The 50,719-nt window shown below is 71.3% G+C and carries 44 protein-coding genes and 1 tRNA gene; 24 read left to right on the forward strand and 21 right to left on the reverse strand.

From position 1 onward, the window contains the following. Window positions 1-133: 133 nt before the first annotated feature. From LOK55_RS14140 to LOK55_RS11770, 3 genes are read left to right on the forward strand one after another with little or no spacing between them, the layout of a single operon-like run. Entirely contained in the window at window positions 134-847 is a 714-nt protein-coding gene (locus LOK55_RS14140; protein WP_268252557.1) for a hypothetical protein, read from the forward strand. Between the two features lie 59 nt (window positions 848-906). Beyond that, window positions 907-1,314, forward strand: coding sequence for a YrdB family protein (locus LOK55_RS11765; RefSeq protein WP_229935507.1), 408 nt, complete (start codon window positions 907-909; stop codon window positions 1,312-1,314). A 4-nt stretch (window positions 1,315-1,318) separates the two neighbouring features. Further along, window positions 1,319-2,689 (forward strand): FAD-binding oxidoreductase, encoded by a 1,371-nt coding sequence (locus tag LOK55_RS11770; RefSeq protein WP_229935508.1) that lies wholly within the window; start codon window positions 1,319-1,321, stop codon window positions 2,687-2,689. A gap of 401 nt (window positions 2,690-3,090) precedes the next feature. Here LOK55_RS11770 and LOK55_RS11775 read toward each other — a convergent pair whose 3' ends face one another. Both LOK55_RS11775 and LOK55_RS11780 read right to left on the reverse strand, forming a co-directional pair. Then, window positions 3,091-3,870: a glucosamine-6-phosphate deaminase gene (locus LOK55_RS11775; RefSeq protein WP_229935509.1), complete on the reverse strand. Its 780-nt coding sequence runs from the start codon at window positions 3,868-3,870 to the stop codon at window positions 3,091-3,093. A gap of 83 nt (window positions 3,871-3,953) precedes the next feature. After that, window positions 3,954-5,144, reverse strand: a complete 1,191-nt coding sequence (locus LOK55_RS11780) for an ROK family transcriptional regulator (protein ID WP_229935510.1) — start codon at window positions 5,142-5,144, stop codon at window positions 3,954-3,956. Window positions 5,145-5,386: 242 nt separating this feature from the next. Between LOK55_RS11780 and LOK55_RS11785 the strand changes: the two genes are divergently transcribed. Then, window positions 5,387-6,874: a L,D-transpeptidase family protein gene (locus LOK55_RS11785; protein WP_229935511.1), complete on the forward strand. Its 1,488-nt coding sequence runs from the start codon at window positions 5,387-5,389 to the stop codon at window positions 6,872-6,874. Between the two features lie 95 nt (window positions 6,875-6,969). On the opposite strand, the gene LOK55_RS11790 is transcribed toward LOK55_RS11785, so the two are convergent. Further along, window positions 6,970-9,186: an NADP-dependent isocitrate dehydrogenase gene (locus LOK55_RS11790; protein WP_229935512.1), complete on the reverse strand. Its 2,217-nt coding sequence runs from the start codon at window positions 9,184-9,186 to the stop codon at window positions 6,970-6,972. A 43-nt stretch (window positions 9,187-9,229) separates the two neighbouring features. Continuing rightward, window positions 9,230-9,430, reverse strand: coding sequence for a response regulator (locus LOK55_RS11795; protein WP_229661390.1), 201 nt, complete (start codon window positions 9,428-9,430; stop codon window positions 9,230-9,232). A 112-nt stretch (window positions 9,431-9,542) separates the two neighbouring features. Here LOK55_RS11795 and LOK55_RS11800 point away from each other — a divergent pair, with 112 nt between their 5' ends. Beyond that, the gene (locus tag LOK55_RS11800; RefSeq protein ID WP_141378860.1) at window positions 9,543-9,995 is read left to right on the forward strand and encodes a GNAT family N-acetyltransferase; all 453 of its coding nucleotides are present in this window, start codon (window positions 9,543-9,545) and stop codon (window positions 9,993-9,995) included. Window positions 9,996-10,251: 256 nt separating this feature from the next. Next, entirely contained in the window at window positions 10,252-11,088 is an 837-nt protein-coding gene (locus LOK55_RS11805) for an endonuclease domain-containing protein (protein ID WP_229935513.1), read from the forward strand. A 153-nt stretch (window positions 11,089-11,241) separates the two neighbouring features. Here LOK55_RS11805 and LOK55_RS11810 read toward each other — a convergent pair whose 3' ends face one another. From LOK55_RS11810 to LOK55_RS11840, 7 genes are all read right to left on the reverse strand, one after another. Continuing rightward, window positions 11,242-13,059 (reverse strand): ABC transporter ATP-binding protein, encoded by a 1,818-nt coding sequence (locus tag LOK55_RS11810; RefSeq protein WP_229935514.1) that lies wholly within the window; start codon window positions 13,057-13,059, stop codon window positions 11,242-11,244. Continuing rightward, window positions 13,056-14,918, reverse strand: a complete 1,863-nt coding sequence (locus LOK55_RS11815) for an ABC transporter ATP-binding protein (RefSeq protein WP_229935515.1) — start codon at window positions 14,916-14,918, stop codon at window positions 13,056-13,058. Before LOK55_RS11815 ends, LOK55_RS11810 begins: the two co-directional genes overlap by 4 nt. 449 nt (window positions 14,919-15,367) lie before the next feature. Continuing rightward, window positions 15,368-15,871, reverse strand: a complete 504-nt coding sequence (locus LOK55_RS11820; protein ID WP_229935516.1) for a methylated-DNA--[protein]-cysteine S-methyltransferase — start codon at window positions 15,869-15,871, stop codon at window positions 15,368-15,370. Next, entirely contained in the window at window positions 15,868-17,511 is a 1,644-nt protein-coding gene (locus LOK55_RS11825; protein ID WP_229935517.1) for a DNA-3-methyladenine glycosylase 2 family protein, read from the reverse strand. The genes LOK55_RS11820 and LOK55_RS11825 overlap by 4 nt, the downstream gene beginning before the upstream one ends. A gap of 100 nt (window positions 17,512-17,611) precedes the next feature. Next, a complete protein-coding gene (purH, locus tag LOK55_RS11830) occupies window positions 17,612-19,219 on the reverse strand; it encodes a bifunctional phosphoribosylaminoimidazolecarboxamide formyltransferase/IMP cyclohydrolase (protein ID WP_229935518.1) in 1,608 nt (535 codons plus the stop codon). A gap of 39 nt (window positions 19,220-19,258) precedes the next feature. Further along, window positions 19,259-19,891: a phosphoribosylglycinamide formyltransferase gene (gene purN, locus LOK55_RS11835; RefSeq protein WP_229935519.1), complete on the reverse strand. Its 633-nt coding sequence runs from the start codon at window positions 19,889-19,891 to the stop codon at window positions 19,259-19,261. 40 nt (window positions 19,892-19,931) lie between these two features. Further along, the gene (locus LOK55_RS11840; protein ID WP_229935520.1) at window positions 19,932-21,434 is read right to left on the reverse strand and encodes a DUF6350 family protein; all 1,503 of its coding nucleotides are present in this window, start codon (window positions 21,432-21,434) and stop codon (window positions 19,932-19,934) included. A gap of 101 nt (window positions 21,435-21,535) precedes the next feature. Here LOK55_RS11840 and LOK55_RS11845 point away from each other — a divergent pair, with 101 nt between their 5' ends. The 7 genes from LOK55_RS11845 (at window position 21,536) to LOK55_RS11875 (ending at window position 26,609) form a co-directional block, all read left to right on the forward strand. Then, window positions 21,536-22,993: an NCS2 family permease gene (locus tag LOK55_RS11845; protein ID WP_229935521.1), complete on the forward strand. Its 1,458-nt coding sequence runs from the start codon at window positions 21,536-21,538 to the stop codon at window positions 22,991-22,993. Window positions 22,994-23,336: 343 nt separating this feature from the next. Continuing rightward, window positions 23,337-23,975, forward strand: coding sequence for a hypothetical protein (locus LOK55_RS11850; protein WP_229935522.1), 639 nt, complete (start codon window positions 23,337-23,339; stop codon window positions 23,973-23,975). After that, the gene (locus tag LOK55_RS11855) at window positions 23,972-24,496 is read left to right on the forward strand and encodes a hypothetical protein (RefSeq protein ID WP_196324975.1); all 525 of its coding nucleotides are present in this window, start codon (window positions 23,972-23,974) and stop codon (window positions 24,494-24,496) included. The genes LOK55_RS11850 and LOK55_RS11855 overlap by 4 nt, the downstream gene beginning before the upstream one ends. After that, window positions 24,493-25,077 carry a hypothetical protein gene (locus LOK55_RS11860; RefSeq protein WP_229935523.1) on the forward strand — a complete coding sequence of 195 codons (585 nt, stop codon included), beginning with the start codon at window positions 24,493-24,495 and terminating at the stop codon, window positions 25,075-25,077. The genes LOK55_RS11855 and LOK55_RS11860 overlap by 4 nt, the downstream gene beginning before the upstream one ends. Further along, entirely contained in the window at window positions 25,074-25,625 is a 552-nt protein-coding gene (locus LOK55_RS11865) for a hypothetical protein (RefSeq protein WP_196324977.1), read from the forward strand. The genes LOK55_RS11860 and LOK55_RS11865 overlap by 4 nt, the downstream gene beginning before the upstream one ends. Before the next feature lie 12 nt (window positions 25,626-25,637). Further along, window positions 25,638-25,979: a hypothetical protein gene (locus tag LOK55_RS11870; protein ID WP_229935524.1), complete on the forward strand. Its 342-nt coding sequence runs from the start codon at window positions 25,638-25,640 to the stop codon at window positions 25,977-25,979. Between the two features lie 96 nt (window positions 25,980-26,075). Further along, complete coding sequence (locus LOK55_RS11875; protein WP_229935525.1) at window positions 26,076-26,609, forward strand: hypothetical protein; 534 nt, start codon at window positions 26,076-26,078, stop codon at window positions 26,607-26,609. Between the two features lie 487 nt (window positions 26,610-27,096). On the opposite strand, the gene sucD is transcribed toward LOK55_RS11875, so the two are convergent. Further along, window positions 27,097-27,999 (reverse strand): succinate--CoA ligase subunit alpha, encoded by a 903-nt coding sequence (sucD, locus tag LOK55_RS11880; protein WP_229935526.1) that lies wholly within the window; start codon window positions 27,997-27,999, stop codon window positions 27,097-27,099. 33 nt (window positions 28,000-28,032) lie between these two features. Then, complete coding sequence (gene sucC, locus LOK55_RS11885; RefSeq protein ID WP_229935527.1) at window positions 28,033-29,199, reverse strand: ADP-forming succinate--CoA ligase subunit beta; 1,167 nt, start codon at window positions 29,197-29,199, stop codon at window positions 28,033-28,035. A 303-nt stretch (window positions 29,200-29,502) separates the two neighbouring features. Between sucC and LOK55_RS11890 the strand changes: the two genes are divergently transcribed. From LOK55_RS11890 to LOK55_RS11900, 3 genes are all read left to right on the forward strand, one after another. Further along, window positions 29,503-30,180, forward strand: a complete 678-nt coding sequence (locus tag LOK55_RS11890) for a TetR/AcrR family transcriptional regulator (RefSeq protein WP_141378830.1) — start codon at window positions 29,503-29,505, stop codon at window positions 30,178-30,180. Window positions 30,181-30,292: 112 nt separating this feature from the next. Continuing rightward, entirely contained in the window at window positions 30,293-31,429 is a 1,137-nt protein-coding gene (locus tag LOK55_RS11895; RefSeq protein ID WP_229935528.1) for a phosphotransferase family protein, read from the forward strand. After that, on the forward strand, window positions 31,429-32,631 hold the full coding sequence (locus tag LOK55_RS11900; RefSeq protein WP_229935529.1) for an acyl-CoA dehydrogenase family protein: 1,203 nt from the start codon (window positions 31,429-31,431) through the stop codon (window positions 32,629-32,631). The genes LOK55_RS11895 and LOK55_RS11900 overlap by 1 nt, the downstream gene beginning before the upstream one ends. 38 nt (window positions 32,632-32,669) lie before the next feature. Here the strand turns inward: LOK55_RS11900 and LOK55_RS11905 are convergent, their stop codons facing one another. From LOK55_RS11905 to LOK55_RS11915, 3 genes are all read right to left on the reverse strand, one after another. After that, window positions 32,670-33,245 carry a TetR/AcrR family transcriptional regulator gene (locus LOK55_RS11905; RefSeq protein WP_229935530.1) on the reverse strand — a complete coding sequence of 192 codons (576 nt, stop codon included), beginning with the start codon at window positions 33,243-33,245 and terminating at the stop codon, window positions 32,670-32,672. 23 nt (window positions 33,246-33,268) lie between these two features. After that, complete coding sequence (locus tag LOK55_RS11910; protein ID WP_229935531.1) at window positions 33,269-34,018, reverse strand: SDR family oxidoreductase; 750 nt, start codon at window positions 34,016-34,018, stop codon at window positions 33,269-33,271. Between the two features lie 103 nt (window positions 34,019-34,121). Further along, the gene (locus LOK55_RS11915; RefSeq protein ID WP_229935532.1) at window positions 34,122-35,861 is read right to left on the reverse strand and encodes an acyl-CoA dehydrogenase; all 1,740 of its coding nucleotides are present in this window, start codon (window positions 35,859-35,861) and stop codon (window positions 34,122-34,124) included. Between the two features lie 157 nt (window positions 35,862-36,018). On the opposite strand from LOK55_RS11915, the gene LOK55_RS11920 reads away from it, so the two are divergent. The 3 genes from LOK55_RS11920 to LOK55_RS11930 all read left to right on the forward strand — a co-directional run bounded on the left by LOK55_RS11920 (window position 36,019) and on the right by LOK55_RS11930 (window position 40,017). Continuing rightward, window positions 36,019-37,119, forward strand: coding sequence for an ATP-dependent DNA ligase (locus LOK55_RS11920; protein WP_229935533.1), 1,101 nt, complete (start codon window positions 36,019-36,021; stop codon window positions 37,117-37,119). A gap of 200 nt (window positions 37,120-37,319) precedes the next feature. Continuing rightward, entirely contained in the window at window positions 37,320-38,735 is a 1,416-nt protein-coding gene (locus tag LOK55_RS11925) for a threonine/serine exporter ThrE family protein (protein ID WP_229935534.1), read from the forward strand. A gap of 58 nt (window positions 38,736-38,793) precedes the next feature. Next, window positions 38,794-40,017 carry an AI-2E family transporter gene (locus LOK55_RS11930; protein WP_229935535.1) on the forward strand — a complete coding sequence of 408 codons (1,224 nt, stop codon included), beginning with the start codon at window positions 38,794-38,796 and terminating at the stop codon, window positions 40,015-40,017. Between the two features lie 6 nt (window positions 40,018-40,023). Here the strand turns inward: LOK55_RS11930 and ligD are convergent, their stop codons facing one another. The 3 genes from ligD to LOK55_RS11945 form a co-directional block, all read right to left on the reverse strand. Next, on the reverse strand, window positions 40,024-41,046 hold the full coding sequence (gene ligD, locus LOK55_RS11935) for a non-homologous end-joining DNA ligase (RefSeq protein WP_229935536.1): 1,023 nt from the start codon (window positions 41,044-41,046) through the stop codon (window positions 40,024-40,026). A 101-nt stretch (window positions 41,047-41,147) separates the two neighbouring features. Continuing rightward, complete coding sequence (locus LOK55_RS11940; RefSeq protein WP_229935537.1) at window positions 41,148-42,401, reverse strand: SseB family protein; 1,254 nt, start codon at window positions 42,399-42,401, stop codon at window positions 41,148-41,150. A 21-nt stretch (window positions 42,402-42,422) separates the two neighbouring features. Beyond that, on the reverse strand, window positions 42,423-44,876 hold the full coding sequence (locus LOK55_RS11945; protein WP_229935538.1) for an ATP-dependent helicase: 2,454 nt from the start codon (window positions 44,874-44,876) through the stop codon (window positions 42,423-42,425). Between the two features lie 200 nt (window positions 44,877-45,076). Here LOK55_RS11945 and LOK55_RS11950 point away from each other — a divergent pair, with 200 nt between their 5' ends. From LOK55_RS11950 to LOK55_RS11960, 3 genes are all read left to right on the forward strand, one after another. After that, window positions 45,077-45,475, forward strand: coding sequence for a YccF domain-containing protein (locus LOK55_RS11950; RefSeq protein WP_229935539.1), 399 nt, complete (start codon window positions 45,077-45,079; stop codon window positions 45,473-45,475). A 191-nt stretch (window positions 45,476-45,666) separates the two neighbouring features. Continuing rightward, window positions 45,667-45,739, forward strand: a tRNA-Met gene (locus tag LOK55_RS11955). A gap of 220 nt (window positions 45,740-45,959) precedes the next feature. Further along, the gene (locus LOK55_RS11960; RefSeq protein ID WP_229935540.1) at window positions 45,960-46,568 is read left to right on the forward strand and encodes a hypothetical protein; all 609 of its coding nucleotides are present in this window, start codon (window positions 45,960-45,962) and stop codon (window positions 46,566-46,568) included. On the opposite strand, the gene LOK55_RS11965 is transcribed toward LOK55_RS11960, so the two are convergent. Then, window positions 46,547-46,951 carry a hypothetical protein gene (locus LOK55_RS11965; RefSeq protein ID WP_229935541.1) on the reverse strand — a complete coding sequence of 135 codons (405 nt, stop codon included), beginning with the start codon at window positions 46,949-46,951 and terminating at the stop codon, window positions 46,547-46,549. The genes LOK55_RS11960 and LOK55_RS11965 overlap by 22 nt on opposite strands. 38 nt (window positions 46,952-46,989) lie before the next feature. Here LOK55_RS11965 and LOK55_RS11970 point away from each other — a divergent pair, with 38 nt between their 5' ends. Together LOK55_RS11970 and LOK55_RS11975 are read left to right on the forward strand one after the other, a co-directional pair. Then, window positions 46,990-47,151, forward strand: coding sequence for a hypothetical protein (locus tag LOK55_RS11970; protein WP_229935542.1), 162 nt, complete (start codon window positions 46,990-46,992; stop codon window positions 47,149-47,151). 29 nt (window positions 47,152-47,180) lie between these two features. Continuing rightward, window positions 47,181-47,969: a nuclease-related domain-containing protein gene (locus LOK55_RS11975; RefSeq protein ID WP_229935544.1), complete on the forward strand. Its 789-nt coding sequence runs from the start codon at window positions 47,181-47,183 to the stop codon at window positions 47,967-47,969. A gap of 7 nt (window positions 47,970-47,976) precedes the next feature. On the opposite strand, the gene LOK55_RS11980 is transcribed toward LOK55_RS11975, so the two are convergent. Beyond that, window positions 47,977-50,610, reverse strand: a complete 2,634-nt coding sequence (locus LOK55_RS11980; protein WP_229935543.1) for a DEAD/DEAH box helicase — start codon at window positions 50,608-50,610, stop codon at window positions 47,977-47,979. Window positions 50,611-50,719 lie beyond the last annotated feature (109 nt).

Below are 50,719 nucleotides of genomic sequence, written 5' to 3' on the forward strand. Positions count from 1 at the left end.
GGCCGGCGGCGCGGGCGCGAGCGGTGCGGCGGCGGGCGCGGGCGCGGGTGCGGGTGCGGGTGCGGCGGTCGCGGGTGCGGTCGGCTGAGGCATCCTCGGCGTCGGCGCGGTCGCCGGGATCGCCGCCGCCGCCGTGCTCGTCGCCGGCGGCGCGGTCGCCGCGTTCATCGTGCCGTCGATGCTCGCCGCCGACTCGACCGTGTCGACGGATGCCTCCTCGACCGGCGACGGATCGACGACTCCGCAAGACGGCGGCGCGCCGGCGGTCCCCACTCCCGGTCCCTCTCCGACCGCGCTGCCCTCCCCCACCGCGTCGCTGCCCGCGGAGGTGCCGCAGCCGATCGCCGTCGAAGACGCCGCTCCGGATGCGACTCCCGCCCCCGCTCCCACGCCCCCGATGGTGGCGCCTCCGGCGACGCCCGCGCCGGTCCCGACGCCCTCGGTATCCCCCACACCCAGTCCGACGCCGACGGTCACTCCGACCCCCACCCCCACGCCCACTCCCACGGCCACACCCACGGCGACTCCGACACCGACTCCCACGCCGACGCCGACGCCGACACCTGAGCCGACGCTGCCCGCGGGGGCGCCGATCGTCACTCAGATCGACATCGAGGTCGGTTCGGGATGGGGGACGGCGACGGTGTCGGTCACCAGTGAGCCGGGCGCGACGGTCGCGGCGTTCGTCGGCGACGCACCGCTCACGACCACGACGATCGGCGACGACGGCCGCGGCACGCTCGTGTTCACCCGCAGCCTGATCGAATGGTTCGACCGGTCCGTCTCCCTCGCCTACATCGCCGGTGATCTCGTCGGCCCGCAGGTGCCGCTCTTCTCGTTCGACTGACGCGCGCCCACGGTACCCGCCCCCGCAGGCCCCCGCCCGGTCGCGCGTAGACTGGGCTCATGGCCGATCTGCCCCCCGTCCGCCCCGCCGCACCGGCACAGCCCGCGGCGACCGCGACGCCGGCCGGCACCCGACCGGCGCTCGACGCCGTCGACGTCCTCGCGTTCCTGTGCGAACTGTTCGCCTTCGGAACGCTCGCGGTGTGGGGGTTCACCGCCTGGCCGTTCCCGTGGAACATCGTCGCGGGCATCGGCGCCCCCGTCATCGCGATCCTGCTGTGGGCGCTGTTCGTCTCGCCGCGCGCCGTCTTCGCCGTGCATCCGTTCGTCCGCGCTCTGGTGGAGCTGCTCGTCTACGCCGCCGCCACGATCGTGTGGTGGACCAGCGGCAGCCCGTGGGTCGGCCTCGCGTTCGCGGTCGTCGCCGTGACCACCGGCCTCGTCGCCGGCCGGCGACGCCTCGCCTGACCGCATGACCTGCGCCGTGGTCGGCCTCCTGCGCGAGGCTCTCTCCGAACGGGTCGACACCGACCCTAGCCACCTCGACGACGCGCGAGCCGACAAGTCGGGGCACGCCGCGCCCGGACGGCCGATCGCGATCGTGCACGCGGCATCCATCGACGATGTGCAGGCCACGATGCGGATCGCCACGGCCACCGGCACCCCGGTCGTCGTGCGTGGCGCCGGCACCGGCCTCGCCGGCGGGGCCAACGCCGGCGCGGGCGAGATCGTGCTGTCGATGCGCGCGATGGATCGCATCCTCGGGGTGCGGCCCGACGATCTGCTCGCCGTCGTCGAGCCCGGCATCCTGAACGCCGAGCTGAACCGTGCGCTCGCCGACCGCGGCCTGTGGTGGGCGCCCGACCCCGTGAGTCGCGAGATCTCGACCGTCGGCGGCAACATCGCCACGGGCGCCGGGGGTCTCCTCTGCGCGAAGTACGGCGTCGTGCGCGACGCGGTGCTCGGCGTCGACCTCGTGCTCGCCGACGGCCGCCTGCTGCACCTCGGGCATCGGAGCGTCAAGGGCGTCACGGGCCTCGACCTGACCGCGCTCGTGATCGGGTCGGAGGGCACGCTCGGGGTCGTCGTCGGCGCGACACTCAAGCTCCGCCGGCTGGTGCCCGGCCACGCGCGCACGCTCACGGCATCCTTCCCGAGCGTCCGCGCCGCCGCGACCGCCGCTGCCGCGGTGACCGCATCGGGCGTGCAGCCCGCGATCATGGAGCTGATGGATGCCGCGTGCCTGCGTGCCGTGCACCGGATGCTCGACCTGCCCGACCCGGGCGAGGCCGCCCAGCTGACGATCCAGACCGACGGGCCCGCTGCGTCGGTCGAGGCCGAGTCGATCGCCGCGACGCTGACCGATGCGGGCGGCGCCGTGCGGCTCGCCCGCGACGACGCCGAGGCGCAGCTGCTGTGGCGGATCCGCCGGTCGATGCATCCCGCGATGGAGACCCTCGGCACGACGCTCATCGAAGACGTGTCGGTGCCGCGCAGCGCGCTCCCGGCGATGTTCGACGAGATCGCGCGCATCGAGCGCGAGTACGACCTGGTCATCCCGACGGTCTGCCACGCCGGCGACGGCAACCTGCACCCGAACTTCGTGTTCGACGCGGGCGCGGATGCGGCGGTGCCCGAAGTGATCTGGCAGGCCGCCGACGAGCTGTTCCGCGCCGCGCTGCGCCTGGGCGGAACGCTCACCGGCGAGCACGGCGTCGGCGTGCTGAAGCGGCGCTGGCTCGCCGACGAGCTCGGCGACGACCAGTGGGAGCTGCAGCGCCAGATCACCCGCGTCTTCGACCCGCAGGGCATCCTGAACCCCGGCAAGGTCTTCACGCCCTGACCTTCCCGCGTCGCGCGGCAGCCGCGCGCGCTGCGCGACGCCCTGCACAACCGCGGAGATCCGCACGCCGACGGATGCCTCGGGCCCAGGCATCCGCAGCCACGCCGATCTCCGCCGGTATGCATCGCGGATGCCCCGGATGCCGACCCGGCTGACGGTTGACGCCTCACTCGCCGCACCCGGCGCGGGATCAGGCGGGAGGCGGGTAGACCTGCGGGTTGGGGACGGCGAGGCCGCGCGCGCCGAGCGCGATCGCGGCGGACACCGGCACGACGGGCCGACACCGGCACGGCGGGACAGCGCGCGCCGGAAACGCATCCAGGTGCCGCGATCGGTCGCCACCCGCCCGGTATGACGACAGAACGCGGCACCTGGATGCCACAACGACAGCGCGACGCGGCTTACAGACCCTGCCAGGCGGGCTTGTTGGCGAACGCGTAGCGGTAGTAGTCGGCGTGCGCGAGCTGCGAGGCGGCCGCCTCGTCGACGACGACCGTGACGTGCGGGTGCAGCTGGATCGCCGAACCGGGCAGCGACGACGTGACCGGGCCCTCGACGGCACCGGCGACCGCCGCCGCCTTGCCCTCGCCGAACGCGAGGAGGAACAGGTGCTTCGCCTCGAGGATCGTGCCGAGCCCCTGCGTGATGCAGTGCATGGGCACGTCATCGATCGAATCGAAGAACCGCGCGTTGTCCTCACGGGTCTGCTCGATCAGTGTCTTCACGCGGGTGCGCGACGCGAACGACGAGCCGGGCTCGTTGAAGCCGATGTGCCCCGACGTGCCGATCCCGAGGATCTGCAGGTCGATGCCGCCCGCGGCCGCGATGGCGCGCTCGTAGTCCTCGCCGGCGTGCGAGATGGTCGCGAGGTCGCCGTTCGGGGTCTGGATGAGGTCGGGGTTCAGACCGAGCGGCTCCACGACCTCCTTCGTGATGACCGAACGGTAGCTCTCCGGGTGACTCGGGTCGATGCCCACGTACTCGTCGAGCGCGAAGCCGCGCACGTGCGACACGTCGAGCCCGGCCACGCGGGGGCGCAGCGCCTCATAGACGGGCAGCGGCGTCGAGCCCGTCGCGAGCCCCAGAACCGCGTCGGGACGCTCGCTGATGAGCTTCACGATCTCGTCGGCGACGAGGACGCCGGCGGCCGCCGGAGAGGGGACGATGACGATCTCAGCCATGGAACACTGCCTTTCTGTCGGAGACGGAGGGTTCGCGGACGGCGGGTTCGGAGACGGACGGCTCAGAGAGGATTGGACGGGTGTCAGGACACCCCGAGTTGTCCGGACAGGACCATGACGGCCGCGCCGCGGAGGACGATGTCCTCGCCTTGCTCCGTCACTCGCACCCGCACGCCGTCGTGGAACTCGGCGAGCGTACGGGCGCGCAGGGTCTCGACGGTCGCCTCAGCGAGGGGTCCGTCGAGAAGTGGTGAGGGGCCGGAGAGCACGATCTCCGACAGGTCGAGAGCGCCGACGATGGGCGCAAGGGCGATGCCGAGCCGCTCCCCGGCGTCGCGGAGGACGGCGGTGGCATCGGCGCCCTCCTCGGCCAGGGCGCGTTCGAGCGACGGGACGGACAGCCACGCTTCGAGGCATCCGACCTTGCCGCACACGCACACCGGACCGCCGTCGGTGCCGACGGTGACGTGCCCGATCTCGCCGGCCGCGAAGCGGCTGCCGAGCATGGGCTGGCCGCCCGAGAGCAGGCCCGAGCCGACACCGCGACCGACGCGCACGAGCATGACGTCGTCGCCCGCACCGCCGAAGGTGTACTCGGCGAGCACGGCCGCGTTCGCGTCGTTGGCGACGAGGACCGGCAGCGACACCTCCGCGCGCAGGATGCCTTCGAGGTCGATGTCGGTCCAGCGCAGGTTCGGTGCGGTGAGCACGGTGCCGTGGTCGTCGACGATGCCGGGCGAGCCGACCCCGACACCGAGCACGGGGGCGTGCGCGTCGGCGACGAGCTCGCGGGTGAGCCGGATGACGGTGGCGAGGATGTCGGCGGGGTCGGCGGGCACGGATGCCTCGTGGCGGGCGACGATCTCCCCGTCGAGGGTCAGCACGGCTCCGAAGAAGCGGTCACTGCGCGAGAGATCGAGCCCGATGATGCGGTGGCCCTCCCGATCGAGGTCGACGAGGATGCCGGGCTTGCCGGGGCCGGTGACCTCGCGGGTGCCACGCTCGGCGACGTAGCCGTCTTCGATGAGCTCGGCGATGAGGTCGGAGATCGTGACACGCGTGAGACCGGTCTCGCGTGACAGGTCGGCCCGACTCATGGCGCCCTGGTGGAAGAGGGTCTGCAAGACCAGCGAGCGGTTGTGAGCGCGGGCGTGCTCGGGGAGCACCTTGGCCGCGTGGCGCAGGGAGCGTCCGGGGCCGAAGGTACGACCGCCGTTCCCTCCCGCGGAGGGTCCGGGATCTGCGGTGCTGCGCTGCACGTCCGAAGTGACCATGTTTGTTAGTACACCTTACGAACACAATTTTCGCAAGTCGTACCGCCGATTCGATAAGCGCGTTTACAAAACCGTTACACGGCCGACATCACACGGCGTCTCCCGCGGATCCGCCGAGACCCGCGCTTTCCCCGGTCTCTGCGCAGCCTGATCGCGTATGATGGACCCGCGTGGAGTGGAACCGCACCAGCCGCTCCCTCGCACGAGACGCGCCGCACGGGCGCTGAACCGGGGGGTTGTTCGTGACTGATGTGGCAACGAAGCCCGACGCCGAAGGCGCGTCGGACCCGTCGTCGAGCACGCTGGCGACCACCACGCAGGAGCCGTCCGCGCCGGAGACCACCGCGCAGGCGCCGACCGTGCAGTGGGCACCGGCCGAGCCCGCCACCAAGAAGACGCGGAAGCGCCTCTGGCTCTGGATCGGCGTGCCGGTCGCGCTCGTCGCCGCCGGCGCCGTCGCCGCGTCGCTCGTGCTGATCGCACCCGGCACGTCCGTCGCGGGCGTTCCCGTGGGGCTGCAGACGGCCGGCGCCGCGACCGATGCGATCGACCAGCGACTCGCCCAGACCACGCTGACGCTCGGCGACGGCGGACCCACCGTCACCGGCGCCGACCTCGGCGCGACCGTCGACGCGCAGGCGCTGGCCGACTCCGCCTTCGGCGACCGGCCGATGTGGAATCTCACGCAGTGGTTCGGCGAGCCGATCGACACCCCTATCACCCTCGACGAAGAGAAGGCCACCGCGGCGCTCCGCGAGGCCCTCCCCTCCGCCTACACCGAACCGACCGCCGCGACCGTCGCCTTCAACGGCACCTCGTTCGTCGTGACGCCGGCCGTCGCGGGCACCGGCATCGACCTCGACTCGATCACCCGTCAGCTGCACGACGCGTTCGCGTCGGGCGCGCAGGCATCCACCGTCACGGTCGACGAGACCTCGGTCGAGCCCGTCGCCGACACCGCCGCGGCGCAGAAGGCCGCCGACGGGGCGAACGCCATGCTCGCGAACGTCGGCTTCTACGTGGGCGACGAGCGCACCGTTCCGGTCGACGCCGCGACCGCGGCGGGCTGGCTGACGGTGACCTCCGACGCATCCGGAGCCTTCACCGTCACCGCCGACCCGGCGAAGATCCAGCCCACCGTCGACGCCCTCGCGGCCGCCGTGAACCGGGCGCCGGTCAACGGCGCGGTGGTGACGGATGCCGAGGGCACCGTGCTCGAGACGACGACGCCCGGCGCCGACGGTCGCACGCTCGGAGATGTGAGCGGCGTGGCATCCGACTTCGCGAAGCAGCTCGGCCAGGGCAACGGCGTCTACGAGCTGCCCGTGCAGGTCACCCCGCCCGCGATGGCCACCTCGGCGCGCATGATCGAGGTCGATCTCGGCGACCAGATGCTCTACATGAAGGAGAACGGCGCGGTCGTCGACTCGTGGCCGATCTCGAGCGGCATCGCCGAATCGCCCACCACGACCGGCCACTTCACGGTCCAGTCGCACCACGACGTGCAGACGATGACGTCGTCCTCTGCCACCGACGACTACTGGAACTACGAGGTGCCGAACGTCCAGTGGATCATGTACTACTACGGCGGCGAGGCGCTGCACGGGGTGTACTGGCACACCGACTTCGGCAACCCGCGCAGCCACGGCTGCGTCGGCATGCCGAACTACCGCGCCAAGCAGATCTACGACTGGATGCCCAACGGCGGCGACGTCTGGATCCACGAGTAAGCCACCCTTCTCGCTGACCTGCCGCGAGTCGAGGTCAGTCCCCGCACGACGAAGCGGCGGATGCCGAGGCATCCGCCGCTTCGTCGTTCTCGGCCTCAGAGGGCGTCGATCACCGCGTTGAGCGTCGCCGACGGGCGCATGACGGCCGCGACCTTCGCCTCGTCGGGGTGGTAGTAGCCGCCGATGTCGACGGGGCTGCCCTGCACGGCGTTCAGCTCGGCGACGATCTCGGCCTCGGCATCCGTCAGCTGCTGCGCGATCGGCGCGAAGGCCGCCGCGAGCTCGGGGTCGGCGGTCTGGCGCGCGAGCTCCTGCGCCCAGTACAGGCCCAGGTAGAAGTGGCTGCCGCGGTTGTCGATCGTCCCGAGGGCGCGCCCCGGCGAGCGGTCGTTCTCGAGGAACGTGCCCGTCGCGGCATCCAGCGTGTCGGCGAGGATCTTCGCCTTCGCATTGCCGGTGTACTCCGCGAGGTGCTCGAACGAGGCCGCGAGCGCGAAGAACTCGCCCAGCGAGTCCCACCGCAGGTAGTCCTCGCTGAGCAGCTGCTGCACGTGCTTGGGCGCCGAACCGCCGGCGCCCGTCTCGAACAGGCCGCCGCCGGCGAGCAGGGGCACGATCGAGAGCATCTTGGCCGACGTGCCGACCTCGAGGATCGGGAAGAGGTCGGTCAGGTAGTCGCGCAGCACGTTGCCGGTGACCGAGATCGTGTCCTCGCCCTTGCGGAGACGCGCGAGCGTGTACCGCGTCGCCTCGTCGGGCGGCAGGATCACGATCGTCACGTCACCCGTGTCGAGCGTCGCGAGGGCCTGGTGCACCTTGCCGATCAGCTGCGCGTCGTGGGCGCGGTTGACGTCGAGCCAGAACACGGCCGGCACGCCGGTCGCACGGGCCCGGGTGACGGCGAGGCGCACCCAGTCCATGATCGCGATGTGCTTGGTCTGCGTGGCGCGCCAGATATCGCCCTTCTCGACGTGGTGCTCGATGAGCACCGCGCCGTCCGAGTCGAGCACCTCGACGACGCCGTCCGACGGGATCTCGAAGGTCTTGTCGTGGCTGCCGTACTCCTCGGCGGCCTGAGCCATGAGGCCGACGTTGGGCACCGTGCCGATCGTCGCGGGGTCGAGCGGTCCGTTCGCGATGACGTCCTCGATGACCGCCTGGTAGACACCGGCGTACGACGAGTCGGGGATCACCGCGATGGTGTCCTCCTCCTCGCCGTCCTTGCCCCACAGCTTGCCGCCGTTGCGGATGAGCGCGGGCATCGAGGCATCCACGATGACGTCCGACGGCACGTGGAGGTTCGTGATGCCCTTGTCGCTGTTGACGTACGACAGGCGCGGGCCGTTCTCGAGGTCCTGGGCGATGCGCGCCGAGATGGCGTCGCCGTCGGCGACCTCGCCGAGGCCGGAGAGGATCGAGCCGAGGCCGTTGTTGCCGTTCAGGCCTGCCTCGGTGAGCTCAGCCCCGTAGGTGTCGAAGACGTCGGCGAAGAACGCGCGCACGACGTGGCCGAAGATGATGGGGTCGCTGACCTTCATCATCGTCGCCTTGAGGTGCACCGAGTACAGGACGTTCTCGGCCTTCGCCTGCGCGATCGTGTCGGCGAGGAACGCGTCGAGCGCCTTCGCGGAGAGGAACGTCGCGTCGATGACCTCGCGCGGCAGCACCTTGAGGCCGTCCTTCAGCACCGTGACGGTGCCGTCGGTGGCGGTGTGGCGGATCGTGAGCACGTCGTCGTGGGCGGCGATCCAGCTCTTCTCGTTGCTCTTGAAGTCGTCGTGGCCCATCGTGGCGACGCGCGTCTTCGAGCCCGCCGCGAACGGCTTGTTGCGGTGCGGGTGCTTCTTCGCGTAGTTCTTCACGGCGAGCGGCGCGCGGCGGTCGCTGTTGCCCTCGCGCAGCACGGGGTTGACCGCGGAGCCCTTGATGCGGTCGTAGCGCGCGCGGATGTCCTTCTCCTCGACGGTCGACGCGTCGTCGGGGTAGTCGGGGATGTCGTAGCCCTGCACCTGGAGCTCGGCGATCGCGGCCTTCAGCTGCGGGATGGATGCCGAGATGTTCGGCAGCTTGATGATGTTCGCCTCGGGGAGCGTCGCGAGCCCGCCGAGCTCGGCGAGCGCGTCGCCGACCTGCTGCTCGGGGGTGAGGCCCTGCGGGAACGCGGCGAGGATGCGGCCGGCGAGCGAGATGTCGCGGGTGTCGATCTCGACCCCCGCCTGCCCGGCGAAGGCCTTCACGATCGGGAGGAAGGAGGCGGTGGCCAGGGCCGGTGCTTCGTCGGTGTGGGTGTAGATGATGGTGGACTCAGGCACGTGGGATCTTCCTCTATCGAGCGTCGCGGGATCGCTTTCCACCCTACCGCACAGCGGGAAAGTATCTCGATGTCGAGATACTTTCCCGCGGCGGCGGTGGGAGGGATGCCGCGTCGTGCGGCTCCCCGCGGCCTGCGGCCGCGGCCGTCTCCCAGCCGCGCTGCGCGAGCATCTCGCAGACGAGCAGCCGGAGTGCCGCCTGGTCTTCGACGACCAGCACGCGGCGCACCCATCCGCTGCTCACGGCTTCACGATAGCCGCGCCGCGAATCGCCCTGCTCCGCCTCCGCGCCGGGCGGTCATATTCCCGACGAATGGACGATGCCCGCACCCGCAGCGACCCGATAACCTGTGGTCATGAGCGAGCTGCGCCTCGAGGAACTGTCTGCCACGACGATCGTCGCGGTCAACGCGCTGTCGTTGAAACCCGGTCAGGAGCAGTTCATCGCCCCGACCAGTTACGCCGTCGCCGGCGCGGTGGTCAACCCCGCGACGGCGTGGCAGCGCGTCGTCCTCGACGGCGACGAGGTGGTCGGATTCGTCAGCGCGAACTTCGACGATGACGCCGACGAAGACCGGTTCCGCTCGGTGCTGTGGCGCATCAACGTGGATGCCGACGACCAGGGCCGCGGCGTCGGCCGCTTCGCCGTGGAGAAGCTGCTCGACGAGGCCCGCTCGCGCGGCATGGACCGCGTCGACGTCATCTACGAGGCGGGTCAGGGCGGCCCCGAGCAGTTCTTCACCCGCGTCGGCTTCGTGCCCGTCGACGAGACGGAGTACGGCGAGGTCGTCGCCGAGATCCGGCTCTGACCCCGGCATCCACGCGCCTGCGGCGGCTCGCGCCGCGCGCGTCGCCGATCCGTGACCGCGCCGCAACGGATTCGGAGAATCGCGACAGAATCGGATGCCTCGGTGCGAGGATTCCGAATCCGGTGCGATTTTGCGATTCTGCTGACAGGGGCGCGGCGGCGGCGGCGCCTTCTCCCCCACTGCCACATCGGGCCATCCGTCCACAGATCGGGCGGACGGTGACGCCGACGGCGCGCGGCGGCGCGAGACTCGCGGAGTGGACATCGCAGGGTTCGTGACCGGTGCGGGCGGCATCGCCCACCGGCAGCGGGTGTTGGATGCCGGGGCGAGCGCCGCGGCGATCCGCTCGGCGGTCGCCTCCGGCGTCGTGCGCCGCGTCCGCCGCTACTGGGTCGCGACGACCGCGGCCTCCCCCGACCTGTGCGCGGCGGCCGAAGCGACCGGTAGGCTCGCGTGCGTGTCGGCGGCGCGGCATCGCGGGTGGTGGATGCCGCCTGACGCCCCGGGCGGCCTGCACCTGCACCTCGGGCGCGGGTCGCGCTCACCGCGCGGTGAGGTCACGGCGCATTGGCGCGCGCCGCTCGTGCCGGTGAGCGCGTTCGACCTCGTCGAATCGGTCGTCGACACGCTGCGCCACGTCGCCGACTGCCTGCCGCGCGAGACCGCGCTCGTGCTGTGGGAGTCGGCCGTGCGCACGCACCGCATCCCGCTCGGCGAGCTGACCCGGGTGCGTTGGCACAGCGCCACCGCGGCGGAGCTCTGCGCGATCGCGACGGGCAGCTCCGGATCGGGCATCGAGACGATCTTCGTGCACCGGCTGCGCCCCTGGGGGCTCGAGATCCGTCAGCAGGTTCCGCTCGCCGGGCACGACGTCGACACGCTCATCGGCGAGCGCCTCGTGGTGCAGCTCGACGGGTTCACCTTCCACTCCTCGTCGGCAGAGCGCACCCGCGACCTCGCGCACGACCGCGCGCTCATGGCCCTCGGCTACCGCGTGCTGCGCTTCTCCTACACCGAGGTCGTCTACAACTGGCCCGCCGTCGAGGCCGCGATCGCGCGGGCCCTCGCCCAGCAGCTCCACCTGCAGCACTGACCTCGGCCTGCGCCACCCCCGGCCCCGCGCTCCCCCACTGGATTCGGATAAACGCAACAGAATCGGATGCCTGTGCCCCAGGCATCCGATTCTGTTGACGTTTTCCGAATCTGCGCCAGCCGCGCCCGCCATCAAAACAGCGGGCGCGCGCCCTCAGACCAGCGACTCGCGCCAGGCGGCGTGCAGCTGGGCGAACTTGCCCGTGCCCGCGATCAGTGCGTCGGGGGTGTCGTCCTCGATGATCTCGCCGTGCTCCATGACGAGCACGCGGTCGGCGATCGCGACCGTCGACAGGCGGTGCGCGATGATGATCGCCGTCCGCCCCCCGAGGAGCGTCTGCAGCGCGTGCTGGATCTGCCGCTCCGAGGGGATGTCGAGCGAGGCCGTCGCCTCGTCGAGGATCAGCACCGCCGGGTCGGCCAGGAACGCCCGCGCGAACGAGATCAGCTGGCGCTGCCCCGCCGACACGCGCCCGCCGCGCTTGTTGACGTCGGTGCCGTAGCCGTCGGGCAGGCGCTCGATGAAGGCATCCGCCCCCACCGCGCGCGCGGCCGCCTTGATCTCGTCGAGCGTCGCGTCGGGCTTGCCGAGGGCGATGTTGTCGGCGACCGTGCCGCTGAACAGGTACGCCTCCTGCGTGACCATGACGATCGCACGGCGGAGGTCCTTCGGGTGCAGCGACCGCAGGTCGACGCCGTCGAGCGTCACCTGGCCGCGCGACGGGTCGTAGAACCGCGACACGAGCTTCGCGAGCGTCGACTTGCCCGCACCGGTCGTGCCGACGAGGGCGACGGTCTGCCCGGCGGGAATGTCGAGCGAGAAGTGCGGCAGGATCGTGCGATCACCCGAGTACCCGAACACGACGTCGCGGAACTCGACGTGCCCGCGCGACTCCCACAGGTCGACCGGGTCGACCGGATCGGGCACGGTGGGCTCCTCGTCGAGGACGCCGGAGACCTTCTCGAGCGCCGCCGTCGCCGACTGGTACGAGTTGAGGAACATCGCGACCTCCTGGAGCGGGGCGAAGAAGTTCCGCACGTACAGCACGGCGGCCAGCAGGGTTCCGACGAGGAGCGTGCCCTCGGCGACGCGCACGCCGCCCCAGAGCAGCACCCCGGCCACGGCGAACGCCGAGACGGCCATCATGCCCGGCTCGAACGTGCCGAACAGCCGCAGGGAGCGCATGTTCACGTCGCGGTACTGGCCCGACAGGTCGCCGAACTCGTCGTCGTTGCGCTCCTCCTTGCGGAACGCCTTCACGGCGCGGATGCCCGTCATCGTCTCGACGAACTTGACGATCACCTTGGCGCTCACGACCCGCGACTCGCGGTAGGCCTTCTGCGAGTTGACGTAGAACCAGCGCATCAGGAAGTACAGCGGCACCGCGGCGACGGCGAGCACGAGACCCGATCGCCAGTCGATGAGCAGCAGCGCCACGAGGGTGAACCCGCCGTAGAGCACGCCCGAGACGAGCTCGTTGAGCCCCCCGTCGAGGAGCTCCCGGATCGAGTCGAGGTCGCTCGTCTGACGCGAGATGATCCGGCCCGACGTGTACGACTCGTGGAACTCCAGACTCAGCCGCTGCGTGTGCACGAAGATGCGCTTGCGCAGATCGAGCATGACGGCCTGCGTGAGGCGCGCGGCGACCACCGCGTACCACCCGATGAGGGCGGCGCCGCCGACACCCGAGATGAGGTAGACGGCGACGATCATGATCGTCGGCATCCAGTCGCCGTAGTCGATCACGCGCGGCAGCGCCGTGTTGAGGCCGTACGCGATGAGCGCCGGGCCGGCGACCCGGAGCGCCGTCGAGATGACGAGCACGGCGCCCGCGAGCACCAGCTGCCAGCGCAGCGGCGCCACGAGCGAACCCAGCAGCCGCAGCGAGCGGCGGCGGATGGCGCGCGACTCGTCGCGCGTGTAGTCGGAGCGGTCTTCGCCGGTCGTGCCGGCGACCGATGCCGTGGTCATCGCGTCACCTCCTCGTTCGCGTGTTCGCGGTCGGTCTCGCCGGCGGATGCCCGGCGGTCGGATGCCTCGTTCTCGGCCTCTTCGAGGCTCGAGATGACGTGGCGGTAGTGCTCGCTCTCGCGCAGCAGGTCGCTGTGCCGTCCGACCGCGGTGACGCGCCCCTCTTCGAGGAGGGCGACCCGGTCGGCGAGCGTGACCGTGGAGGGGCGGTGGGCGATCACGAGCGTCGTCGTGTCGGCCATCACCTCGCGGAGGGCGTCTTCGACGAGCGCTTCCGTGTCGACGTCGAGCGCCGACAGCGGGTCGTCGAGCACGAGCACGGCGGGGCGTGCGGCCACCGCGCGCGCGAGTGCGAGGCGCTGGCGCTGGCCGCCCGAGAGCGACAGCCCCTCTTCGCCGATGACCGTGTCGACACCGTCGGGCAGGTCGTCGACGAACCCGGCCTGCGCGACGGCGAGCGCTTCGCGCAGCACCCGCTCGGCCTCGGCGCTCCCCGGCTCGAGGTCTTCGCGCCCGAGCAGCACGTTCTCGCGCACCGTCTGCGAGAACAGCGTCGAGTCTTCGAACGCCATGCCCACCTGGGTGCGCAGCTCGTGCAGGGTCAGGTCGCGTACGTCGACACCGTCGATCGTCACCCGCCCACCGGTGACGTCGTACAGGCGCGCCGGCAGGGTCGTGAGGGTCGTCTTGCCCGAGCCGGTGAGCCCGACGAGGGCCATCGTCTCGCCCGGTTCGAGCACCAGGTCGATGCCGTCGAGGAGGTCGCGCTCCGATTCCGAGGCATCCTGATACCGGAAGTGCACGCCCTCGAAGGCGAGCGCTCCGCGCGGCTCGGCGATCGTCTTCGGCGCGGCGGGATCGGTGATCGTGTTCTCCTCGTCGAACACCTCGAAGATGCGGTCGGTCGCGGTGCGCGCGTCGAGGAGGAACGAGAAGAGGAAGCCGATCGACTCCATCGGCCAGCGCAGCACCGTCGCCATCGCGAAGAACGCGACGAGCTCGGCGACCTGCAGCTGTCCGGTCTGGGCCAGCACGATGCCGACGCCCAGGCACAGCGCGAACGCGAGGTCGGGCAGCAGCACCAGCCAGAACCAGATCCAGCCGACGGCCCGCGCCTTGCTGAGCTCGGTCTCGCGCAGCGTCTCGGCCTGCCGGGCGAACTTCACGAGGGCGTGCTTGCCGCGGCCGAACGCCTTGAGCACACGGATGCCGTGCACCGACTCCTCGACGCTCGTGGCGAGGTCGCCCGCCTGGTCCTGGCTCTGCCGGGCGAGGGTGCCGTAGGTCTTCTCGAACCGGTACCCCGCGTACCAGAGCGGTGCGCACACGACGAGGAACGTGAGCCCCAGCGCCCAGTGCCAGCGGAACAGCAGCACCATGCCGACGAGGATCGTCAGCATGTTGACGACGAGGAGCACGAGCCCGAAAGCGAGCCACCGGCGCAGCATGCTGATGTCTTGCATCATGCGGCTGAGCAGCTGGCCCGACTGCCAGCGGTCGTGGAACGCCACGGGCAGGCGCTGCAGGCGCTCGTAGAAGCTCGTGCGCATGTCGTACTCGACCGAGGTCGACGGGCCGAGCACGAACCAGCGCCGCAACCACACCATGAGCGCTTCGAGCAGGCCCAGCACGAGGATGAGCGCGGCGCCCCAGGCGAGCTGGGAGAGGTCGCCCGAGGCGATCGGCCCCTGCACGAGCACTTCGAGCACGAGCGGGATGGAAAGGGCGAGCAGGCTCGCGACGAGCGCGCTCGCGGCGCCGAGGGCCAGGCGCGGCAGCACCGGTTTGGCGAACGGGTAGAGCCGGGCGAGCGCCCGGGGAGTGGAAAGAGCGGATTGTCTCTCGGTGGCGGAGGTCATGATCCTTGTGGGGTGGTGGCGCGGATGCCGAGGCGGGTCGGCGGTCAGGGAAGGGACAGGCCTCCTGCGCAGCAGCGCGGAAGAGACTCGTGACCCCGGCGGGGAGGACGCAGTGAAGAGAACGCAGCGTGCGGCGGGACTATGCCGCCGATGAGGAACGCGAGGGCGTCACCCGAGGCGTCGCGCCGCTCCCGCGCTCCCGATCGGGCGGAGGACGGCGGGCTTCGTCTCGACGATGGTCGTGGACATGGCTTCCTCCAGGAATCGGTGGGCGGGGACTGTCGCGCGCGCTCACCCGGACGGGTGCGACACGACGCGACAGCCCTCCAGCCTAGACCTGAGAGTTCGCTGAGTGCAAGAGCGAACGTCCGGCGCCGGCTCGGGTGTCGCCGGGGTGGGCGCTGCGGGCAGCCGGTCGGGCGCCCCGAGTGACCGTCAGTCGCCGCGGGTCAGGCGGCCGCCGCCGCCGCGGCCGCCTCGCGGTCGAGCAGGGCCCGCTTGACCTGGGTGCCCCACGCGAACCCGCCGAGGCCTCCCCCGGTGCGCAGCACCCGGTGGCACGGCACGAACAGCGCGGACGCGTTGCGCGCGCAGATGGATGCCGCGGCCCGCACCGCCCGCGGGCTGCCGAGCGCGGCCGCGAACTCGGCGTAGGTGAGCGGGGCGCCCGGCGTGATGCGGCGAAGCGCCGCCCACCCGGCGAGCTGCAGCGCGGTGCCCTGCTGGGCGACCTCGACGTCGTCGATCGCGGTGAGGTCGCCGACGTAGTAGCGGGCGACGGATGCCGCGGCATCCGTCTCGCCGTCGGCGATCCGCGCGGGGGCGGTGCGCACGCGGGCGACGATCGCCGCGTGGTCGTCGGTCCAGCCGCTCGCCAGCACGCGCTGACGCTCGTCGACGAACAGGGTGAAGGGGCCGTCGGGCGTCGCGAGGGTCTGGATGATGGCGGTCACGGGGTCTCCTGCGGGGTGGGTCGGGGGGCGCGGCGGGCGGTGCGGGCGGCGTGGGGAGGCTGGCGGGTCGGCCGTGCGTCACCAACGGTCGGATCGATGGGGCTGATGTCGTCGGGAGTGACGCGCGCGGCGACACCCGTCCCACGGCTCCGACCGATGGCGACGGGCCGGGGCGGCACGGCCCGCCACAGGTGGGCCGTGAGGTAGCTGCGCCACGGCGCGGTGCGCGCCGCCCAGGCGTCGAACCCACGCGGGTCGGCGGGGATGCCCGACGCCGCCGCTCCCGCGCGCACGGCCACGTCGCCCGGCAGGGTCACGTCGGGGTCGCCGAGCACCCGCATGCGCACGTAGTCGGCCGTCCACGGGCCGATGCCCGGCAGGGCGAGCAGGGCCTGGCGCTGCGCCGCGCCGTCGTCACCGGTCGTCAGCACGAGCGACCCGTCGGCGAGCGCGGCGGCCGCGGCGGTGATCGCGCGGATGCGCGCACCCGGGCCGCGCAGCACCTCGGCGCCGTGCTCGGCGATCGCCTGCATCGTCGGGAACAACCGGTCGTGGCCGTCGAACCCCTCGACACGCTCCCCCAGCGCGTCGGTGAGGGCTGCGAGGGCGGTCGTCGCCGCCGACACCGTGATCTGCTGGCCGACCATCGCGCGGATGAGCATCTCGTGCGGGTCGGCCGCGCCCGGCACCCGGATGCCCGGCACGCAGGCGACGAGCGGGGCGAGTTCGGGGTGGGCGTTCAGCGCCGCATCGACGGCGAGCGGGTCGGCGTCGAGGTCGAACAGTCGCCGCGCGCGGGCGACGAGCACCGGCAGGTCGCTCAGGTGCGTGAGCCGCGCCGCGAGGCGCACGCGCCCCGGCCCGTCGGCGCGCAGCGCGAACCACGCCGGGCCGCCCGGTAGGCGCAGCGTGCGCGCGAACGAGTCGGAGGTCGCGGTCTCGACGCCTGCGACGGCGCGCGCGGCCATCCACGCGAACAGCCCTTCGGCGTCGAACGGTTCGCGCACCGGCAGCACGAGCTCGATCGCGGCGGCGGCGGACGCGGCGGCGGCGTGTGCCCGCCCCGCCGCGGGGCGCCGGGCGCGCAGCTCGATCGGCGACATGCCGAACACCTCGCGCACGGTGTCGTTGAACTGCCGCACGCTGGCGAAGCCCGCCGAGAAGGCGACGTCGGATGCCGGCAGATCGGTCGCGACGAGCAGCATGCGCGCCGTGTGGGCGCGCTGCGCGCGGGCGAGCGCGAGCGGGCCGGCCCCGAGCTCCGAGGTGAGCAGCCGGGTGAGGTGCCGCGGCGAGTAGCCGAGCCGGGCGGCGAGCCCCGGAACGCCCTCGCGCTCGACGACGCCGTCGGCGATGAGGCGCATCGCCCGGCCCGCGACATCGCCGCGGAGGTTCCACTCCGGCGAGCCAGGCGCCGCCTCGGGCAGGCACCGCTTGCACGCGCGGTACCCGGCCTCGTGCGCGGCGGCGGAGGTCGGATAGAAGGTGACGTTGCCCGGCTTCGGCGTGCGCGCCGGGCAGCTCGGACGGCAGTAGATGCCGGTCGAGCGCACGGCGGTGACGAACTGGCCGTCGAAGCGCGCGTCTCGCGCGTCGATCGCACGGTAGCGCTCGTCGAAGGTCATGGATGCCGCGGACATGACTCCAGCCTGACATGCGCCCCGGCATCCGGCTCGCGGTTTTCGGACACGACGGTCCGCCCACCCGGCGCCCAGTCCGCAGCCCGATCCCTCCCGGGCCTCAGTGGAAGAAGTGCCGCTCGCCGGTGAAGAACATCGTCACGCCGGCGGCGCGCGCCGCGTCGATGACCTCCTGGTCGCGTACCGACCCGCCCGGCTGCACGATCGTACGGATGCCCGCGTCGATCAGCACCTGCGGCCCGTCGGCGAAGGGGAAGAACGCATCGGATGCCGCGACCGACCCCGCGGCGCGGTCGCCCGCCCGCTCGACGGCGAGGCGGCACGAGTCGACGCGGTTGACCTGGCCCATGCCGATGCCGACGGTGGCGGATGCCTGGGCGAGCACGATCGCGTTCGACTTGACGGCGCGGCACGCCTTCCACGCGAAGGCGAGGTTGCCCTTCTCGTCGTCGCCGGGCATCTCACCGGTGACGAGCTGCCAGCCGTCGACGAGCGATTCGACCTCGGCGGGGAACCGGTCGGCGTCCTGCAGCAGCAGTCCGCCCGAGACGAGGCGCACGTCCATCGGCTCCTGCTGCCAGCTGTCGGGCAGGCGCAGCACGCGCAGGTTCTTCTTCAGCTTGAAGACCTCGAGCGCCTCGGGCTCGAAGTCGGGCGCGACGATCACCTCGGTGAAGATGTCGCGCAGGTTCTCGGCCATCTTGAGCGTCACGGTGCGGTTCGCCGCGATCACGCCACCGAAGGCCGACACCGGGTCGCACTCGTGGGCGCGCAGGTGCGCCGAGGCGATGGGGTCGAGGGCATTGGGGGCAGCCACCGCGATTCCGCACGGGTTCGCATGCTTGATGATCGCGACGGCGGGCTTGACCATGTCGAACGCGGCCCGCAGTGCGGCGTCGGCGTCGACGTAGTTGTTGTAGCTCATCTCCTTGCCCTGCAGCTGCGTCGCCTGGGCGATGCCGTGACCGCCCACACGCGTGTAGATCGCGGCACGCTGGTGCGAGTTCTCGCCGTAGCGGAGCGTCTCGAGCCGCTCGGCCTTGATCGTCAGGTGCTGCGGCAGGTCGCCCTCGTCGGCGAGGCTCTCCTCGGCGAACCACGTCGCGACGTGCCGGTCGTAGGTGGCGGTGTGCACGAACGCGCGGGCGGCGAGGTCGCGGCGCTGCGCGAGGGTCGTGCCGCCGGTCGCGAGCGCGTCGATGATCGCGGGGTACGACTCGGGCGAGACGACGATGGCGACGTTCGCGAAGTTCTTCGCCGACGCGCGCACCATGGCGGGTCCGCCGATGTCGATCTGCTCGACGACGGCGTCGCCGGTCGCACCCGAGGCGACCGTCTCGACGAACGGATACAGGTTCACCACGACGAGCTCGAAGGGCAGGATGCCGAGCTCGCCCAGCTGGGCCTCGTGGTCTTCGAGCCGCAGGTCGGCGAGCAGGCCCGCGTGCACGCTCGGGTGCAGGGTCTTGACCCGACCGCCGAGCGACTCGGGGAACCCGGTGACCTGGGCGACGTCCTTCACCTCGAGCCCGGCGTCGCGCAGGAGCGCCGCCGATCCGCCGGTCGAGACGAGCTCGACGCCCGCGGCGGCGAGCGCCTGCGCGAGCGGCAGCACGTCGGTCTTGTCGCTGACCGAGATCAGCGCGCGCCGGATCGGCACGAGGTCGCGGTCGCGGTAGAGGGCGGGATCGATGGTGGGGCCGGCCATGCGGAACTCCAGTGCTCGGGTGCGCGATGCGTGAGGTGGTCAGGGGATGAGGGGGTCGGATGCCGCGGCGGCGGCTCCGGCGTCGGTGCGGTACGCGGCGAGGTCGATCTCTCCGGTCGCGATGGCGCGGACCGTCTCGATGAGCAGGCGCCGCTCGACCGGTTTGATGCGCTCGTGCAGGGTGTGCTCGGTGTCGCCGGGGAGCACCGGCACGCGCTCCTGGGCGAGGATCGGGCCCGAGTCGACGCCGCTGTCGACGACGATGACGCTCGCGCCGGTCTCTGCGATGCCCGCCGCGAGCGCGTCGCGCACGCCGTGCGCGCCGGGGAACTCGGGCAGGTACGCGGGGTGCGTGTTGATGAGCGCGGGGGCCCAGGCATCCACGAGCTCTGCCGGCAGCAGGCGCATGAGTCCGCTGAGTACGACGAGGTCGGGCGTCCACACGTCGATCTGCCGGCGCAGCTCGTCGCCCCACTCTTCGCGGGTCTCGAACTCGCGGAAGGGCACGAGCACGGTCGGCACGCCGAACGCCTCGGCGTGGGCGAAGCCGTCGGCCTGCCGGTCGGCGCCGACGACGACGATTCGTGCGGGGAATCCGGGCTCCGCGGCGGCTTCGAGCAGGGCGCGCAGGTTCGATCCCGTGCCCGAGATGAGGACGGCGACCGTGAGCACGCGGCCAGTCTACCGGCGCGCGGTCGCGGCGCCCGCCGGGTCAGTCGCGAGGTTGCTCGCCCTCGTCGGCGTCGGGTGCGCCGGCGTCGCCGCGACCGTCGTCCGTGCCGCCGGCGCGCTCGTCGCCGCGCGTCTCGGGACCGCCAAGCGAGGCGAGCGGGTCGAGGTCGGACGGGGCGAACTGCTCGGTGTCGCCGTCGCCGGAGACGTCGGACACCCAGTGCGGCAGCACCGCCGCCGGGCGCGCCGACCGTCCGTTCCCCGCGTCGGCCGCCGTCGCGCGACCCATGGTCGCGCCCGCGTGCCCCGAAGACCCGGCGTGGTCTCGCCCGTCGCCCGCCGTGCGCGTCGGGCCGAACAGGGCGATCGCGGCGCCGACGAGCAGCTCCAGTCCCACGGCGAGCGCGACGGGTCCCGGCGCCGGACCGACCTCGGCCAGCCGTCCGGGCCCGATCGAGCCGGAGGCGACGGCCGCGAGCAGCGCCGCTCCAGCCGCCCCGCCCACGACGATCGCGGCGCCCGCCGCCAATCGCGGTCCAGCGGACTCGTCGACGACCTGCCCGGCGCGGTGCAGGCGGCCGCGCGCGGCGGCGCCGGCGACGAAGCCGACCGCGACGATGAGCAGCACGCTCACGAGCATCCACGGTGTCGCGGTCTCGGGCACGATGCCGAGTGCGGGCACGCCGGGGAGGACCCCGACGTTCGTGCCCGCCGGCGAGACGGCGGTGCCGGTGCCGAGCGCGAAGCCGGGACCGGCCACGAACGCCCCGCCCCAGACGATCAGTGTCGGGAGGTATGCGAGCTGTGCGAGGGCGAGCAGCGCGCCTCCGGCGACGTCGACGTGGGATGCCTCGAACAGCGCGATCACCTGGCCGCCGCGCAGCACCGTCGCCACAGCGACGATCAGCGCGCCCGCGCCCACGAAGCCCCCGGCGGCGATGCCGATGCCGCGCGCGGCGGCCTCGGGCACACCGGCCCATCGCGGGTCGCGCTCGGCGCGCAGACGCACCGCGTCGACGAGACCGTCGTCGCCGTTCCGCCACGCCCCGACGAGCGCCCCGGCGAGGGCGGGCACCGCGAACACGGCGGTCGGGAGGAGGAGTGCCTGCCAGCCGTAGACCGCCGCGACGGGGTTGCCCGAGCTGCGCCACAGCAGCCACGCGATCACCGCCGTGACGACCGCGCCCGTCACGACCCCGACGACCCACGCGCCGGCGCGCGCCGCGCGCGCCCCCGAACGGGCGGCGAACACGGCGGTGAAGACGGTGAAGGCGAGCGGCGCCAGTGACAGCCAGAAGGTCGCCGCGTCGGCGGGGATGCCGACTGCGTTCAGGTACTCCGGCGGGAGGGTGATGCGCAGCGGCACCAGCTGGCCGAGCTGCCACAGCCGCACCGACGTCGGCCAGAGCGACGCCCAGTCGGCCCCGCCGCCGAGCCCGAACACCCACAGCACGGTGAGCGGGGCGAGGGCGGCCGCGACACCGACAGCCGCCGCGACCAGGGCGTCGACGGCGGCCAGGAGAGAGACGAGAAGGCGATTCATGCGCGTTCGACCCTACCCAGCCGAGCAGAGCGCGCCGTGCGGGCGCGCGGCGGGAGACGGAGAGCGCCCCGGCATCCACTAGCGTTTTCGCTGGAGGAATCATGTCTGAATCGCGCCCGCAGGCGACCCGCACCACCGAACCGGCGCCAGTGGGCGCCCTCGACCGCTTCTTCGAGATCACGAGGCGCGGCTCGACCGTGGGCACCGAGGTGCGCGGCGGCCTCGTCACCTTCGTGGCGATGGCCTACATCGTGGTGCTGAACCCGATCATCCTGTCGGGCAAGGAGGACATCGCCGGCAACACCCTCGCGTTCGGCGCCGTCGGCGCGGTGACCGCCCTGACCGCCGGTGTCATGACGATCCTGTTCGGGCTCGTCACGCGCCTGCCGTTCGGGTTCGCGGCGGGTCTCGGCATCAACGCGTTCCTGGCATTCAGCGTCATCCACGAGGTCACCTGGCCCGAGGCCATGGCCCTCGTCGTCATCAACGGTGTGATCATCGTGCTGCTGGCGGCCACCGGACTGCGGAAGATGATCTTCGACGCCGTGCCCGTGCAGCTGAAGCTCGCGATCACCGTCGGCATCGGACTGTTCATCGCCTTCATCGGGTTCATCAACTCGGGCTTCGTCACCGCGACCGGCTCGAACTCGCCGCCCGTGGGACTCGGTATCGGCGGCTCGGTGGCATCCGTTCCCACCCTGCTGTTCGTCATCACGCTGATCCTCACGTCGGTGCTCGTGGCACTCAAGCTCAAGGGCGGGATGCTCATCGGCCTGATCGTCGGCACCGTGCTCGCCGTGATCGCCGAGGCGATCTGGCACCTCGGCTCGGCCGTCGACCACCCGGGCGGGTGGGGACTCACGATCCCGGCGCTCACCGGATCGCCGGTGAGCGTGCCCGACCTCAGCCTCGTCGGCGCCGTCGACTTCTCGTTCGATTTCGCCAAGGTCGGCTTCGTCACGCTGCTCATGCTCGTGTTCACCCTCGTCTTCTCGAACTTCTTCGACGCCATGGGCACCATGACCGGCCTCGCGAAAGAAGCCGGCCTCGCCGACGAGAAGGGCGACTTCCCGCGCATCAAGTCCGCGCTGATCGTCGAGGGTGTCGGCGCGATCGCCGGTGGCGCGACCTCGTCGTCGTCGAACACGGTGTTCATCGAGTCGGGCGCCGGCATCGGCGAGGGTGCGCGCACGGGCCTCGCGAACGTCGTCACGGGTCTCGTGTTCCTCCTCGCGATGTTCTTCACCCCGCTCACCTCGATCGTGCCGACCGAGGTCGCCGCGGCGGCGCTCGTGATCGTCGGAGCGATGATGATGGCGCAGATCAAGAACATCGACCTCACCGACTTCCGCGTGCTCATGCCGGTGTTCCTCACGATCACCGTCATGCCCATGACCTACTCGATCGCGAACGGCATCGGCGCGGGCTTCGTCAGCTGGGTGCTGCTGCACGCGTTCTCCGGCCGCGCGAAGACCATCAGCCCGCTGCTGTGGATCGTCGCCGCCGGGTTCGTGATCTTCTTCGCCCGCGGACCGATCGAGATGGCGCTCGGCGGCTGAGCGCAGCTCGCCGAGAACGCGCGCAAGGTCGCCGATCGGCCCGCGTCGCTGCAGAACCGGTATGACGAGGCATCCGCCGCACTCGACTCCTTCGCGAACGACCTCGAGAGCGCGCAGCGCGAGGCGCAGACGCTCGTCTCCGAGCATGCGGATGCCGCGCACGCCGAAGGCAGCTATGAGCGACAGATCGAGTACTACCGCGAGCAGCGCGCGACCACGACCGACCCGATCGAGGCGGCCGACATCAACCGGCACCTGCTCACCCTGGGTCGCCAGCGCGACGGCCAGTCCGCTCAGGCCGCCGCCGCGCAAGATCACGCTCGCGCTGTCGCTGCTGAGCTTCGTGTTCCCGGTGCTCGCGCCGTTCGCCCTCGCGGCGGCGGCGCTCACCGCCGGGGTGGGGCTCGTGCTCGCCGCGACGGGTCAGATGTCGTGGCTCGAGTTCGGCGTCGACCTGCTCGCCGTCGCGACCATGGGCGTCGGCGCCGCGGCATCCCGCACGATCGCCGGCGTGATGACGGCGCTGAAGGGCACGCGCGTCGCGCGGCTCGCAGCGCAGGGCTCGCCAAACGCGCTGCGGGTCGTGACGGGCAGCTTCAACGGCGTGCTCAAGGGCCGCGTCGCGGTCAAGCTCGGCCCGCTGACCGTGAAGAACGCCCCCCGCTGGCTGGAGGCGTACAGCGCGAAGGGCATCACCAACGCGCACTTCCTGCGGGTCGTGCAGTCCGCCAAGGCCGGTGCGGGCGGTCCCCTCGACGACATCCTGCTCGGCATCGGTAAGCAGGAGATGGCGAAGCTCCGCCTCGCCGGCACGGTCAACCTCGTCGCGAGCCAGACCGACAAGCTGTTCAGCACGTACGCGCCGACACTCATGAACGTCCTCCCCGAAACGGTGACCGACGTGGTTCCGGACGGCGTGCGCGACTTCCTCGCCGACGGCGATTCGCTCCACCGGGCGACCACCTGGAGAATCGGTTCGTGAGCACCCGAAACAGCAAGGCCTCTGCGGCTCGCCGCATCGCCTTCCTCGACGACTGGCCCGGCTACCTGGGTTGGACGTTCGTGGCCGCGATCGTGCTCACGGTGCTCTTCGGCATCGTGCCGTTCATCGTCGTCGCCGTCATCGGACTCGGTCAGGGCACCATACCGTCGTCGGATGCCGGGGGCATCTACGGCACCGGGCCGGGGTACCCGCTGTTCCAGCCGCCGTTCTGGCTGCTGTGGATCCCCGCGGTCCTCACCCTCGTGCTCTCGGTCGGGACGATCCCGATGCGATCGAAGCTCGACTCGTTCGTGTTCAGCGTCCGCGGAGACCTCGCCGTGTTCGCGTTCGTCGGGTTCGTGCAGACGATCGCCGCCGCCGGCGCGTTCGGCGGACCGCAGGCCGTGACACTGCTGTGGGCGTCACTCGTGTGGCTCGTCGCAGTCGCACTGTTCGCGGTGCGCGGTCTCGTCGACCTGGTCGGTCAGGCGTTCGGCTCACCGGCGCGGCGGCCACGGTGACCACCACCCCCACACGGCGGCTGCCGACCCTCATCCTTCCGCCCGGATGGGTGCATCTGCCGGTGCTCGATGACAATGCGCCCACTGCCGCGCGGACGCTCGCTCCCCTCGCGGCGCGCGGCCCGCGCGACAGCGTCACGCCGTACGTGCGCGAAGCCGAGCGCTCCCTGGTGGTGACGCTCGATGAGGCTCGCGATGCCGGCTCGTTCGCGGTCGCACTGCCGCTCGGGCTGCCCGCACTGGTGCCGGTGTCGACCGCGATCGCCCTGCGCTTCCTCGACCCCGCCGGGGGGACGGCCGCGCTGCCCGAAACGGGCGAGAGCGTGCAGACGGATGCCGGAGCCGCACGCTGCAGGATCGTCGATGCGGCACCCGTCGATGCCGACGCCGACGAGGTCGTCCTGCTGCGCACGATCGACTACACGTGGCTGCACGACGGCCGGTATCTGCTCGCGTTCGCGTCGATCTCGGGGCTGCCGGGCCCGGACTATCGGCCGATCACCGACGCGATGACGCTCCTCGTGACGACCATGCTCGACGCGCTGACCTGGCCGACTGCCGACGGGGAGGTGTCGTCATGACGCTGCAGGTGGACTTCGACCGGGATCTGTGGGTGTACGTCCCGACGGACTGGCCGTGGGAGCAGTTCGCGACCCTCGAACAGTGGAGGGATGCACTCGTGCGCGCCCTGGGGGACGCATACGGCTACGACGAGCCGATGCGCGAGTGGCTCGCCGCGACGCTCGACGGCCTCTCTCGCGGCGCCGATCCAGAGGAGCACCGGTTCGCATATCTGGCGCGACCGCATGAGGTGATCGGGATCGCGAGCATCTACGAACTCGAGGCCGCTCCCGAGACGTCTCTCGACGAGTTGCTCGGCGTCGAGGACGACGCCGTGGCTCGCCCGGTCGAGGGGCAGACGTTCGTGGGCGGCCGACTCGGCGACGGGCACACCGCGACGCGCCACGTCATCGACGAGGACGGCGCGATCAACGTCGTCGCCCACTGGGTGTGGCGTCTGCCGGATCGCGACGTGGTCATGATCGTCGGCGACTTCGACCTCGCACGATTCGAGACGCTGCGCGCCGACTACGAGGCCCTCGCTCGGGCCATCGGAACAGCCGACTGAGAGGACGAGAACATGGCGAAGCACTTGAGGGTCGACCTAGACCAGGTCGACATGGTGTCGACGAATCTGCACTCGATCGTCCAGAGGCTCGAGTCCGCGCAGGCGGATGCCGATCAGCTGGCCTCCGCGATCCCCGTCGAGGAACTCGCCGACGCGAGCACCGACTTCGCGGGCAAGTGGGACGACAGGCGCAAGAAGCTCATCGAGCAGGTCGCCTCGCTCCAGAAGGAGGCGCAGACCGTCGTCGACGCATTCACGCAGGTGGATTCGGAACTCGCCGACGCACTGACCCGTCCCGCGCAGGCTGCGCCTGCGGCCGGTCACGGCGGCCACGGCGGCCCGGCGGCCTACTGATCCGCAGACGACGAAGGGGTCGGGTGCCCGGCATCCGACCCCTTCGCGTGTTCGCGCTCAGAGCGCGGCGATGATCTCGCTCGGTAGGCTCGAGCGGTGACACGCCACCGAGATCCCGAGATCGCCGCCGAATGGATCCGCGGCGCCTTCGGTTGGATCGTGATCACGTTCGTGGCGATCCTCGCGATACCCGTGCTGATCGTCGCCGGCGTCGGCTTCGCGCAGGGCACCCTTCCGCCTGGCGAAGCGGGCGGGATCTTCGGCACCGGCCCGGCGTATCCGATCTTCACTCCTCCACTCTGGCTGCTGTGGATTCCCGCGCTCGGCGCTCTCGCCCTCAGCGTCGCGACGTGGCGGTACCCCGGTCAGTTCATGGACTCAATCTTCTCGGCCCGCTGGGATCTCGGGATGATCTCGTTCGCCGGCGCCCTGATGACCCTCGGCGCGGCTGTGGCGTTCGGCGCACCGTACCTCGGCATCGTGCTCGCGGCGGTCGTCCCGTGGACGCTCGCATTTCTGGTCGTGCTCTCTCGCGGCGTGTGGGACGGCGTCGTCGAAGCCGTCCGCGCCTTCTGGCCCGCCGGCAGCGACTCGCGCGGTTCGTCGCGCGGCACGAGGAGGGCGGGGTAGGCGCCGCAGGGCTCCGGCGCCCGGAGAAATCCCGCACCGCCATCGATCGCTGGGCCGGGACAGCTGCTTTGTGATCGATGGTGCTCGTGGTAACCCTCGACCTCGGGCCGCAGATTCGATCGGCATTGTCGGGCTCCTCCGCGCCCACGTGCCCGCGGACGGCGTCCTCAGCAGGTCGGAGTCCGATCTTCCAGCCGCCGTTCTTGCTCCTCTGGATCCCCGCACTTCTCATGCTCGCCGCAGCCGTCCTCTCGTCGAGGCAAGGGATCCCCCGTCCCTCACCGCGACGCGCCGCACGAACCCCGCAAGATCCTGCGTACTCCGCACTCGATACCGCGTTCGGGTGCGGAGTTGGTGGTTTTCTGCGGAGTTGGTGCGCGGTGCGGGCGCGGCGCCGTCAGGGACGGAGATGCCGCCAGAAACGGCGAGAGGGGGTGGATGCCTCGGCATCCAGCCCCTCTCGTGCGGTCTGTTCCGCCCCGTGCGATTAGAGCGCGGCGATGACCTCGCGCATGAGCGCGGCGGTCTCGGACGGGGTCTTTCCGACCTTGACGCCGGCGGCCTCGAGGGCCTCCTTCTTGGCCTGCGCGGTGCCCGCAGAGCCCGAGACGATCGCACCGGCGTGGCCCATCGTCTTGCCCTCGGGGGCGGTGAAGCCGGCGACGTAGCCGACGACGGGCTTCGTCACGTGCGCCTTGATGTAGTCGGCTGCGCGCTCCTCGGCGTCGCCGCCGATCTCGCCGATCATGACGATCGCCTTCGTGTCGGGGTCGGCCTCGAACGCCTCGAGCGCGTCGATGTGCGTCGTGCCGATGATCGGGTCGCCGCCGATGCCGATCGCGGTCGAGAAGCCGAGGTCGCGCAGCTCGAACATCATCTGGTAGGTCAGCGTGCCCGACTTCGAGACGAGACCGATCGGGCCCTTGCCGGTGATGTTCGCGGGCGTGATGCCCACGAGCGCCTCGCCGGGGGTGATGATGCCGGGGCAGTTCGGGCCGATGATGCGGGTCTTGTTGCCCTTCGAGGTCGCGTACGCCCACGCCTCCGCCGTGTCACCGACGGGCACGCCCTCGGTGATGACGACGAGGAGCGGAATGTCCGTGTCGATGGCCTCGATCATCGCGTCCTTCGTGAACGCGGGCGGCACGAAGGCGATCGACACGTCGGCGCCCGTCGCCTCGATCGCCTCGGCGACCGACGCGAAGACGGGGAGATCGACGGCGTTGCCGTCCTTGTCGGTGTGCGAGACGGTGGTGCCCGCCTTGCGCGCGTTGACGCCGCCGACGACGTTCGTGCCCGCCTTCAGCATCAGCGCCGTGTGCTTGGTGCCCTCGCCGCCGGTGATGCCCTGGACGATGACCTTGGAGTCCTTGTTGAGATAGATCGACATAGTCCTAGTTCCTTGAAATCCGGATGCCGCAGATCAGGCGTTCGCCAGCTCGGCGGCCTTGTCGGCGCCGGCGTCCATCGTGTCGGCGAGGGTGACGAGGGGGTTGTTCGCGGCCGCGAGGATCGCGCGGCCCTCCTCGACCTGGTTGCCGTCGAGGCGCACGACGAGGGGCTTCGTGGCGGTGTCGCCGAGGATCTCGAGGGCCTTGACGATGCCCTCCGCGACCGCGACGCACGAGGTGATGCCGCCGAAGACGTTGACGAAGACGCTCTTGACCTGCTCGTCGCCGAGGATCACGTCGAGGCCCGCGGCCATGACGGTCGCCGAGGCGCCGCCGCCGATGTCGAGGAAGTTGGCGGGCTTGACGCCGCCGTGGTTCTCGCCGGCGTAGGCGACGACGTCGAGGGTCGACATCACGAGGCCCGCACCGTTGCCGATGATGCCCACCTGGCCGTCGAGCTTGACGTAGTTGAGGCCGGATGCCTTCGCCTTCGCCTCGAGCGGGTCGGCGGCGTCCTTGTCTTCGAGCAGCTCGTGCTCGGGGTGGCGCACCTCGGTGGCGTTGTCGTCGAGGGTGACCTTGCCGTCGAGGGCGATGATGTTGCCCGAGGCATCCTGGATCAGCGGGTTCACCTCGACGAGGGTCGCCCCCTCGCCGGTGTAGACGTTGTAGAGCTTGACGAAGACATCGGCGACCTTGGGCGCGAGCTCGTCGTCGAAGCCGCCGGCCTTCGCGATCTCGAGGGCCTTCGCCTCGTCGATGCCGGTGAGCGGGTTCACCTCGACCTTGGCGAGGGCGTCGGGGCGCTCGACCGCGAGCTCCTCGATCTCCATGCCGCCCTCGACGCTCGCGAGCGACAGGTACGAGCGGTTCGACCGGTCGAGCAGCACCGAGAAGTAGAACTCCTTCTCGATCTGCGCACCGGCGGCGACCATCACGCGCTTGACGACGTGGCCCTTGATGTCGAGCCCGAGGATCGCCTTCGCGGCCTCGTAGGCCTCGTCGGGGGTCTTCGCGACCTTCACGCCGCCGGCCTTGCCGCGACCGCCGGTCTTGACCTGGGCCTTGACGACGACGACACCGCCGAGCTTCTCGGCCGCCGCCTTCGCCTCCTCAGGGGTGTCGGCGATGATGCCGGCGAGTACCGGCACCTCGTACTTCTCGAACAGGTCACGTGCCTGGTATTCGTAGAGATCCACGCGCAATCCTCCGCTGGGCGTCTGTGGTTTTTTCGGGGTGTCCGATGCCGAAGATGTCTCGATGTCGAGAGATCGACCAATCCCCCAGCCTAATACGTGCGCCTGAGTGCCCGGGACCGGCCCGGCGCGGCGCCGGTCTGGCCCCGGCGTGGGTCTGGTCCCGGCGTGGGTCTTGGCGTGGGTCCCGGTGCGGGTCCTCAACCGTCGGACCGGTGGTGCTGGTGTCGTCTCGGGGGCATCCGGAGTGCACACCCGCCCCACCGGTCCGACGACCGGCGGCCGGACGGCGACTAGGCTCGGCGCATGACCGACGTCGCCCCCACCACCGCCCGCAACGCCGTCGTCTCGGCCGCGCTCGACCTGTTCGTCGCCCAGGGGTTCGAGGCGACATCGGTCGAGCAGATCGCGCAGGCGGCGGGCGTCTCGCGCTCGACCTTCTTCCGCCAGTTCGGCGGCAAGGACGACGTCGTCTTCAGCGACCACGACGTGCTCCTCGCGCAGCTGCGCACCTTCCTCGAGGCCGCGCGGCGCGACCCGCGCGAGAATCCGTGGGCGGCCGCGGCGGCGGCATCCGTCGAGGTGTTCCGCCACTTCGCGGCCGACCCCGAGCTCGCCCGCCGCCGCTACGCCGTCGTGCGGCAGGTGCCGGCGCTGCGCGAGCGCGAGATCGTGACGGTGTTCCAGTACGAGCGCCTGTTCGACGACTACCTGCGTCAGGCGCTGCCCGGGCTCGACCCGATCGACGCGGTCGCCTTCTCGGCCGCCGTCACCGCCGTGCACAACCACGTGTTGCGGCGGCTGCTGCGCGGCACCGACGACATCCCCGAGTCGGTGTTGACGGATGCCTATGACCGCCTGATGCACCGCTTCGGCGTGCACCCCGACGGCGAGGACACCCGAGGCGACGACGTCGTCGTCGCGACGTTCCCCCGGCGCATGCCGACCGCCGAGGTCGCCCGCCGCCTCCGCGACGCGCTGTAGCCACCGCGCCGCGGCGGGGCGATGCCGGGCGGGATCGGCGGCTTGGCGACATACCGACCATTCGGTATGCTCGGTACCAGCGGCGCATGACGTGTCGCGGGAGGGGTCGACGATGACCGACGTTCCAGGGCTCGACGTCGCGGGGCTCGCCGCGTGGATCGACCGCGTACACCCCGAACTCTCGCCCGAGCCCGACCACGACGCCAACGCCGACCCCGAACCCGACGCCCCCGCCGCCCGACGGGCAGACGGCAGCGGGATTACGGCGGCCGTGATCGAGGGTGGACGCAGCAACCTCACCTACCGGATCGAGGGGACGCGGCGACCCCTCATCCTGCGGCGGCCGCCGCTCGGGCACGTGCTCTCCAGCGCCCACGACATGCGCCGCGAGCATCGCGTCATCTCGGCGCTCGGCGGCTCCGCGGTGCCCGTGCCGGTCGCCGTCGACATCGTCGATGACACCGACACCCGCGAGGTCACCGGCACCCCGTTCTTCGTCATGGAGCGCGCGCCCGGGCGTGTGCTGGCCCGACCCGCCGACAACGCCGGCTTCACCCCCGCGGCGCTGCACCGGCTGGGGATCTCGCTCGCCGCGCACCTCGCCGATCTGCACGCGGTCGATCCCGACTCCGTCGGCCTCGGCGACTTCGGGCGACCCGACGGGTACCTCGAACGGCAACTGCGCACGTGGCGGCGGCAGCTCGACGCGTCACGCTCGCGCGAGACGCCCACCCTCGACGCGCTGCAGGCAGCGCTCGAGGGCGACGTGCCGGCATCCGGCCGCCCGGCGATCGTGCACGGCGACTACCGTCTCGACAACGCGCTCGTGGTCGGCGGGCGCGACGACGCGCACGTCTCGGCGATCCTCGACTGGGAGATGGCGACGCTCGGCGACCCGCTCGTCGACCTCGGCATGTTCGCGCTCTACTGGACCATCGGCGACCTCGCGGGCGACGACGGAGACGCTGACGGCGCCGCCAACCCGGTCCTCTCGGCCGCCGTCCCGAGCGCCGTCGACCCCGCCGCCGGCTACCCCGACCTCGACGAACTGGTCGACGCGTACGCCGCGCGCGCGGGCATCGCCGTGCCGGCACTCAACTGGTATCGCGCGTTCGCCGCGTACAAGCTCGCCGTCATCCTCGAGGGCATCCACTACCGCTTCCGCGCCGGCGACACCGTCGGCGCGGGCTTCGATCGCATGGGCGGGCTCGTCGAGCCGCTCGCCCGCCGAGGACTGGAGGCACGCTGATGGACTTCTCGTTCGATGAGCAGACGACCGCACTGATCGCGAAGGCGCGCCGCTTCGTCGACGAGCGCGTGCTCCCCGCCGAGCCCGTGCTCGACGCGCAGCTCGCGCAGTCTCCGGAGGAATGGACGGTGCGCCCCATCGTGCGCGACCTGCAGCGCGAGGCGCGAGCGGAGGGCCTGTGGAACCTGTTCCTCCCCGGTGCGCACGGCGCGGGCCTCACGAACCTGCAGTACGCCCCCGTCGCCGAGGTCACCGGCTGGTCGACCCGCCTCGCTCCCCCGGCGTTCAACTGCGCGGCCCCCGACACCGGCAACATGGAGGTGCTGAACGACTTCGGCACGCCGGAGCAGAAGGATGCCTGGCTGCGCCCGCTGCTGGATGCCGAGATCCGTTCTGCCTTCTGCATGACCGAGCCCGACGTCGCCTCGTCCGACGCGACGAACATCGCGACGCGGATCCGTCGCGACGGTCGCGACTACGTCGTCTCCGGCCGCAAGTGGTGGTCGACCGGGGCCATGAACCCCGACGCGAAGATCTTCATCGTGATGGGCAAGACCGACCCGGATGCCGACCGGCACCGCCAGCAGTCGATGATCCTCGTGCCGCGGGATACCCCGGGCGTGCGGATCGTGCGCCCGCTCACTGTGTTCGGCTACGACGATCGCGACCACGGCGGCCACGCCGAGATCGTGTTCGACGACGTGCGCGTGCCCGCCGCGAACCTCATCTGCGGCGAGGGCGACGGGTTCGCGATCGCGCAGGCGCGGCTCGGCCCGGGGCGCATCCACCACTGCATGCGGGCGCTCGGCACCGGCGAGCGCGCGCTCGCCCTGATGATCGAGCGGGCGGGCGACCGGCACGCGTTCGGGCGCCCGCTCGCCGACCAGGGCGTCATCCGCGAGTGGATCGCCGAGGCCCGCATCACGCTCGAGTCGCTGCGCCTGCTCGTGCTCAAGACCGCATGGCTCATGGACACCGTCGGCAACCGGAAGGCGATGACCGAGATCCAGGCGATCAAGATCGCCGTGCCGCGCGCCGTACAGCAGATCCTCGACCGCGCGATCCAGGTGCACGGCGGTGCGGGCGTGTCGAGCGACACCCCGCTGGCCGAGATGTACGCCGGCCTCCGCTCGCTGCGCCTCGCCGACGGACCCGACGAAGTGCACCTGAGCAGCCTGGGCCGCGCACAGCTGAAGGAGTGACCGCGCCCGGCCGCGCCCGCCCCCGGCCCGCCCGCCGTTCAGGCGCGCAGGCTCGCGAGGTACAGCTCGGTGAGCTGCGCGGCGACGAGACCCTTGCTCTCGGGGCCGCCGGACGAGTACCAGTGCGAGAGGTAGTGCACGTCGCTGAAGAAGTGCGCGACGAGCACGGCGAGCGGGACGTCGGTGCGGTACCGCCCCTCCCGCTGCCCCCGCTCGAGGAGCGCCGCGAACACGTCGTGGTACTCGCGGCGACGGCGCACGACCTCCCGCCCCCGTTCGGGGGTGAGCAGGTGCTGACTCTGGAAGAAGACCGCCCCCTCGCGGAGCTGGTCGATCGAGGTCTTGACGACGTCGATGCAGGCGGCGCGCAGGATCTCGTCCACATCGCCGCCGCGGGCGACGATCTCGTCGAGGTGCGCCTTCTGCAGGGTCAGGAGCGAGTCGTAGATGCCGAAGAGCAGGTCGTCCTTCGAGTCGAAGTAGTGGTACATGGCGCCCTTCGTGACGCCCGCGGCATCCACGATCTGCTGCACGCTCGTCGTCGCGTAGCCCTGCTCGGCGAACAGCTCGACGGCGGCGCGCCGGAGGTCGTCGGCGACCCGCGAATCTCTCATACGTCCATCTTCGCGCGGACGCGTCACATCAGCGGACGGATGCCGGCGCCACCGTCGATCGCCAGGGTCTGACCGGTCACCCACGCGGCGTCGGCGGACAGGAGGAAGGCGACCGGACCCGCGACGTCGTCGGGCTCGCCGAGACGCGCGAGCGGATACGCGGCCGACACCTCGGCCTCGTGGCCCTCGTAGAGCGCGCGGGCGAAGGCGGTCTTGATGACGGCGGGAGCGACGGCGTTGACCCGGATGCCCGGCGCGAGCTCGAACGCGAGCTGCGCCGTGAGGTTGATGAGCGCCGCCTTCGAGACGCCGTACATGCCGATGCCGGGGCTCGCGCCGACCCCGGCGACCGAGGCGATGTTGACGATCGAGCGGGTGAGTCCCGCCGCGACGGCGTCGCGCGACCACTCCAGCGCCGCGACGACGTTGACCTCGAGGATCTTCCGCGCCGCCGCGACGTCGACGCTCGCGAGCGGTCCGTACACCGGGTTGATGCCCGTGTTGTTGACGAGGTGGTCAAGCCGGCCGTGCGTCCGGGCGACGTGCGCGAACACCTCGGCGCGATGCACCGGGTCATCCGCCGCGCCCGCGACCGCCGTGGCGGCGGGTCCAAGCTGCGCGGCGGCGGCCTCGAGCGGCTCGCGGCGGCGACCCGTGAGGATGACGCGGCCGCCCTCGGCGACCAGACGCACGGCGATCGCGAGTCCGATCCCGCGGCTTGAGCCCGTGACGATCGTCACCGTGTGCGCGAACCGTGCCCCGGCATCCGCCATTATGCTCCTCCTCGAGCGTCATACCGTCCAGTCGGTATGCCCGACTGTAGCATGCGACGCTCGCGCGGCGGCGCGCACGCCGCGGCCGGCGGATGCCGGCGGGTCAGGCGGTCTCGCCGGAGGCGACCGTCTCGGCGAGGGCGTGCACGCGGGGCAGGTGGTGCGCACCGTAGAAGTCGGCGAGGGTGAGGCGCGCGGCGTCCTCGGCGGCGGGGGCCTCGTGCGCGGCGACGGCGACGACGGCGAGCGCGTGCATCCAGCCGCCGGCGAGCACCCCGAGCAGCATCAGGTACGGCACGCTGACGGCGTGCGCGTCGCGCGGCGACGACCCGAAGCCGACGACGTCGGCGGTCGCCCGGCGGGCGGATGCCACGGCACGCTCGAGCCGGTCGGCGGTGCGCGCCGCGACCTCGCCCGCCCCACCCGCCCCGACTCCGCGGAGCGCGGCGACGGTCTCGTCGATCTGGGCGAACAGCGTCTCGGCGGTGGCGCCCTCGTTGCGGATCACCTTGCGGCCGATGAGGTCGTTCGACTGGATCGCCGTCGTGCCTTCGTAGATCGTCATGATGCGCGCGTCGCGGTAGTGCTGCGCGGCGCCGGTCTCCTCGATGAAGCCCATGCCGCCGTGCACCTGGATCGCGTCGCTCGTCAGCGCGACGGCGTCTTCGGTGGCCCAGCCCTTGAGGATCGGCACGAAGAACTCGGCGAACGCGAGGTCGGCGGCGTCCTCGGATGCCTCGGCGCGGTCGAACAGGTCGCCGACATATACCCCGAGTGCGCGCATCGCGAACACGTCGCTGCGGATCGAGAGCAGCAGACGCCGCACATCGGGGTGCTCCGCGATCGGCGCGTCGCCGCCGCGCTCGAGCACGCGGCCCTGCATGCGGTCAGCGGCATATGCCTCGGCCTGCTGGAGGGCGCGGTCGGCGATGCCGGTCGCCTGGAAGCCCATCCCGATGCGCGCCGAGTTCATCATCACGAACATGCCGGCAAGCCCGCCGCCGACCTCGCCGACGAGGTAGCCCGTGGCGTCCTCGTAGGAGAGCACGCACGTCGGCGACCCGTGGATGCCGAGCTTGTGCTCGATCGCGACGGTCTCGACGCCGTTGCGATCGCCGAGCGAGCCATCGGCATTGACGAGGTACTTCGGCGCGACGAACAGCGACAGTCCCTTGGCGCCCTCGGGGGCGCCGGGCGTGCGCGCGAGCACGAGGTGCACGATGTTCTCGGCAACGTCGTGGTCGCCCCACGTGATGAAGATCTTCTGGCCCTTGATCGACCACGACCCGTCGTCGCGGGGCGTCGCGGTCGTGCGGATCGCGCCGAGGTCGGTGCCGGCGGCCGGCTCGGTGAGGTTCATCGTGCCGGTCCACTCGCCCGAGACGAGCTTGGCGAGGTAGATCTCGCGCAGTTCGTCCGACGCCGCGGCATCCAGGGCGTGGATCTGTCCCGCGCTCAGCAGCCAGCACAGCGCGAACGCCGCGTTCGAGGCGTTCCAGATCTCGCCGAGGCCCGCGCGGATCGAACCGGGCAGCCCGTCGCCGCCGGCGGAGGCGGGCGCCTCGGCAGTGACCCAGCCGGCCTCGACGAAGGCGGCGTACGCCTCGGCGAATCCGTCGGGCAGATGCACCTGGCCGTCGACGAGGCGCGCACCCTCGCGGTCGCCGACCTGTTCGAGGGGCGCGAGGACGGATGCCGCGAACTCGCCCGCTCCCGCGATGATGTCGGCTCCGTCGTCAGCGGTGAGCTCGCCGCCGGTCGCGCGCGCGACGATGTCGGTGCCGAACGCCTCGCGATAGAGGAAGGCGTAGTCGGCGACGGGCGGCTGGTAGTCGGTGGCCATGGCGGGATCCTCGCTGAGACGGCCGGGCGATTGCCCGAGATGAGACTAAAGCCCAGTGTAGATGAAACCCAGTGTCACGTCGCGGCCGATGCTGCGATCGCCCGTCGCGGCGCTCACCCCCTCGCCCAGACAAGGAGCGCGGGCCAGGATGGAGCGCATGGCATACGCGATCCCCGCACCGATGCTGGCCAAGGCCGTGCCCGCGATCCCCGACCCCGCGAAGACGCCCGGCGGGCTCTCGTTCGAGCCGAAGTGGGACGGGTTCCGTGCGCTCGTGTCGTGGGACGGCAGCGACGTGATCATCGGCTCGCGGGGCGCGAAGCCGCTGACGCGCTACTTCCCCGAGCTCGTCGAGGCGCTCGCGGCGCTCCTGCCGGAGCCCTGCCTGCTCGACGGCGAGATCGTCCTCGCCCGCTCGGCGACGAACGGCACAGCGGACAACGGTACCGACGACGGCGCCGCCCCGGCTCGCCTCTCGTGGGAGGCGCTGTCGCAGCGCATCCACCCCGCCGAATCGCGAGTGCAGCAGCTCAGCCGCACCGACCCGGCGCAGTTCGTCGCCTTCGACCTGCTCGCTCGCGGCGAGCGCGACCTCATGCCGGAACCGTTCGCGGTGCGCCGCCGCGAACTCGAGGAGCTGATGCGAGGCATCCGGCCCTCCCCCGGCGCCGCCGCCTCGCTGCACCTCACGCGCACGACGACCGACCCGGCCCTCGCCGCCCGCTGGCTCGCGCTGTTCGAGGGCGCGGGGCTCGACGGCGTCGTCGCCAAGCCGCTGGCGGAGCCGTACGCCCCGGGCAGGCGCACCATGCTGAAGATCAAGCACCATCGCACGGCCGACGTCGTCGCCCTCGGCTACCGCGTGCACAAGAGCGGCGCCGGCGTCGGCTCGCTGCTCGTCGGGCTGTACGGCGACGACGGACGGCTGCACCACGTCGGCGGGGTCTCCGCGTTCAGCGCCGCACGCCGCCTCGCGCTCGTCGACGAGCTCGCTCCGCTCGTCGAGACGGATGCCTCGGGCGCGGCCGTGCACGGCGACGGCGAGCGCTCCCGGTTCACGGCGGCGGGGAAGGACACGAGCTTCGTGCGGCTGCGACCCGAGCGGGTGCTCGAGGTGCGCTACGACCAGCTCGAGGGCAGCCGCTTTCGGCACACCGTGCAGTTCGAGCGGTGGCGGCCCGACCGCGACCCTCGATCGTGCACCTTCGCGCAGCTCGAGACCGTACCCGCATACGACCTCGCCGACGTGCTCGACTGACGCCGCACGCACAACGAGCCCGCATCGGCGCCGGACTCCGGCGGCCGGCCATGCGGGCCCGAGGTGCGAAAGCGGGTGATGCCCGTTCTTTCTGGGTCTGACGCTAGCCCTGCGCGGCGGCGGCGGAGCGCGCGCCCGGCCGTGAAAAAGTACGGCCGCGCGGCGTGCGCGTCGTACCGACCCGGTGCCAGGATCGAGACATGTCCGAGCCCGTCGAGCCGCCCGCCGACAGCGACCGGCCCGGCGCGGGCACGGACCGGCCCGACGCGCGCCTGCACGGGTGCGACGCCGTCCCGGCGCCCCGCGACGACACCGACGCCGGCATCGACGCCGATCGGCCGTCGGACGTCGAGTGGACGCTGACCCAGGAGCTGCGACTCGAGCCGGTGCAGTTCATCGCCCGCACCGATGCGGTCATGCGCCTCGGCGCGCTCATGCTCGGCGCGGGCGGCTCGTCGGCGCGCGTGCGCGACAGCATGGAGCGCGCCGCCCACGCGGTCGGCATCGAGAAGCTGCACACGCGGGTCGGCATGACCGACATCGTCGCCACCACGAGCCGCGGGCAGATGTTCCGCACGCGGGTCGCCGAGATCCGCCGCCCGGCCGTCGACGCCGACCGGCTCACCGCTCTCAAGCGCCTGACGGGCGAGCTGCACCCCGGCACACCCGCCGCCGAACTGCAGCGTCGGCTCGACGCGATCGAGGCGACCCCACGCCGCTATCCCGAGATCGTGCGAGTGCTCGGCGCGGCGCTCGCGTGCGCGGCGTTCGCGCTGCTCAACAACGGCGGCTGGCAGGAGTTCGTCGCCGTCGGCATCGCGGCCGGCGCGGGCCAGTTCGTGCGGCTGCGCATCGGGCGGCTGCGCACGAACGAGTTCCTCGTCGTCTTCCTCTCCGCGATGACGGCGCTGCTCGTCTACCTCGGCGTCGCGGCGCTCCTCGCCGCCGTCGGTCTCCCGGGCGGGCAGCACGACGCCGCGCTGACGAGCGCCGTGCTCTACCTCGTGCCGGGCTTCCCGCTCGTCACCGGGGCGCTCGATCTCGCCCGCCTCGACCTGGACGCCGGAATCTCCCGTGTCGTCTACGCGACGCTCGTGCTGCTCGCGACCGGCACCGCGGTGTGGGGCATCGGGTCGCTCTTCCACGCGACCGTCACCCAGACCGCCACTGCGCTGTTCGACGAGCCGGTGCTCTCGATCGTGCGGCTCGTGGCGGGGTTCGTCGGCGTGCTGGGCTTCGCGGTGCTGTTCGACACTCCGCCCGCGATCGCGCTCACGGCGGCGACGCTCGGGACGATCGCGAACGCGGGCAGGCTGGCGATGGTGGATGCCGGGACCACCGCTCCGCTCGCCGCGGCGATCGCGGCCCTCGCGGTCGGCTTCGGCGCGTTCCTCGTCGGCGATCGGCTCCGCGCGGCGCGCGTGACCATCACGGTGCCGGCGGTGCTCATCATGGTGCCGGGGGCCGCCGCCTACCGGGCGATCACCGGCGTCATCGCGGGCGACACCCTCTCGGCGATCCAGAACGGCTTCACGGCGGTGTTCGTCGTGGTCGCCCTCGCGATCGGGCTGACGGTCGCGCGCGTGCTCACCGAGCGTGAGTGGTCGCGGCCCTGATCGCGGCGCGCCTGTCAAGGCTTCGCGGCCACGGGCCCGCGTCCCCTACCGTCGAGGCATGGGACTGTTCCGCGCCTCCGCCCCCACTTCCGTCCGCGTGTCCGACAACGGCTCGCCGCTGCGCGTGAGCGCCGCCGCGACCGGCAAGCCCTGGAGCCTCTGGGCCGACGGGCTCGGCACGTTCGCGATCCGCGCCCTGCAGATCCTCCTCGCGGTCCTCCTCATCGGCGCGGTGATGGCCGGGATCGGCCAGCTGACCGTCGTCGTCATCCCGCTGCTGCTCGCGCTGATCCTGGCATCCGCGTTCGCACCGGTCATGCGGTGGCTGCGGCGCAAGGGCGTGCCGCCGCTCGCCGCGACGCTCCTCACCCTGCTGACGATCGTGCTGCCGCTGACGGCGGTGGGCTGGCTCATCGTCAACGCGGTGCGCAACCAGTGGGACGACCTGTATGCGCAGGCGCAGGCCGGGTTCCAGGACCTCATGTCGTGGGTGTCGACGCTGCCGATCAGCATCGATCAGGCGCAGATCGACGAGTGGCTCTCGGCGCTCGGCGACTTCGTCACGAGCGCGCAGTTCGGCTCGGGCGCGATCGCCGGGGTGAGCGCGGTGGCGAGCTTCATCACCGGGTTCATCCTGATGGTGGTCATCCTCTTCTTCTTCCTGAAGGACGGCCCGCAGATGTGGGAGTTCCTCATGCGGCCGTTCGAGGGCAAGAGCTACGAGCGCGCGATGCGGGTGGGCGACAAGTCGGTGACGACGCTCGGCTCGTACGTGCGCGGCATCGCCGCCGTCGCCGCGGTCGACGCCATCGGCATCCTCATCGGTCTGCTGATCCTGCAGGTGCCGCTCGCCTTCCCGCTCGCGGTGCTGACCTTCCTCCTCGCGTTCATCCCGTTCGTCGGGGCGACCCTCGCGGGCACGCTCGCCGCGCTCGTGGCGCTCGTCACGAACGGCTGGGTCGTCGCGCTCCTCGTCGTCGGCGTCGTGGTGCTCGTCAACCAGCTGGAGGGCAACTTCCTGCAGCCGGTGCTGATGGGGCGCTCGATGAAGCTGCATCCCTTCGTCGTGCTCATCGTGCTGACGGCGGGCACGTACCTCGGCGGCATCCTCGGCGCCGTGCTCGCCGTGCCGCTCACCGCGGTCGCGTGGGGCATCGTGCAGGTGTGGGACGGGCCGAACACGCCCGCCCGCTGGGCGCGCCCGAAGCATCGCGCCGACGAGCATGCGATGATCGAGGGCCGGGAGCCGGCGTCGCTGAAGGCCGGTGGAAGCGGCAGCTGACCGCGGTCAGTCCTTCTTGGCGCGGCTCGGCTGCACGCGCGGCGGCTCGCCGGGCATCTTGGGGAACTCCGGCGGGAACGGCAGCTCGCCGAGGCCCGCGTCGAGGTCGCGCTGCCACCACTCCAGCAGCGTGTCGATGCGGCCCGGCGTCTTCTGCAGGTCACGCCACGGGTCGCCGAGGTCCGCGAGCCGCTGCGGTACGGTGCGCACGGTGAACGCTCCCGGATCGACACCCGCGGCGAGCTCCTCCCACGTGATCGGGGTCGCGACGGTCGCCGTCGGCAGCGCGCGCGGGCTGTAGGCGCCCGCCATCGTGCGGTCGCGGTTGGCCTGGTTGAAGTCGACGAAGATGCGTTCGCCGCGCTCCTCCTTCCACCAGTTCATCGTGACCTTGTCCGGCATCCGGCGTTCCAGCTCACGGCCCGCGGCGATCACCGCGTGCCGCACGTCGAGGAACTCGTGGGTCGGTTCGATCGGGCAGAACACGTGGATGCCTCGATTGCCGCTCGTCTTCAGCCAGGCATCCAGTCCCGCTTCGCGCAGCACCTCGCGCAGCGCCGGGGCGACCGCCGCGGCGTCCGCGAAATCGGTGCCCGGCTGCGGGTCGAGGTCGATGCGCAGCTCAACCGGGTCGTCGGTGTCGGCGGCGAGCGAGGCCCAGGGGTGGAAGACGACGGTGTTCATCTGCACCGCCCAGACGATCGCGGCGGCCTCGTCGAGCACGACCTGGGGGTGCTTCCGGCCGCTGTTGTACGTGCACATCACCTCGTGCACGTAATCGGGTGCGCCGCGCGGCGGGTTCTTGGAGAAGAAGCTCTCGCCGGCGACGCCGTCGGGGAACCGCTCGAGGGAGACGGGCCGATGCCCGTTCGCGCGCAGGAACGGCTCGGCGACGGCGATCACGTACTCGGCGAGCTCGCGCTTGGTGATGCCGACCGCCGGCCAGATCACCCGGTCGGGGCTCGACAGCGACACCTCGCGGTCGCCGTCCGGGCCCGGAACGGTGAGGGTGACGCGCTCGGATGCCATGGGTCGACCCTAGGCGCGGGGCGCGCGGGGCGACAGCCCCCTCGCGCCGAGACGGCGCGACGGCGCGACGGCGCGGTGGCGAGACGGCGCGGCGGCGCGGCTCAGTCGGCGAGGGCGAGCACGGCGGCGAGGTCGTCGCGGTCGAGCTCGATCCACGGGCCGGCGGGGTCGAGCACGATGCCGGTGAGCGCCGGCTCGGATGCCAGGGTCGTAGCCAGCTGCGCCGTCGTGAGCGGCAGCGGGCTGTCGCCGCGGCCCATCGCGATCACCTCGAGCGGGTGGCTGTAGACCTCGAGGCGACGCTCCCCCGCCTCGGTGCGCGCCTCGGCGAGGCCGATCGCGCCCGATGGGTCAGTGCCGCCCGCGACCCAGACGGGCACGCGGGTGAGGACCTCGGCGATCGCCGCGGGGGTCTCCTCGGTGCGCTCGCCCGACAGCAGCGCCTTCAGCTCGAACGGCACCGGGGCGCCGTCTTCGAGCGACTTCTTCACGAGCTCGATCGGCAGCACCAGCCGCGCTCCGGTGTTGGCGTGGTCGAGGTAGACGCCGTCGTAGCCCGAGTCGATCGCCGTGCGGAACACGTTGTGCGCGGCCTGACCGACGACCGAGGTCGCGCTGTCGGCCGTGGCGGCGGCCGCTTCGGCGGCGACGCTCTGCCGCATGGCCTCGCCGCTGCTGAACACCAGCAGGTAGCGCTTGTCCTCGTGGGTCGTGACGGCGAGGTTCAGCCCCTGGCCGGCGGCGATCAGCGCCTGCGCGTCGCCCTGCGCGCGGAGGTAGAGCTGACCCTGCAGCGCCTGGCGCATGACGTTCATGATGTGCGCGGCCTGCGGCGACTCGGGGAGGGCTGCCAGCGCCGCCTGCAGCAGCGCGTTGTCGACGAGGCCCGGGATCGTCTCGCTCGGCGCGGGCGCCGTTGCGGCGGGGCGCGGGCGGGCGGGCGCGGGAGCGGGTGTCGGGGCCCCGGTTGTCACGGCGGACGCGGACGCGTTCGTGGCGGAGGCCTCGCGGACGACCTCGTCCAGCGGGCGGGCGGTCTCGGCGCCGCGCCCGAACGTGTTCACCGAGATGCCGACGTGCGGCACCGGCTCCGCGGGCGTCTCGGGGGCGTCGGCGGTCTCCGCGTCGGCCTCGGCGAGGGCCGCGTCGGCGAACGCCGCATCGGCGTCGACCGGCGAACCGGGAACGGGAGCGGCCGACACGGGCGCCGCGGCGGATGCCTCGGCATCCACGCGTCCGTCGTCGTCGCGGCCGGGCGCCGCCTCGGAATCAGCGGAGGCCGGAGCGCCGGAAGCGGGAGCGCCGGATGCGGGGGTGGACCGGTCGCCCTTGTCGCGACGCGAGAACAATGCCATGCCTTCGAGCGTAGCCGGGCGTCAGAGCTTCGCGATCGGCGCGATCTTGATGAGGAGCTTCTTCGGACCGGCCGAATCGAACCGCACGTGCGCGACGCGCTTGGCGCCCTCGCCGGTGATCATGTCGACGCGGCCCTCACCGAAGTCGTCGTGCCGGATGCGGTCGCCCGGCGCGAGCTCGAGGTCGCCATTGTCGCGCACCTTCGCGGGGATGCGGTTGGCGAACTTCGTGATGTCGCCGGCGGGCTTCTCGCGCCGCGGCAGCGGCACGAGGTCGTCGCCGTAACGCGATCCCCCGCCGAAACCGCCGCGCCCCGCACCGCTCCCGGGCCGGCCGTTCAGCGCGCGCGACTGCGTTCCGCCGCGCGAGTTCACGTCTCCCGGCGACTGCCGCCAGTCGATCAGCTCGTGCGGGATCTCCTGCAGGAAGCGGCTCGGGAGGGCCGCAGACACCTCGCCGAACTGCGCACGGGTCATCGCGAGCGAGACGTGCAGCTTCTTGCGCGCGCGGGTCAGGGCGACGTAGAACAGCCGCCGCTCCTCCTGCGGGCCGCCCGGCTCGTTCGCGGAGATCCGGTGCGGGATCAGGTCTTCTTCGACGCCGGTGACGAACACGGCGTCGAACTCGAGGCCCTTCGCGGTGTGCATCGTCATGAGCGAGACCGATCCCGACGAGTCGTCGAGATCGTCGGCATCCGACACCAGCGCCACCTCGGTCAAGAAGTCGAGCAGCGTCCCTTCGGGGTTGTTGCGCGCGAACTCGCGCGTGACGGCGACGAGCTCGTCGAGGTTCTCGACGCGCGCCTCGTCCTGCGGGTCTTTCGAGCGGCGGAGCGCGTCGAGGTATCCCGACTTGTTGAGCAGCACGTTGAGGCCCTCGGTCACGGACGTCGGCGGGGCGACCTCGCCCGAGGCGGGCAGCATGATCTCGGTCGCCTCGGCCAGCACCGCGTCGAGGTGGGCGATGGCCTGCTGGATCTTCGGCCCGACCCCGAGCGCCGACGCGTTCGCCAGCGCGTCGCGGAAGGTGATGCCCTCCTCGGCCGCGTAGCGGGCGATGGAGGTCTCGGTCACGTCGCCGATCCCGCGGCGCGGGCGGTTGAGGATGCGGCGGACGCTCAGTTCGTCGGCGGGGTTCGCGACGGCGATGAGGTACGCCATGGCATCCTTGATCTCCGCCCGCTCGTAGAACTTGGTGCCGCCCATGATCTTGTAGGGCACCGCCGAGCGGATGAAGATCTCTTCCAGCGCACGCGACTGCGAATTGGTGCGGTAGAAGACCGCCATCTCGCTGTAGGCGGTGCCGGCGCGGTGCAGGGCCTCGACCTCGTCGGCGACGAACTGCGCCTCGTCGTGCTGCGAGTAGCCGGTGAAGCCGATGATCGCGCTGCCCGGGCCGACGTCGGTCCAGAGCTTCTTGTCCTTGCGATCGAAGTTGTTGCCGATGACCGCATTCGCGGCATCCAGGATCGTCTGCGTCGACCGGTAGTTCTGCTCGAGCAGCACGACCTTCGCACCCGGATAGTCGCGTTCGAACTCGGTGATGTTGCGGATGTCGGCGCCGCGGAAGGCGTAGATCGACTGGTCCGAATCGCCGACCACGGTGAGCGAGGCGGCTTCCTCGCCGCCGGCGCCACCGCTCCGCGCGTCGAAGATCATCATGCCGGAGTCGTGCGCCTGCCCGTCCGATCCCGGGGGGCGGGTCAGCTCGTGGATCAGGGCGTACTGGGCGTGGTTGGTGTCCTGGTACTCGTCGACGAGGATGTGCCGGAAGCGCCGGCGATACACGTCGGCGACGTGCGGGAACGCGCGGAACAGGTAGACGGTCTGACCGATGAGATCGTCGAAGTCGAACGCGTTCGCGCGCTGCAGCGCACGCTGATAGTCGGCGAACACCTCCGCGAAGACGCGCTCGGCGGGGTCGCTCAGGTTCGCCGTGCGAGCGAACGACTCGGCGTCGGCCAGCTCGTTCTTGAGCTTCGAGATGCGTCCCTGAACGGATGCCGGGGTGAAGCCGAACGCGTCGGCCTCGTGCTCCTTGACGAGTCGCTTGATGAGGGCCCGCGAGTCGCCGGAGTCGTAGATGGTGAAGTTCTTGGTGAAGCCGAACTGGTCGGCCTCGCGGCGGAGGATGCGTACGCACGCGGAGTGGAAGGTGGAGATCCCCATGCCCTGCGCGGTGTCGCCGATGAGGCCGCGCACGCGCTCGCGCATCTCTCCCGCGGCCTTGTTGGTGAAGGTGATCGCGAGGATCTGGCTCGGCCACGCCTCGCGCGAGCGCAGCAGCGACGCGATGCGGCGGGTGAGGACGCTGGTCTTGCCCGAGCCGGCGCCCGCGACGATGAGCAGCGCGGGGCCGCGGTAAGTGACGGCCTCGCGCTGCGGCTCGTTGAGGCCCGCGAGGAGGTCGTCGTCGGAGCGGCCGGGGGCCGGCGTGCCGGCGCCGACGATGACGGGTTTGATGGGGTCAGGCATGGCCTCTCAAGTCTAGGTCGCCCCCTCGACATCCCCGCCTCGCCTGTGCCGCCGGGCATGCCCCCGCCGCCGAGCATGCCCCCCGACGCCGAGCCGCCACGCTCTGTGCGAGCCGCCACGCTCTGTGCGGTCCGGATCGTGGCGGCTCGCACGAAGCGTGGCGGTTCGCGGGGCAGGAGGGGTGGCGGGAGAATGGGGGGATGAGGACGCTGCTCAATATCATCTGGATCGTGTTCGCGGGGTTCTGGCTGTTCCTCGGGTACGTCGCGGCGGGCGTGCTGCTATGCATCCCGATCATCACGATCCCGTGGGCGATCGCCTCGTTCCGCACCGCGGGCTACGTCATCTGGCCGTTCGGCCGCACGATCGTCTCGAAACCGACGGCGGGGGTCGGCTCGTTCCTCGGCAACGTCATCTGGGTGATCTTCGCCGGGTGGTGGCTGGCTCTCGGGCACCTCGCGAGCGGCATCGCGCTGTGCATCACGATCATCGGCATCCCGATGGCGATCGCCGACTTCAAGATGATCCCCATCTCGCTCATGCCGCTCGGCAAGGACATCGTCTCGACCCGTCAGGGCGAGTTCGACCGCGCTCTCTGAGCACGCCGCCCTCCCCCGAGAAACCACTTCCGCCGCGAGAAACCCACGGCACGCGTGGTTTCTCGCGCAGCGAGTGGTTTCTCGCGCGGATGCCGCAGGTGGATGCCCCGTCGTCACGCGGCGACACACGAAGCAAGGAACCGTCACAGCACTCGCGCGGGAGCGCAGCCTCGCTTAGCGTCGAAGGACATCGCGGCGATCCGGGCGGTCCCGGGCACCGGTTCATACCCGGTCGCGTTGCGGGTTCGACTCCCGCCGTCGCGTCTGTTCGCGAAAGGACGCGATCCCAATTGTTTCAAGGGATCGTGGCCGCTTTGCTCCTCTTCGGTGACGACCATCCGGACACCAGATGGACACACCTTGACCACGACGCCCAGTTTCGCGTTTCTCGTCACGTGGATCAATCTTCCGATTTTCCTGTAATCATGGTTACATGTAATCCCGTAACGATGATCGCAGGAATACCTGGAAACCGAGAAGAGCGATGAAGGGCAACGAGCTGGTGTGGCGCGCGCTCGCCGATCGTGCGCTCGAAGGGCAGCGGACCTGGCGGAATGTCGCCGACCTCGCCTACGAAGCGGGGGTTCCGAGCACGACCGCGTATCTTGCTCTCGAGCGACTCGAGAGCAACGGGACGATTGATCGGTACAGCCGCGGCGGGCTCGCGGTCGTCAGCATCGACAAGCTGCTGACGATGCTGTGCGCATGGCGCAACCTCGAGCGCGACACCCTCGCATGGACGACTCGAGAAAGCATCGCCCCTCTCCTCGACGGCAACGCGGGTCCCTACGCCCTCGGCGGCGCCGACGCGGCGACCGCGATCCTGAACGGCCGAGCCGTGGCGGACTTCAGCGAGCACATCGTGTACCTCCCCGCATCCGCGAAGGTCACCGACCTGCCCGCCGGCAAGGAGGTACGCGTGCTGTCGATGGACAAGCGTGCAGCGAAGACCTGGAACGGGTACTCGAGCCTTGCTCAGACGTATGCCGATCTCTTCGCGACTCCGGGGTGGCAGGCATCCGAGTTCCGGAAGGCGCTGCGCGACAGCTTCCTGCGGGACCGCGAGTGGGATCAGGAAAGTGACGTGCGATGACGATTCTCGGGGCAGACGATGAGGGCCGCCTTCGCGCTCTGCTGGACTCGCTCGGGTACGACCTCGAGCCCTCGATCCTCATCGGAGGGTGGGCGACGAACGCGCGCGTCGGCGGCGAGATCAGCCACGACATCGACCTGATCATCACCGACCAGAACCTGCGGCAGAGACTCGCGGAACGCCTCACTGAGTACAGCGAGAACCACCTCCGCAGTGGCGGGCGGAAGGCGCGCGGCAACGCCGATGGCGTCCACGTCGACGCGTACTTCCCCTACGAGTCCAAGCTCGGGACCAGGCTGCTCCTCGACGTCGGTGCGCTCACGCGCTACGTCGACCCCGACCTCAAGGTCGAAGGCTGGCTCATGCTCACACTCGACGCCCACATCGCCACGGCGGACCTGTCGATGACATTCCCGGGCACATGCGCACGACATTCGAACTCCTCCCCAAACTCGCCGGACTCAACCAGAAGGACCGTCGCCGCTACGCCTCCCTCGCCCGCGAATGGATCGAAGAAGCTGAACTGCAGCTTCGGCGCCGGTCAGACGGGCGCCCGGGACCGACGCTCGGAGCAGGCACGTGACGCTGGAACTCGGTCCCGACGACAAACGCATGAAGCTGCGCTACGCCGGGAGCTGTCGGCTATGTGGCCGCGCGCACAGTGCGGGTGCCGAGGCCATCTACGAGCGGGCCCGAAAGGCGATTCGCTGCGTGGAGTGCGACAAACCGGCAGTCGAGGCGCCCCCGGTCGAAGTCGTGGGCGGCGAAGCCGGTGCGTCCGCGCGCCGAGACTACGAGCGACGCCGGGATGCCCGTGAGCAGCGGATCCGCGGTGAGCATCCGAAGCTCGGCGGGCTGATCCTCGCACTGTCTGACGATCCGCAAAGCACGAAGGCGTGGGAGCGCGGGGCGGTCGGCGAGGAGCTCATGGCGAAACGGCTCGCCGACGTCCCCGACACCTTCCGCGTCATGCACGACCGTCGCATCCGCGGAACGAAAGCGAACATCGACCACATCGCCATCGGCCCCTCGGGTGTCTGGGTGATCGACGCGAAGCGATACAAAGACAAGCGCCCGGAGCTGCGCGTTGCGGGCGGCCTCTTCCGACCGCGGGTGGAGTCGCTTCGAGTTGGCGGCCGCGACGGCACCAAACTCGTCGACGGCGTGAAGTCGCAAGTCGACCGCGTCCGCGAGGCACTAACCGACGACACGATCCCGATCACAGGCGTGCTGTGCTTCCTCGAGGCCGACTGGCCGCTCCTCGGAGGATCCTTCACGGTCGACGGCGTCCACGTCGTCTGGCCGCGGCTCCTCATCAAGCGGATGATGGAGGCGCCCATTGTCGCCTTCGACGTCGACGCCATTGACGCGCGCCTCGCACAGGCTTTCCCCGTCGCGTAAATCGCAGCTACAGCACGAACTCCGACATCCACGCGCAGCGGGGCGCCGTTTCCGCCTCGGCCTTCGAGGGCGGCGCCGGAACCGTCTCGATCTGTCGCGGGAGCGAATTCGGTATCAGCGGCTCGATGCGACCAGGCTGGGCATGACGAGGTCCGGCAAGTGCCCACTCGCCATCCACCGTGACCAGGGCGAGCGGGTGGCCGTCGGCGATCGCGATGCCGGTATCGATGTGCAGCGCGGCGAGGAGTGCAGCGAGTGTGATCTGCACTTCTGCTTCCGACGCCTCCCGTGAACGCAGAACGGCATGCGGTGATCTCAGGTCGGTGCGGCTGGCTTCGCGCAGCAGCGCGCGGAGGTTTGCCCTGAGGGCGACGACCGCGAGCTGCGGTTCGGTGTGACGCTCCGAGAGAGCGACAGCGACCGGGCCGAGACGAGGGTCGGGAGCGATCAGCGCGCGGATGGTGTCGCGCATCCGCTTCCGTTCGCTCTGGAAGAGCCTTCGGACGCCGCGTGGATGCGCGAGGACGGAGTGGACGTCGGGCAGCGCGGCGGTCAGCGCGGCAGCTTCGTCGATCGGGCTTGCAGACGCGGCACTGGCGGGCACGTCGGCGAGCAGGTTGGCGTATCCGAAGTCGCCGTCGCGCGTGTAGAGGAAAACGTCGGCTGCGATGGTACCGGTCGAGCGTGGCGGGAGGACGATGTCGATCGGCCCCTGGGCGGGTCGCGTCGTCGACACGGCGCGCGCGGCCCCGGTCGACGTCATGGCGGTCACCCGCGCGTGCGTGTTCGGACTCCGGTAGGTCAGCTCGAGGTCGACGAGCGGCTCCAGAGTGATGTCGGCACGAGAACCCACGATGTCGGCGAAGCCCTCCGCGCTCACATCCACGTCGCGCGGCCGCGCGTTGATGCGGTCCGGCGAAGTGAACCCCGCCGCGCGCGCCCGCCGCCACAGACCGGACATGCGGGTGCGGTGGTTCTGCGGTTCGAGCGTGCGCTCGAGCATCCACAGCAGCCGCCCGGTCCCCCGCTCGGGGTGAGGCGACAGCTGCCACCAGGTCAAGCGGCGGGAGAGGTCGCCGGCGACGGCGGGTGCCCAGGTCGCGGCATCCGCATAGCCGAGCGAGGCGACCCACGCGAGGTATCGCGGCATGTCTTCGACGGCGCGGCGCAGCTCCGCCATCGAGACCCCGACCGGCGGGGTGTCGCGTGCGCGACCGGGCGATCGGAGGGCGATCTGCGCGGCCGCCAGGCACAGTCGTGCTCCGAACCAGTCGCGCGTGCGAGCGAGCACTCGCGGCGACCATCCGGTGAGCAGCTCGTCGACGTATCCGGTGTAGACGCGCTCGTTGACGGGGCGTTCTCGGAGCGCCGCGGCGGCGGTGGTGACGGTCTGCAGCACCAGCTCCTCCGCCTCGTCGGCGCTGGACGGCAGCGGCAGCGCGGCGAGGGCCCGGAGCATCTCCCCCGCGGAGTCGACGTCGATCATGAGCCGGGAGGTCAGCATCCCGATCTCGGTCGGCGCGAGATGCGCGTCAACCTCGGTCGCGAAGCCGCGCGCGAGGAGCATGTCGATGACGTCGTCCAGGTCGGCGGAAGCCCGATTCTGCGCGAACGCGAGGGTCTGCTCGAACCACGACCGCGCACTCGCGCGGTCGGTGACCGATCCGAGCAGCAGCTCGGCGAGGATGGCGTCGCCGAGCTGCGTGACGATGCGACTGTTCGCCGCGTAGCCGTCACTGAGCTTGACCTTCCACGTTCCCTCGTCGACCCGTGGGACGAGCATAAATCCGTAGCCCTCGGGCTCCTGCCCGGCGCGGCCCGCCCGCCCGAACATCTGCTGCGCCTGACTGACTTCGAGCGGTGTCATGCCGAGCTCGAGGTCACGGATGATGACGAACTTCGCGGGCGTGTTGACACCCGTCGACAACCCGGATGTGGCGACGAGGACGCGGAGCTCGCGGGCGCGGAACGCGTCCAGCGCACGGCCGGCGCGGGGTGCGTCGCGAAAGTGGATGCCGACGCCGCGACGGAAGCACTCTTCGATCACCGTGTCCAGCTCGACGCCATGGAAGCGGACGCCGGCTGCGCGCGCCGCGGTGCGGATCACGGCGGCCTTGCTGCCGCAGAACACGACAGCGCTCGAACCGCCAGCGTTCCCGGCGTCCCGCGCGCCGGGGTCCGTTCCGACGAGACTCCGCAGCAGCGGGATTACGGTGTCGTCTTTCGCGGACTCGAACTGCTCGCGTTTGCCGTGGGTCGGCGGGTCGTAGGGCACGAGCTGCGTCGTGAGGACGGTTGGCCGCCACGTCGAGCGCACGAGGTCCGCGTGGAACCACGCTGCGAGTTCGTCGGCGTTCGACACGGTCGCCGAGAGCGCGACGATCCGCGTGCGTCCTTCCGCAACGCGGAGCCGCGCGATCATCGACTCGAGCGTCGCGCCGCGGGTCGGGTCACCGACCAGATGGACTTCGTCGATGATGAGGCATCCGATGCGGCCGATGACGTCCTTCAACGAGGCCCGCCGATAGAGCGCCTCGAACTTCTCTGTGGTGGCGACCCAGAGCTGCGCCTGCTTCACCGCATCGCTCGACATGTTGGTCTCGCCGGTGAGCTCGATCGTTCGAATGCCAGGGCTCGTCACACGGAATGTGACATTGGGGTGTGACACTTCTTGTAGACGGTCGTTACCAGGAAGGAACGACAGGCAGAGATGTCTACGAATCGCAGGAAGTTCACTGAGGAGTTCAAGG

It is taken from the genome of Microbacterium sp. F2E, assembly GCF_020905435.1.
Classification (GTDB): Bacteria; Actinomycetota; Actinomycetes; order Actinomycetales; family Microbacteriaceae; genus Microbacterium; species Microbacterium lacticum.

What these genes read in the sequence shown, in the direction of transcription:
- ligD (WP_229935536.1), bottom strand. Translation starts at nt 41,046, where the DNA reads ATGGCATCCGAGCGCGTCACCCTCACCGTTCCGGGCCCGGACGGCGAC.
- LOK55_RS11810 (WP_229935514.1), bottom strand. Translation starts at nt 13,059, where the DNA reads ATGACCACGGCATCGGTCGCCGGCACGACCGGCGAAGACCGCTCCGAC.
- LOK55_RS11775 (WP_229935509.1), bottom strand. Translation starts at nt 3,870, where the DNA reads ATGGCTGAGATCGTCATCGTCCCCTCTCCGGCGGCCGCCGGCGTCCTC.
- purH (WP_229935518.1), bottom strand. Translation starts at nt 19,219, where the DNA reads ATGGCCGGCCCCACCATCGATCCCGCCCTCTACCGCGACCGCGACCTC.
- LOK55_RS11890 (WP_141378830.1), top strand. Translation starts at nt 29,503, where the DNA reads ATGACCGACGTCGCCCCCACCACCGCCCGCAACGCCGTCGTCTCGGCC.
- sucD (WP_229935526.1), bottom strand. Translation starts at nt 27,999, where the DNA reads ATGTCGATCTATCTCAACAAGGACTCCAAGGTCATCGTCCAGGGCATC.
- LOK55_RS11930 (WP_229935535.1), top strand. Translation starts at nt 38,794, where the DNA reads ATGGGACTGTTCCGCGCCTCCGCCCCCACTTCCGTCCGCGTGTCCGAC.
- LOK55_RS11770 (WP_229935508.1), top strand. Translation starts at nt 1,319, where the DNA reads ATGACCTGCGCCGTGGTCGGCCTCCTGCGCGAGGCTCTCTCCGAACGG.
- LOK55_RS11910 (WP_229935531.1), bottom strand. Translation starts at nt 34,018, where the DNA reads ATGGCGGATGCCGGGGCACGGTTCGCGCACACGGTGACGATCGTCACG.
- LOK55_RS11825 (WP_229935517.1), bottom strand. Translation starts at nt 17,511, where the DNA reads ATGTCCGCGGCATCCATGACCTTCGACGAGCGCTACCGTGCGATCGAC.
- LOK55_RS11895 (WP_229935528.1), top strand. Translation starts at nt 30,293, where the DNA reads ATGACCGACGTTCCAGGGCTCGACGTCGCGGGGCTCGCCGCGTGGATC.
- LOK55_RS11940 (WP_229935537.1), bottom strand. Translation starts at nt 42,401, where the DNA reads ATGGCATTGTTCTCGCGTCGCGACAAGGGCGACCGGTCCACCCCCGCA.
- LOK55_RS11780 (WP_229935510.1), bottom strand. Translation starts at nt 5,144, where the DNA reads ATGGTCACTTCGGACGTGCAGCGCAGCACCGCAGATCCCGGACCCTCC.
- LOK55_RS11900 (WP_229935529.1), top strand. Translation starts at nt 31,429, where the DNA reads ATGGACTTCTCGTTCGATGAGCAGACGACCGCACTGATCGCGAAGGCG.
- LOK55_RS11840 (WP_229935520.1), bottom strand. Translation starts at nt 21,434, where the DNA reads ATGAATCGCCTTCTCGTCTCTCTCCTGGCCGCCGTCGACGCCCTGGTC.
- LOK55_RS11905 (WP_229935530.1), bottom strand. Translation starts at nt 33,245, where the DNA reads ATGAGAGATTCGCGGGTCGCCGACGACCTCCGGCGCGCCGCCGTCGAG.
- LOK55_RS11865 (WP_196324977.1), top strand. Translation starts at nt 25,074, where the DNA reads ATGACGCTGCAGGTGGACTTCGACCGGGATCTGTGGGTGTACGTCCCG.
- LOK55_RS11815 (WP_229935515.1), bottom strand. Translation starts at nt 14,918, where the DNA reads ATGACCTCCGCCACCGAGAGACAATCCGCTCTTTCCACTCCCCGGGCG.
- LOK55_RS11765 (WP_229935507.1), top strand. Translation starts at nt 907, where the DNA reads ATGGCCGATCTGCCCCCCGTCCGCCCCGCCGCACCGGCACAGCCCGCG.
- LOK55_RS11950 (WP_229935539.1), top strand. Translation starts at nt 45,077, where the DNA reads ATGAGGACGCTGCTCAATATCATCTGGATCGTGTTCGCGGGGTTCTGG.
- LOK55_RS11925 (WP_229935534.1), top strand. Translation starts at nt 37,320, where the DNA reads ATGTCCGAGCCCGTCGAGCCGCCCGCCGACAGCGACCGGCCCGGCGCG.
- LOK55_RS11870 (WP_229935524.1), top strand. Translation starts at nt 25,638, where the DNA reads ATGGCGAAGCACTTGAGGGTCGACCTAGACCAGGTCGACATGGTGTCG.
- LOK55_RS11915 (WP_229935532.1), bottom strand. Translation starts at nt 35,861, where the DNA reads ATGGCCACCGACTACCAGCCGCCCGTCGCCGACTACGCCTTCCTCTAT.
- LOK55_RS11845 (WP_229935521.1), top strand. Translation starts at nt 21,536, where the DNA reads ATGTCTGAATCGCGCCCGCAGGCGACCCGCACCACCGAACCGGCGCCA.
- LOK55_RS11800 (WP_141378860.1), top strand. Translation starts at nt 9,543, where the DNA reads ATGAGCGAGCTGCGCCTCGAGGAACTGTCTGCCACGACGATCGTCGCG.
- LOK55_RS11970 (WP_229935542.1), top strand. Translation starts at nt 46,990, where the DNA reads ATGCGCACGACATTCGAACTCCTCCCCAAACTCGCCGGACTCAACCAG.
- LOK55_RS11945 (WP_229935538.1), bottom strand. Translation starts at nt 44,876, where the DNA reads ATGCCTGACCCCATCAAACCCGTCATCGTCGGCGCCGGCACGCCGGCC.
- LOK55_RS11960 (WP_229935540.1), top strand. Translation starts at nt 45,960, where the DNA reads ATGAAGGGCAACGAGCTGGTGTGGCGCGCGCTCGCCGATCGTGCGCTC.
- LOK55_RS11975 (WP_229935544.1), top strand. Translation starts at nt 47,181, where the DNA reads ATGAAGCTGCGCTACGCCGGGAGCTGTCGGCTATGTGGCCGCGCGCAC.
- LOK55_RS11920 (WP_229935533.1), top strand. Translation starts at nt 36,019, where the DNA reads ATGGCATACGCGATCCCCGCACCGATGCTGGCCAAGGCCGTGCCCGCG.